This window comes from Qipengyuania sphaerica, assembly GCF_019711595.1.
Lineage (GTDB): Bacteria > Pseudomonadota > Alphaproteobacteria > Sphingomonadales > Sphingomonadaceae > Qipengyuania > Qipengyuania sphaerica.
This window is the reverse complement of the sequence record NZ_JAIGNR010000004.1, coordinates 55610-112978: the sequence shown is the minus strand read 5'-3', so window position 1 is coordinate 112978 and position 57369 is coordinate 55610. Positions and strand designations below refer to the sequence as shown.

Sequence of the window (57369 nt, the reverse complement as noted above, 5' to 3'; positions counted from 1 at the left end):
GGCCGTCTTCGAAAAGAGGCTAACGACGAGTGGCGGTTTCGAATGCCAATCGCTGGACGTGTCGGCGCTTGCGGTGACAGAGGAAGAGCGGACTGCGCATTTCGAGGAACTATGGCAGCAAGGGGGATTGCGCTTCTGGTATCATAATTTCGCCGACTTGCTGACCAACGAGATCGCCAATCGCCATGCCTATGATTTCTGGCGTGACAAGGTCCGCGCTCGGATCTGCGACCCCGACCTTGCCGAGAGACTTGCCCCCTCTGAGCCGCCGCATCCATTTGGGACGAAGCGACCTTCGCTCGAACAGAATTATTACGAGATCTTCGCACAAGACAATGTGACGCTGGTCGATTTGAATGAAAGCCCCATCACGCGCATTTCGGCTGTAGGTATCGAAACCGGACAAGGAGAGGTTGAATGCGATCTGATCGTCTTTGCGACCGGTTTCGATGCCGGTCGCGGCGGGCTCATCGACATGAATATCGCTGGCCGCGGTGGGCTGACACTGGGGGAAGCATGGAAAAGCGAGATCAAAGCCTATCTGGGCATGGCCGTGGCCCGGTTTCCGAATATGCTGTTCGCGTACGGTCCGCTTAGCCCTTCAGGCTTTTCCAACGGTCCGACAAGCGCCGAAATTCAGGGTGACTGGATCTGCGATTTCCTGATCTGGTTGCGCGATAACGGGATCGACCATTTCGAAGCCGATCCGCAGGCCGAGCGGAGCTGGACCGATATGGTGGCTCAGGCAGGGTCGATGACGCTCTTCCCCAAAGCCGAGTCCTGGTACATGGGCGCCAATATTCCCGGCAAGCCCCGACAACTCGTCAATTTTCCTAGCGTATGCGGTTACGCGGCATTGTGTCACGAGGTCGCAGGGCACGACTATCGTGGTTTCATAAAGACCACACTATCCGGTACGGAGAATGCGCCGAGATGAATAAAATTACTGCAATCCACGAACTGGCAAAAGATATCGATCCCGTCTGGGCGGGCGATGGAGCGCATATCCCCGAATGGTTCGCCTGGGCGCTCAGCGTACCTCGTGAGGAAGGCTTCGTAGAGGTTGATGGCGCGCGCGTGCATTATTTCCGATGGGGAAAGCGTGACAGGCCAAAATTGCTCATGACTCACGGGTTTCTCGCCCATGCCCGCTGCTTTGCATTCATCGCTCCGTACCTCGCCGAGGATTACGACGTGGTGGCGTTCGACCTGGCTGGCATGGGCGATAGCGAGATGCGCGGCTTGGCTGATATAGCGGCGCGCGGAAGTGAATTCGCCGAAATCAGCGAGGCGCTCAATTTGTTCGCGGATGGTGCCAAGCCGACGATCATCGCCCACAGTTTCGGCTCGGGCGCGGCGCTGACCGCCGTGACCCAATCGCCGGATGCCTTCGCAGGCGTTATCGTCTGCGATCTCATGGTTATGCGGCCCGAAAAGCTGGAGAAATACTGGACCATGGGCAGATCGAGCCCCGGATCGGGAAATCCCGACAAACCAGTCCGGCGCTATCCGAGCTACGAAGCGGCGCGAGAAAGGTACATCCTGTCGCCGCCGCAGCCAGTCGGTGAACCTTTCCTGCTGGACTACATGGCCTATCACTCTCTCCGCCGCGATGGCGAGGAATGGACATGGAAGTTTTCTCCCGAAGTGTTCCGGCGCAGCAACAAGCCCGACGAATGGTTGACCGTAGGCCAGAGGTTGGTCCATGCGCCAGGGCGCAAGGCAATTGTGCACGGCGCCAAAAGTCAGCTCTTCGATCGCGATTCTGCTCACTATATCCGGGAGTTGGGCGGGGAGGACATACCAATTATCGCAATACCCGATGCGCGCCATCATCTCATGCTGGATCAGCCGCTTGCGTTCGTTGCTGCGCTTCAGGCGGTACTGGCATTCTGGAGCATCTGAAGCCTCGCCTTAAGGAAGCGATCTGAACTTGTGATTATCCCTTTTCGGCCCGTCCCGACAAAATGGTGCCTAGTCGCCTCGCCTGAACGATGTCATTTTGACATGCACAAACTCTATGCCGCACCGTTGGATTGGCCGGTACGGTGTCGATATGTTGTCATGGGAGGAGATTTGGCCAACCGGTATCGTGAGGCAGGGATGGACGCAACTAGTGCCATGCGCAAAGCAGCGCCGGAACGATTGCGACCGGTTTTGATGGCAGCGCTCGCGGCTTTTTTTCGGGATGATGCCGGTCGCGCTCGCGCAATCCGACGCGGCCGAATGGCGTAACGCAATGCGCTGTATCATCATCGGCGGCCTGACGACATTCACGCTCCTCACCTTGTTGGTGATCCCGGCGGCGAACCAGACCTGACGCGCAAGGTTACGCGCGGGAGAGTCTGTTCGCAGCTTTCGGGGGCCTACGCCAAAGGCTCAGTTCAGGCGAAGCGTTACTCAATCGCGCATCAGTTTCGATATTGGGTCGTGAGACGACCAACGGCTCTTTACAATGGAACCGCTAAACCCGGATCTTTTGCGATGGGTCCAGTTTCGTTCGATTTGGCGGCGCCCGATCGATTGCTCCTCGCATCCGGAGGCGGTTAAACACACATCTGTCACGACCTAACGCAAATTTCAGGCGCTGGGGGTACCGATGGGGGTATTCCCACAGGTGAACGATCAATTACAATTATATTTCAGATATATATCTAATGACTGTATGTGCCTCCTCCGCTACCATTACCGACCGGCAATTTACCCATCGGGCATTTTCCTATATTCTTGCCTCGTCCTTGGGGGAGGAAGCTATGAAAATTCCCGTGACTGTCGTCGCCATCGCGCTCGCTTTGGCAGGCTGCTCAGACAAAGCCGGCGAGCCGGCCTCGACTGCCACCAATGTGCTCGAACTCGGTGTCGAAGGCATGACCTTTACCGGGCCGGACACGATCAAGTCCGGCTGGACGACCATTCGCATCACAAATGATGGCGGCATGCCGCACTTCGGGCTGGTCTACCGCCTGCCGGAAGGGGTCACGGCGAGAATGGTCGACGACCAGCTGGTCCGGCCTTTCCAGGCCAGCCTCACCGCGCGCCTTGCCGGGGATGACGAGGAGGCGGACCGCTTGCTGGGCACTTTCCCCGAATGGGTCGCCGACCTGGTCTGGCTGGGCGGTCCGGGCATGATGTCGGACGGCGTCACCGGAGAGGCCACCATGTATCTCGAGCCGGGCAACTACATCGTCGAATGCTACGTCAAGACCAACGGGGTGCAGCACAATTACAACCCCGAGCCGGGGCAGTTCGGCATGGTCCATGCGCTCACGGTCTTGCCGGAGGACGGCGGGATGGCCGAGCCGGAAGCCAACGTCACTCTCGAATTGACGAACACCGGTTACAGGATCGCCGACGGCGCCTTCCGACCCGGCGAAAACAGCGTGCGCGCGCGCTTCGTTGAGCAGCAGCTTTACAACAATTTCGTCGGGCATGATGCGCATGTCTTCCGGATCGACGAGGACACCGATGCCGAAGCGGCTGCGGGCTGGGTGGATTTCTTCCCCGTCGACGGCCAGCAGACCCCGGCTCCGGCCCATTTCCTTGGCGGCATCCACGACATGCCGCAGGGCGCGACGGGCTATTTCAAGCTCGATCTGGCGCCCGGAGAATATGGCATCACTGCGGAAATCCCTGATGCGGTGAAGAACGGCCACTTCAGCAAATTCACAGTCGACTGAGGCTCGGCAGCCTCAGGACGCACGCTGCCAATGCCCAAGCCCGTCCGGCTTGCGAACGATGACACCATGTGAACCAACCGGCTGCGCGGTGCCGTCGGTAAGGAATGCGATGGCCTTGCTATCGTCACCCGGTACGTAACTCAGCGTTCGGGTACCCGCAGGCGTGCGCGCGACTATGACGCCCGAACGGGGCGAACCGTCGCGCTCGAAGAAGACCGTGTAGGTTTCTACCGTCGCCGGCCCCGAATACTGCTCGTCGATATCCGGTATCTCGCCGCGCATTTCGTCGGCTTCCGCCTGGCGCGAATAGTCGTGCGGGAAGATCGCTCCTGTCGGGCGGCCCGAGAGCATGATCGTGTGATTGTGCGTGGCGTAGGCCCCGCCATTTCCGAACAATAGCGCTTTGTCACCGGTCCCGCGTAAGGCTTCGGTCGCCTGCGCTATCGCGTGGCTCATGTAATTGCCGACCGGGCCTCCGCCGAAGGTCAGGCCGCCAACCAGAGAGGCGGGCCTGTCTGCGGGCCAGCCCACGATGCGGCGGGCCATCTTCGGAATGCACGGAAAGCAGCTGTAGAGTTCGACATGGTCGAGGTCTTCCACCCCAATGCCATTCGCCTCCATCGCGCCCTCGATCGATGCGATCATGCTGGGCGAGGCATCGTAGCGTTCACGCACGAGAACGTCGTATGCCTCGGCCGCCGCAGCGCCGTATCCGACGTGTACAAGGCGGTCTTCCGGCACGCCTCGCTTCCTCGCTTCGGCGAGGCTGGTGACGATGAACCCGGCCCCTTGGTTGACCGCTGCATTGGCGACCTGGAACTTGGTATAGGGAAAGGCGACCGGACGGTTTCGTGGTGAGGGCTCGATAATCTCCGCAGCTTCCAGCGGGGAGCGCAGCCAGGCATTTTCGTTACCTGCGGCCACCTTCGACATGAGCGACCAGATGAGGCCGCTTTCGGCCTGCGATTCGTCCAGCGATTGCCCCAGTTTCGCGCGCAGGGCGTTTTCGAAAAGGGGATAGACGTCGGTCGGCGCGACAAGGCCGTAGGAGGGCGCAAAGCCGGTCTTGATGCGATGCGCAGCGTCGCGAAGCGGATCGTATTTTCGCGGAACGGAGGATGGATTGCCGGCCTGGCTGGATGCGGTATCGGCGATCTGGCGCTGGGCCTTGCGGGCGCCCGCGGTTCGCAGCGCCTCGGCGCCAACGACCGCACAGATCGTCGCCGCTCCGCTGCCGATGGCATTGGCCGCGTCGCTGAGAAGCCGCGTGGGTGTGTTTCCGTTGGCCGATGGCGAAGTTTGCGATGTGCGCGGAGCGATACCGAGGGCGGCCTCAAGCAATTGGTTCGCCTCGGCCTGCTCGGGAAAAGCGATCTGCCGCACCACCGCCAGCCAGTCGCAATCCTGCAGCATGCCACCGCCTGCATCCGCATCGGCGCGGCGGAGTGCCTCAGCCATCAAATCGACGGGTGTGTGGCCTTCAAGGGGGTCTTCCGGCCGGTCATTAACCTGGCCCACACCGATGATGACGGGGATTTTGCGCGGGTCGATCTCGCTCATGCGCAAAGGCTTAGCGGCCATGCGAGATTTGGCAAATTGGGAAGGCTGGCTGGGGTGGCAGGGATCGAACCTGCGAATGGCGATACCAAAAACCGCTGCCTTACCACTTGGCTACACCCCAGCAGCGGGCGCCCCTATAACGCATCCGGCGGCGAAGGGAAGGGGGCTTTCGCTGCCAGATCGCGCCGTGCCTCTAGGTCGGCCTCGAGCGTGGCGATGGTCTTGCGGTCGAGCTTGTAGAACCATGTCGCCAGCCCTGCCGGGACGATAATCGCCGCAGGCACAAGAGCGAAGGCGAGTTCGATGCCCCACTTGGCATTTTCGCTCTGCGCCTCGCCTGCCTCGAAGCCTGTGAGTGCGAAAAGCATGCCGGGAAGGGCGGCCCCGATAGCTACACCGGTCTTGATGGCGAAGACCGCGCCCGAGACGGCGAGCCCGGTCATCTGCCGACCACTCGACCATTCCAGATATTCCGCAATATCGGTGAACATGGTGTAGGCGAGCAACATCATCATGCCCAGGCCGATGCCCACGAAAAGCTGTGCGAAGGTCTGCGGCCAGACGGCATCCAGTGGCATGGCGTGGAATGCGAGGATGGCGGTCACTTCGATCGCCCCCGCCGCAATCAGCAAATGCGCCTTGTCGAAGCGCTTGCACATCCGGTTGGCGAAGACGACGCCGACAAGCTGCCCGAGCGCGAAAGCGGTGTAGAATAGCCCGATCCGGTCGAGGAAGCCGAACACCACGGCACCGTCGTCGTTTGCGACATAGCGGAACCAGAACAGCGCGCTGCTGGCCCTCGATGCGAGCGCGATGGGTGTGAGGATGGCAGCCACCGCTACCGCAATCCATGCAGGCGTGCGGACAAGCAGGGCGATGTCGTCACGCACGCGGCCATTCGATGGAGCAGGATCGATACGTTCGCGGCTGGCGGCGAAGGTGACGAGCAGGCTGATGGTTCCGGCTCCCGCGAGCAGGAACATGGTCAGCATGATGCCGCGTGCTTCGTTGCCGCTACCCAGTTCGCGCACCAGCGTCGTGGCCACAACCGCCACCCCGACCACGGCGAGGGCGTTGAAGACCATCCGATAGGCGGCAACGCTCGAGCGCACGTCGGCGCTGGGCGAAATCACGCCCATCAACGCCGAATAGGGCACGTTCACAGCAGTGAAGGCGACCATGGTCAGCGTATAGGTGACATAGGCCCAGACCAGCATCGCATCGCCGGTCAGTCCGGTGCTCGCGAAGATGGCCGCGCCTGTCAGGCCGAAGGGCACGGCGGCCCACAGGAGATAAGGGCGGTACCTCCCCCAGCGTGTGCGCGTGCGGTCGCCGATGGCTCCCATCACCGGATCGGTCACCGCATCGAAGAACTTGGTGAGCAGCAGCATCAGCCCCATTGCTGCCGGTGCCACGCCGCCCAGCTCCACGAAGTAGTAGAGCAGGTATATATTGAAGAAATTGATGTAAAAGGACGTCGCGAGTTCGCCCACGCCGTATCCCAGCTTTTCGGCGCGCGTTACCGGCGCATGCTGTTCAGCCAAAACCGCGGTTCCCCCTCATGGCGAGCGAATGGACGCGAAGGCCGTAGCCAAGTCAAGCGGCTTTGGGCTGGCGAAGGAGCCATGTATCGGCGATAGGTCGCGCCCATGACCGACAGTGCATCTGCCCGCTCAATCTTAGAAACGCTGGTCGGCTTCGACACTACCTCGGCGCGCAGCAACCTCGCGCTCATCGAATGGGTCGAGGCTTATCTGGGCGAGCATGGCGTAACTGCAACGCGCGTGCCCGATGCGACGGGCAAGAAGGCCAATCTTTTCGCAACTTGCGGCCCGGCGGTGGAGGGCGGGGTTATCCTTTCCGGACATAGTGACGTGGTGCCGGTCGAAGGACAGGACTGGACGAGCGACCCTTGGGTCTTGCGTGAGGACAGCGGCAAGCTGTTCGGTCGAGGAACCTGCGACATGAAGGGCTTTATCGCGCTGGCGCTGGCCTATGTGCCACGCTTTGTCGGCGGGTCGAAGCCCGTGCACCTCGCCATCAGCTATGACGAGGAGGTCGGTTGCAAGGGCGCGCCAGCCATGATCGAGCGAATGGCCGCGACTATCCCGCCGCCGCGCCTCGCTGTGATCGGCGAGCCGAGCAGCATGCGCATCATCACCGGTCACAAGGGCATCAGCGTGTTCGAAGTGAACGTGCGCGGGCATGAGGCGCATAGCTCGCTGGTCGACCACGGCATTTCGGCCAACATGGTTGCCGTTCAGCTCATGACCAAGCTCGACCGTATCGCGGGCGATTTGCGACAGAGTGCCCCCGTCGACAATGGTTTCGATCCGCCGCAGGCGACGTTGACCATCGGCGAGATGCAGGGCGGGACGGCGGCCAATATCCTTGCTGGCCATGCGCGCTTCGTTTTCGACCTGCGCTGCCCTCCCGATATCGATGGCTCGGCGGCGCTGAAGCCTTTTCGCGAGCTGTGCGCATCGCTCGATGCGCAGATGAAGGCGCGTTTTCCTGCTACCGGTATTACCGTGGAGCAACTCGCCTCCGCCCCGCCGATGACTGCGCAGGGAAGCGACGATGCGGTGGCCTTCGTGCGTACGCTGACAGGCGAGAACGCACCGCCCGCGCACGTCGCCTATGCAGCGGAGGGAGGGCAGTTCCAACAGGCCGGTTTCCCGACGGTGATATGCGGGCCCGGCTCCATCGAGCAGGCGCACCAGCCGGACGAGTGGATCGCGATAGACCAGTTCGAGCAAGGCGCCCGCTTCATGGAACGCCTTGCCGACGCGTTATCGTGACATCGGGGCTTAAAGTTTCTTGCCCTCGAAATCTGCGGCGGAATGACGCTCGCGTAGCTGTGTATCCTCGTCACCCCAGGTCCGGTTGACGATGCGTCCGCGCTTGGCTGCAGGGCGCTCGCCGATCTGGTTGGCCCAGCGTGCGACGTGCTCGTACTCGTCGATCGACAGGAACTTGCGCGCCTCTCCGTAGATCACGCCCTTCACGAAGGGGGCGAGCCATGGCCAGGTCGCGATGTCGGCAATGCTGTATTCCGCCCCGCCGAGATATTCGCTCTTCGCCAGTCGCTGGTCGGCGACGTCGAACAGGCGCTTCACTTCCATGGCATAGCGGTTGATCGGATATTCGTACTTCTCGGGCGCGTAATTGTAGAAATGGCCGAAGCCGCCGCCGATGTTCGGCCCGCTGCCCATCTGCCAGAACAGCCAGCTCAGCACCTCTGCGCGGGTGTGGTCGGTGGGCAGGAAAGCGCCGAATTTCTCGGCGAGGTGGAGCAGGATCGCGCCGCTTTCGAACACGCGCACCGGTTCCGGTCCGCTGCGGTCGAGCAGGGCGGGGATCTTGCTGTTGGGATTGAGGTCGACGAACCCGCTGCCGAATTGCTCACCATCGCCGATATTGATGGTGAAAGCGTCGTATTCGGCATCCGAGTAGCCGGCTTCGAGCAGTTCCTCGAACATCACCGTTACCTTCACGCCGTTGGGCGTCGCGAGCGAATAGAGCTGGAAATCATGCTCGCCGGTCGGGAGTGCCTTCTCCTCCCTCGCGCCCGCGGTCGGTCGGTTGATGTTGGCGAACTTGCCGCCGCTGACGGTTTCGGGATCCCAGACTTCGGGCGGGGTGTAAGCGGTGTCGGACACGTTTTTCTCCTTATGGGGCAGGTGGCTAATGCCCGCCTCAGTTCGCCGCAAGGTGGGGAACCGTTACGCAATAACCACGGTTCTTCCCTTCGCCATGACGAAGCTCATCTATGTCGACGACCAGTTGCCCGGAATCACCCGCAAGGGTGCCGGCAAGGGCTGGGCCTATTACGACCCCAAGGGCGTGCTCATCACCGACAGCGAAGAGAAGAAGCGGCTCAACGCGATTGCCTTGCCACCGGCATATATCGACGCATGGTTCTGTCCGGCGCCCAACGGCCATATCCTTGCGACCGGTATCGATGCCAAGGGCCGCAAGCAGTATCGCTACCACCCCGAATTTCGCAGCCAGCGTGAGAGCGAGAAGTTCGACAACTGCCTCGCCTTTGGCAATCTTCTGCCGCTGGTGCGCAAGAGGGTCGAGGAAGATCTGAATGGCCGCAAGTTGACCCGCGAGCGCGCGGTGGCAAGTGTGGTTCGCCTGCTCGACCTTGGTGCGGTGCGCGTCGGTAATGAAGGTTATGCCGAACGGAACAAGAGTTACGGTGCGACCACCCTGCGCCGCCGCCACGCCGAAGTGACCGGCAAGACGCTGCGCCTGCGCTACAAAGGCAAGTCGGGCAAGATGCGCGACGTAACCCTGACCGACGGGAGTCTCGCACGCGTGGTGCGCAAGATGCAGGACCTGCCAGGTCAAAATGTATTCAAATACGTCGACGAGGACGGTGAGGTACAAACCGTCGATTCCGGTGATGTGAACGAATATCTCGAAGCCTGCATGGGCGAGCGTTTCACGGCCAAGAACTTTCGCACTTGGCATGCGAGCGTGATGGGTTTCGAATGCCTTCGCACGGGTGAGGGGCAGATGCCGATGAAGGCCTTGCTCGAATGTGTGGCCGGACAGCTGGGCAATACGCCCGCAGTAACGCGCAAGAGCTACATCCACCCCGCCGTCATCGACCTGGTCGAACGGCAGGAAGAATGGCGCGACGACCTCACGCTGCCGCGCGCTACGCGCTGGCATACGCGTGAGGAGCGGGGCTTGCTGGAATTGCTGCAAGACTGCCCGAGCGCCGCTGAATTGCTCGCTGCCTGACCGCGGCCTTGCGCTAATTATCTTTTCGGGATAATTGCCGCGCCATGCATCTGGCCGGACAGAAACTCAAGGCTTGGCGCCTCGCGCAGGAGCCGCAGCTCTCCGCGGAAGAGTTTGCTGCGCAGTATGGCTTCAAGACGCAGACCGTGTTTGGCTGGGAAAGCAAGGGGCGGATTGCCCGCGCCGCGGCGCAGCGCAAACTCGCCGATCTCGGCATCTGCCAGCCCGCCGACTGGATCGAGCCGGCCCATACCGAAAAGCAGGAAAGCTCCCGAATGCCCAAGAGCGATACGCATTCCTTTTACGACATGCACACGCATGGTTTCGTCCGTGTGGCTACGGCGACACCGAAGGTGCGGACCGCCGACGTGGCGTACAATGCGGAAGGCATACTCGAGCAAGCGCGCTTCGCGCATGAGCGCTCGGTCGACCTGCTCCTTTATCCGGAGCTTTGCCTGTCTTCCTATGCGATCGACGACCTGCATCTCCAGTCCGCGCTGCTCGATGCGGTGGAGCGTCATTTGGCCGTAATCGTGGGCGCCTCCGCGGATCTGGCCCCCGTGCTCGTCATCGGTGCTCCGCTGCGCCGGAACGGGCGCATCTACAATTGCGCGATCGTCATAGCGCGAGGCAAACTGCTGGGCGTTGTCCCGAAAAGCTACCTGCCCAATTACCGCGAGTTCTACGAGAAGCGCTGGTTCAGCCACGGGCGCGAATGCGTGGGGCTGGAGATCGGTGTGAATGGCGAAACTGTTCCGTTCGGCACCGACCTTGTCTTCGATGCCGACGACCTGCCCGGCTTCACTTTCGGGATCGAGATTTGCGAGGACTTCTGGTCGCCCAATCCTCCCGGCACGCTTGCCGCGCTGGCAGGGGCCACCATCCTGCTCAACCTCTCGGCCTCCAACATCACCATCGGCAAGTCCGACGAGCGCCACATGCTGACCCGCGCCAGCTCAAGCCGCTCGGTCTGCGCCTATGCCTATTCGGCGAGCGGCTATGGAGAGAGCACCACCGACCTCGCGTGGGACGGGCAGGGGATGATTTACGAACTCGGCGATCTGCTCGTCGAAAGCGTCCGCTTCGATCATGAGCCCGAACTCTGCGTCAGCGATGTCGACACAAAGCGCATCCTCGCCGAGCGTATGCGAATGCAGACCTGGGGCGATGCCGCCGATGCTGCGGGCCGCCCCGAAGACTGGTACCGGCGCGTCTCGTTCGAACATGGCCACCCGGCCAAGGATATCGGCCTCGAACGTCCGATCCGCCGCTTCCCCTTCGTGCCGAACCGGCAGGAGAAGCTCGACGAGGATTGCTACGAGGCCTTCAACATCCAGGTCGATGCACTCATGCGCCGGATCGAGGCGACGCGGCCCAAATGCCTCACCATCGGCATCTCTGGCGGGCTCGACAGCACGCATGCGCTGCTGGTCGCGGCCAAGGCCATGGACCGGCTCAGCCGCCCGCGCACCGACATCCGCGGTTACACCATGCCCGGCTTCGCTACTTCCGACGGCACCAAGTCCAACGCCTGGAAGCTGATGAAAGCCTTCGGGATTACGGCGGAAGAGATCGACATCAAGCCGACCGCCAAGATGATGCTCGAAAATATCGGTCATGCTTTCGCGGACGGCGAACCCGTCTACGACACGACTTTCGAGAACGTGCAGGCGGGTCTGCGGACCGATTATCTCTTCCGCCTGGCCGGCCAGCATGGCGGCTGGGTAATTGGAACCGGCGATTTGTCCGAACTCGCGCTTGGCTGGTGTACATATGGCGTGGGCGACCAGATGAGCCATTACGGCGTCAACTCCGGTGTTCCGAAGACGCTCATCCAGTACCTCATCCGCTGGACGACCACGACGCACCAGTTCGATGACGGTGTCGATGCAGTCCTGCTCGACATCCTCGATACCGAGATCAGTCCAGAGCTGATTCCCGCGGGCGAGGATGGCGAAATCCAGTCAACTCAGTCGATCATCGGCCCTTACGAGCTGAACGACTTCTTCCTCCATCACGTCATCCGCTGGGGCCAGAGCCCGAGTCACGTCGCCTTCCTCGCCTGGCACGCATGGCGCGATATCGGGGCGGGCCAATGGCCGATCGGCTTCCCCGAGGATGCGAAGAACGAATACGACCTCGCCACTATCGCAAACTGGCTGGAGAATTTTGTGAAGCGCTTCTTCGGGTTCAGCCAGTTCAAGCGCAGCGCCATGCCCAATGGCCCGAAGGTCAGCGCGGGCGGCGCCTTGTCGCCGCGCGGAGACTGGCGCGCGCCGAGCGATGCGGTGGCCGATGTCTGGCTCGACGAATTGAAGCGCAGCCTTCCGCCCGAAGCAGGCTAAGACGGTGCCGTTTCGCGCCATCCTCATTCTGCTCGCTTGCAACCTGGTGTGGGCGTTGAACGTCGTTGTAAGCAAGCTTGCAGTCGATGATCTCGAGGCGCCGCCGTTATTCTACGCGGCGCTTCGTTCGCTGCTGGTCGTGGTCGCGCTTGCCCCGATGCTGCGCAAAGTTCCGCGGGAGCTTGGCAAGGTGATGCTCGTCGGTCTTGCGATCAGCGGCGGGTCTTTCGCCCTGCTGTTCGTCGGGCTCAAGACGGCAAGCCCTTCGGCGGCTGGCATTGTCAGTCTTGCAGGCGCTCCGCTGACCGTCCTGTTTGCCATCCTGTTCCTGCGCGAGGAAATCCGCTGGCGGCGCGCGCTGGGGATCGCCCTAACGCTGGTCGGCGTGGCGATCGCGATAGGATCGCCATCGGGAATGGAGGCCGGAGCAGGTCTCGCCTTCGTCTTCGCATCTGCCGTCATCGGCGCGCTGGGTTCGGTATTCTTCAAGCGGATCGAGATCGGCGCGGTGGAAATGCAGGCCTGGGCTGCGCTCGCATCGGTAATCGTCCTCCTGCCGCTGTCCTTCCTCCTCGAAAGCGGGCAGGTACCCGCCTTTACGGCCGCCCCGCTCGAACTCGCTGCCTGCCTGTTCTTCGCCGCCATTATCGTCTCGGTCGGCGCGCACTCGGCCTATTACCGAATGCTCCAGCAATATGACACCAATGTCGTCGTGCCCTTCACCCTGCTTACCCCGCTGCTGACCATCGCTTTCGGTGCCTGGCTGACGGGAGACGCGGTTGGCTGGACCCTGCTGCTCGGCGGCGGGATTGCACTGGTCGGCGTGGCGATCATCGTGCTGCGGCCCACGCGCAATGTGTTCAAGCCGCTGCTGGTCCGTCCGCGCTTGTAACAGCGCGCTTGGAGCCTTGTCGCGAGCGGCAGACTGGTGCACATTTGGCATATCGGATCGTGATCGGGGCGCGTCCGGCCAAGGCATAAAGCCAGCCGTCAACCATTTGGGGATTGGTAATGGCGACAGCCGCGCCCGCAAGCGGATGGATTCTCGAGGCAAACCAGCGCCTGAGGCTATTCACGCTATTTATCTTATACGTCGGTCAGGGCCTGCCCATCGGACTATTCATGTTCGCAATACCCGCGTGGATGGCGGTGAACGGCGCGTCTCCTGCCGAAGTAGGATCGGTAACGGGGCTGACAGCGCTCCCGTGGTCGCTGAAGTTCTTCAACGGGTTTCTCATGGACCGCTACACCTACCTGCCGATGGGTCGCAGGCGGGCGTGGATACTCGCCGCGCAATCGCTGATGGTGCTCTCGCTCCTTGCGGCAGCAGTGCTGGCGCCAGCCGCCACCGATGTCGCTCTTCTCGGAGCGATCGGGTTCACCTTGCACACGGCCACCGCCTTCCAGGATGTCGCGGTCGACGGTCTTGCGGTCGATATCATGACCGAGGACGAACGCGCGCGCGGTAGCGGGTTGATGTTCGGCGGGCAGGCCCTGGGGGTCGCGGCGGCAACCGCCGGATGCGGCGTGGTCATCGACGCTTTCGGAGCGCAGGCCGCGTTCCTGCTGGCGGCAGCCATCATTACGGCCCTGTGCGTCTATACGCTGGTGTTTCGCGAGCGAACGGGGGAGCGCCGACACCCGTGGAGCGAGGGAGAGGCCAACAAGCGCAATCTCGATATCCAGATCGGCGCATGGTGGCCGCTGCTGCGCGAAAGCTTCAAGTCGATCGTTGGCGGGAAAAGCCTTTTCTGGATCCTGACGATGCTTTGCGGCGGCGTGCTGTACGGCGGCATGACCGGGGCCGTGCCCCTGATCGGCGCGAATTATGTCGGCTGGGACCTTTCGACCATATCGACCCACATTGCGGCGTCCGGTCTGGTGGCCGGATTGCTGGCGATGACGCTCGGCGGATGGCTGGGGGATCGCTATGGCGCGAAGAGGATCGGCATTGGCTGGATACTCGCCACAATCGCATTGATGGCGATCATGTATTTTTCGGTATCCTCGTGGGGCCGCCCGCCGCTCTTTTTGCTGCTGGTCTACGGATGGCTGGCGCTGCACGTGCTGCGGGCCGTGGCTCTCCTGCCGATCTCGATGCGCCTGTGCTCTCCCGGCGTCGCTGCGACGCAGTTCACCATCTACATGGCGGTGGGCAATTTCGGCATCCCGATCGGCGCCTTCGCCCTGAGCCTCGCCGATGATCTTGGCGGATTGAAATCGATTTTCGCAGTTGTTGCGGTTTCGTTGTCCATCATGCTGCTGCTGCTGGTGACGGTGAAATTCCCGCGTCGTCCCGAATATTACGAAATCCAGAAACGCCGCGAAATCATGGCTGCGCACAAGCCCGCCTGATCGAGGCAGTCGGGACAAAGGAAAACCGCCGGAAAGCAGGGCTATCCGGCGGTTTGTCAGCTACTTTTGCTATATTCAGCCGCGATCGATCGAAAGGGCTCCCGGACCGAAGGCCGCGATCTGCAGCAAGCCTCCGGCAATCGCGATGTTCTTGAAGAACATGACGAACTGCGTCGGGTCGCCGATCTGGTTGTGAAACACCACGGCTGTGACAAGGCTGAACGCCGCAAGTGCGAAGGCGGTGATGCGCGTTTTGAAGCCGGCGATGAGTGCGAGAGCTCCGAGGACCTCCACGATAATCGCACCCCAAAGCGCCAGCGTCGGTGCAGGCAATCCGACCGACTCTATATAGCCGATAGTACTTGCCGGATCGGCAATCTTGTTGATCCCCGCGAGGAGGAAAATCGCGGCGATCATTACTCGTGCTGCGAGCGGGAGCCAGCGACTGGCGGCAACAGTTTCGGTAGTCATGCTAATCCCTTTCCTTGGCCGCTGTTTCAAGCGGCGAGCTTCTCTACTTCCTGGTGAGCTTCGGCGATCTTCTCCTCGCCGCCTTCCCCCATGATGCCGTCTGCTGCGACCAGTTCGACGTCCTTCATGCCGAGGAAGCCGAGGAAGAACTTCAGCCAGGGCGACATGAAATCGATCTCGCTACCGAGTGCCGTGCCTCCCGAAGCCGCGGTGATGTAGACCTTCTTGTCCGTAAGCAGGCCTTCGGGGCCGTTTTGGGTGTAGCGGAAGGTCGTCCCGGCGCGGGCGACGAGATCGGCCCAGGCCTTGACCGTGGCCGGCACGGAGAAGTTGTAGACCGGTACGCTGAAGACGATCGTGTCAGCAGCCTTCAGCTCGTCGATCAGTTCATCGGCCACCTTGGCGAGTTCGTGTTGCTCGGGGGACCGCTCGGCAAAGGGCGCGAGATTGGCGGCGAAGCGCTCGGCATCGATGAAGGGGATGTCGTTCTTCGACAGGTCGCGGGTGACGACCTTTGCGTCCTGCTTTCCGGCGAGGCCCTCGACGAGCTTGGTGCCGAGGCCGCGCGAAACGCTCTCGCCGTCGCGGATGCTGGCGGTGATGTGAAGGATGGTGCTCATGGGTATTCTCCTGTTCAGGCCGCGTCGACGAGGACGAGTTCGCTGTCCTCGATTGCGGTGATGGTGATGGCGTCTTCCTTGGTGATGGCGAGCCCGTCGCGGGCCTTCGCCTCGATCTCGCCTACGCGGATGCTGCCGGTAGCGGGCACGAGGTAGAGGTGGCGGCTGGCGTCGCGCGGCGTGTAGGTGACGCTTTCGCCTGCCTTCACCGTCGCGCCGAGCACGCGGGCATCGGTGCGGATGGGCAGCGCGTCTTCGTCATTGGCCGCGCCGCTTGCGAGCGGGACGAACTGGCCCGCGCGGTCACCCTTTGGGAACTTGCGCGCGCCCCAGCCGGGATCGCCGCCGCGCTCGGAAGGAATGATCCAGATCTGGAAGAGCGTGGTCTCCTCGTCTTCGAGGTTGAATTCCGAATGCGCCACGCCGCGCCCGGCGCTCATTACCTGGACGTCGCCTGCTTCGGTGCGACCCTCATTGCCCATGCTGTCGCGGTGCGTGATCGCGCCGGTGCGGACATAGGTGATGATCTCCATGTCGCTGTGCGGATGGGTCGGAAAGCCGCTCTTGGGCGCGATCTTGTCATCGTTCCAGACGCGCAGTGCGCCCCAGTTGACGCGCGAGGGATCGTGATAGCCGGCGAAGGAAAAATGGTGGTTCGCATCGAGCCAGCCATGGTTGGCCTTGCCGAGGCTGTCGAAAGGACGGTGTTCGATCATGCTTGGTCTCCTTGGAGAATGCTTCGTTGACCCAAGAGATAGACGTTGCAGTGTGTTCCGATAACTGCGATAAAACGCGCCAAGATGTTCAGGAAATCAGAACAATGAAGCGTTCTCGATGAAATTGGGCGAGCCGAGCCTCGACCAGCTCCGCATCTTCCTCGCGGTGGCAGAGGAGGGCAGCTTCGGTGCGGCCGCGCGAAAGATGGGCAGGGCGGTCTCTGCGGTCAGCTACGGCATTTCGCAGATGGAGGCGCAGCTGGGCGTATCGCTGTTCGAGCGCGAGGGATCGCGCAAGCCCGTCCTGACCGAGGAAGGGCGCGGACTGCTCACCGAGGCCAAGGCTGTGGCCGACGGGATCGACCATCTGCTCGCCAAGACGCAAAGCCTCCATGCCGGGCTCGAAAGTGAGGTCTCGTTGGTTGTCGACGTCATGCTGCCGGGCGAAGTCACTGCCAGCGCGCTGCGCGACTTCCGCGAGATGTTCCCAACCGTCGCTCTGCGCCTGCAGGTCGAGGCGCTGGGCGCGGTAGCGGCCTGTCTGCTCGATGGCGGCGCGGACCTGGGCATTGGCGGGCCGGTGCTGGCCGACCATCCCGAACTCGAACGCCAGGCGATCGGGGCGGTTGAACTGGTGCCGGTGGCAGCGCCCGACCATCCGCTTGCGCGTTCGGGGATCGAGCCGGGCGAAAGCCGCAAACACCTCCAGCTGGTCCTCACCGACCGTTCGCCCTTGACCGAGGGACGGGAATTCTCCGTCCTGTCACCCGAAAGCTGGCGGCTTGCCGATCTCGGGGCGAAGCATGCGCTGCTCAAGGAAGGCATCGGCTGGGGCAACATGCCGCGCCACATGGTCTCTGGCGATCTTGAAGAGGGGCGGCTGTGCCTGCTCGACCTGCCCGAAAAGCCCGGTGCGAATTACACGCTCAGCGCCCTGTGGCGACGCGACGCGCGGCCGGGACCCGCGACCAGCTGGCTGATCGACGCCATGCGCGAGCGGATCGGGAAATGTAGCGGCGTGGAGCCTTCGGTGAGCGGCGAAGCTTAAAGCTTCATCGTCCAGCCGTGGGTGTCGTCGACTGCGCCCTTCTGGATCCCGACCAGCTTTTCGCGGACCTTGTTGGTCATCTGGCCGGTGCCGCCACTGCCGATGGTAAATTCGCCATCGGGGCCGAGCACGGTGCCAACCGGCGTGACAACCGCCGCCGTGCCGCAAGCCATCGTCTCGAGCAGGCGGCCCTCGGTCGCATCGGCGCGCCACTGGTCGATACTGTAGGGTTCCTCACGCACCTCCAGCCCTTCTTCGCGCAGGAGCTGGATGAGGCTGTCGCGGGTGATGCCGGGAAGGATGGTGCCGGTCAGCGGCGGAGTGATCACCGTGCCGTCGTCGAAAACGAAGAACAGGTTCATTCCGCCCAGCTCCTCGATCCACTTCTTCTCGACCGCATCGAGGAAGACGACCTGGTCGCAGCCGTGCTCGATCCCCTCGGCCTGCGGGACGAGGCTGGCGGCGTAATTGCCGCCGGTCTTGGCCGCACCGGTGCCGCCAGGGGCGGCGCGGGTATAATTGCGGCTGACCCATATTTTCACCGGCTTCGCGCCGCCCTTGAAATAGGGGCCGACGGGCGAAGCGATGAGGATATATTTATACTGCCGCGCCGGACGCACGCCGAGAAAGGCTTCGGAGGCGAACATGAAAGGGCGCAGGTAGAGCGAGCCGTCGGGGCCGGAGGGCACCCAGTCACGGTCGGCTGCGACCAACTGGCGGATGGATTCGAGGAACAGCTCCTCGGGCAGTTCGGGCATCGCCATGCGCTTCGCGCTTTCATTGAAGCGGCGCGCGTTCTGTTCGGGGCGGAAGAGGGCGAGCCTGTCGTCGCCCTGCTTATAGGCCTTCATCCCCTCGAAGATTTCCTGGGCGTAATGCAGCACGGCCGCTGCCGGATCGAGACTGATCGCCTCGCGCGGGCCGAGCGTCGCCTTGTGCCAGCCGCCCTTGTCGGCGTCGTATTCGATGACGACCATGTGGTCGGTGAAAAGCTTGCCGAAGCCGGGGTCCTTCAACGCTTCGTCGCGCTTGTCGGCGGGCGTAGGGGCGGGATGGGGAGAATGCTCGAATTCCATGCCCGCGCGGTTAGAGAAGCGCGCGTTTTAGGGCAAGGGCGGACACGACAAAATGAGAAGGGCAGCTTCGCCCGGAGGAGAAGCTGCCCTTCGCATGGTCAGCGGCGGGAAGTGCCGCTCACGAAGTCTCTAACGATAGGGAATTACCGATAGTACCTCGCGCGGAAACTTGCCGACCTCTCTGCTGAACCATGAGACATCGGATCACCTCCTTTCGCGCTTGTGAGCTAGAGGGACTTTTCAAGGACCCCCAAGACCGCGTTCGCCGCTGATCTTGAGTTCAATTTGAGTCTTTTCGAGACGCAAAACAAGGCTTGCAAAAAAGTTTTCCCACGTCAGAATTGTCATTTGTGGCTCGGAAGATTTTCCGGGCCATTTTTCGTTGCGCGGGAGCAGGCCGATCTAAGGCGGCTGGCGGACCGGTGAATCGGCCTAGCGGCAATCCTCGATCACCCGCGTCACTTCGGCCCAGGCGGGCAGGTAAAGCGTCGGCAGATCCGGAGTATCCACAGCGAATCGTCCCTTGGTGAGCGCCATCGCGTCGAGCAGCGGGTCGCGCGCCTGCAGCGATGCCATCAATTCGCCCGAGCCGCCTCCGCCGGAGCCGGTGGCCGAAAGAGTGCGAGACGTGGTTTCTGTGCGGATGGTCATCGGTCCGTCTGCCCGGATGCCCGGGTAAAAGCGCAGCATTTGAATGCTCCGCGCCCGCGGGTTGCAGGCGATCGTGAAGCGGTATTCGCTATTCGCTGCTCCGAAACGAGCCGTGGTTCCCTCGACATCGGCCTTGTAGGTCCAGGTTCCGGGAGTGGCGGGCGCATCCATCCAGCTTTCGAAATGAGGGGTCGGAGCGGGCGTGGGTGTGGGCGTCGGCACGGGGGCAGGGGCGGTCTGAACCGGCGCAGGCGAGGGCGCGGGCGTACTCTCAGGTGCGGGAACGCACCCGGCGACGGTGGCGACGCCGGAGAGCAGCAGGACACGGGCAATGACGATGCGGGAGGCTTTCATGCTACCCCAATGCTCGCTAACGGCTTTGTTTCCTATGGGTAAGAAACGTCTCGATCAGATGCTGGTGGACCGCGGGCTGGTGGAAAGCCGCACGCGGGCGCAGGCGCTGGTGATGGCGGGGCTGGTGTTCAGCGGCGAGCAGAAGCTGGCTAAGCCCGGCCAGCAGATGCCCGAGGATGCGCCGCTGGAGGTGCGGGGTCGCGATCATCCCTGGGTTTCGCGTGGCGGTATCAAGCTTGCGCATGCCATCGAGCATTTCGGGCTCGACCCATCGGGCGTCACTGCGATGGATATCGGCAGTTCCACCGGCGGCTTTACCGATGTCTTGCTGCAGGGCGGAGCTGCCCACGTCTTCGCAGTCGACAGCGGGACCAACCAGCTTGCCTGGAAGCTGCGACAAGACGAGCGGGTCACCGTGCTCGAACAGACCAGCGCGCGTATCCTGACGAGGGAGATGATCGACCGGCCGGTCACATGGGTGGTGTGCGATGCGAGCTTCATCGGGTTGTCGAAGGTGCTGGAACGCCCGCTCGAGCTGGCGGAACCCGCGTGCCGTCTTGTCGCGCTGATTAAGCCGCAATTCGAGGTCGGGCGCGAGGAGGTGGGCAAGAAAGGCGTGGTCAGCGACCCCGCGCTCCACACCCGCGTATGCGACGAGGTGCGCGCATGGGCCGAAGGACTGGGCTTCGAAGTACAGGGCATTGTCGAAAGCCCGATCAAGGGGCCTGAGGGCAATGTCGAATTCCTGATTTCCGCTTACCGGAATTGACGCTGCGGCACCTTGCGCTCTAGGCGCTCGTGCAAACGTATTTCACGGAGAGAGCATGTCCGCCAATATCGCCGAAATGGAACGCCGCCGCGAAGCCGCCCGCATGGGTGGCGGCCAGAAGCGGATCGCCGCGCAGCACGCCAAGGGCAAGCTGACCGCGCGCGAACGGCTCGACGTGCTGCTCGACGAGGGCAGCTTCGAGGAACTGGACACCTATGTCGAGCATGACTGCGTAGATTTCGGCATGCAGGACCAGAAGATTCCCGGCGATGGCGTGGTCACCGGATCGGGGACGATCAACGGCCGCCTCGTCTATGTTTTCTCCCAGGATTTCACCGTCTTCGGCGGCTCTCTTTCGAAACGCCATGCAGAGAAAATCTGCAAGGTGATGGACACCGCGATGAAGGTCGGCGCGCCGGTCATCGGCCTCAACGATTCCGGCGGCGCGCGCATCCAGGAAGGCGTCGCATCGCTCGGCGGATATGCCGAGGTGTTCCAGCGCAATGTGCTCGCAAGCGGCGTGGTGCCGCAGATCAGCCTCATCATGGGGCCGTGTGCGGGCGGCGCGGTTTACAGCCCCGCCATGACCGACTTCATCTTCATGGTCGAAGACAGCAGCTACATGTTCGTCACCGGCCCCGAGGTGGTGAAGACGGTGACCAACGAGGTCGTCACGCAGGAGGAACTGGGCGGGGCGAAGACGCACACCACCAAGACCAGCGTTGCCGACAACAGCTTCGAAAACGACATCGAAACGCTGCTCGCGACGCGTGATTTCTTCGATTACCTGCCGCTCTCCAATCGCGAGGAAGTGCCCGAGCGCCCGACCAGCGATCCGTGGGACCGCATGGAGGACAGCCTCGACACGCTGATCCCCGACAACGCCAACCAGCCCTATGACATGCACGAGGTCATCAGGAAGACGCTGGACGAGGGCGATTTCTTCGAGATCCAGCCGAACCATGCCGCGAACATCATCTGCGGCTTCGGTCGGGTCGAAGGGCGCACGGTGGGCGTGGTGGCGAACCAGCCGATGGTGCTCGCCGGCGTGCTCGACATCAATTCGTCCAAGAAAGCCGCGCGCTTCGTGCGCTTCTGCGATGCCTTCGAAATCCCCATCCTGACCTTCGTCGACGTGCCCGGCTTCCTGCCCGGCACCGCGCAGGAGCACAACGGCATCATCAAGCACGGCGCGAAGCTGCTGTTCGCCTATGCCGAGGCGACCGTGCCCAAGATCACCGTCATCACCCGCAAGGCTTATGGCGGCGCCTATGACGTGATGGCGTCCAAGCACCTGCGCGGCGATCTCAACTACGCCTGGCCCACCGCCGAAATCGCCGTGATGGGCGCGAAGGGAGCGGTGGAGATCATCTTCCGCCAGGACCGCGACGATCCCGGCAAGATTGCCGAGAAAACCAAGGAATACGAAGACCGCTTCGCCAACCCCTTCGTCGCCGCCCAGCGCGGCTATATCGACGAGGTGATCTACCCGCATTCGACACGGCGTCGCATTGCGTTGGGGCTAAGGAAGCTGCGGACGAAGCAGCTCGAGAATCCGTGGAAGAAGCACGACAATATTCCGCTGTGAGTAGGGCTTTGGAGAATCCAAGCCCCTCCCTCGGCCTACGCACGCTCAGCCTTGCTCTCATAGGTCTGGCGGTCGCCGTGACTTGCTTTGAGGCTTGGTCTTCTCTTCAAAGCGGAGAGCCTATCGAGGGGAGAGGCGGAAGAGTTTGGTATCCGATGACGATTTGGCCTGTCGGAGTTCTATTTCTTTTGATCGGTTCGTGGCTCGCTCGTTTGGCCTTTTGGCCTCGATTACCGCGAGCATGGGGTGTTGATCGATACGTTTCGGTTCTTTCCGCTTTGCTTTTTCTGCTCTGGGGCCTTGCAGTTCTGGTCGCAGCATACGCCCAGTATTTGGCACTCAACTAGGAGGCATCACGATGAAACTCGGCCGTCTCAACCACATCGGCGTCGCCACGCCCTCGATCGAGGAATCGATCCGCTATTACCGCGATGTCATGGGCGCGACCTCGTTTCACAAGCCTTTCGATCTGGAGGCCCAGGGGGTGAAGGTCTGCTTCGTCGACACGCCCGGGCAGGATGGCACCCACGGCACGCAGATCGAGCTGATCGAGCCGCTCGGCCCCGACAGCCCCATCGCCAAGTTCCTCGAAAAGAACCCCGCCGGCGCGCAGCACCATGTCTGCTACGAGGTCGAGGATATCGAAGACGCCCGCAAATGGTTCGAGGAACTGGGCAAGCGCATCCTCGGCCCCACCCGGCTGGGCGCGCACGGCACGCCGATCTTCTTCCTCCACCCCAAGGACATGATGGGCCAGCTGACCGAAATCATGGAAACGCCCAAGTCGGGCGCACACTGGTCCAACTGATCGATGCGCGATCGGGACCGGTTCCCTTTCGAGTGGAACGAGGCAAAGCCCTTCAGCTGGAAATCCTTTCGCGAAGGCTGGAAGCAAAGCATCCGGCGGCGCGAGGAACAGAACGAGGGTTGGGGCGGAATAGTCGCGCTGATCGCCCTCAGCGCATTCGTCCTTGGCGCCGGATATATCGAGTTCTTCGGCCACGGCCTCGAGCCTGCGAACTATATCCCCCGCAACTGGCCGCCAGATCCCGAGCTGGGCAAATATTATCGCTGGATCGGCTGGGGCTTTCTGGGGCTGGGCGCGTGGACCGCGCTCGGAACTCTCTGGACGGCGGGGCGTGACGGAATGCCGGTCGCACGCTTCGCGAAAAGCCTCTGGGTGGTTGCCGTGATTGCCTTGGGCGGCTTGTACTGGATCGCAACGGCCCACCAGTACGACCGCTGGTACGCGATCCACGGGGAGATGACGTTGGAAGAAATCAGGGCTGCGCCTCGCTGGACCGAACCCGGGCTGCCGACTTTGGACGAGCTTTTCTAACCCGCGGCTTTTCTGCGCATAGCAATGCAATTAGGGTATCGGCCGTTGGCCCGACAATATCGGACATTCATCGATAGAGGCTATCGCCTTACCTTGAGACGGTGTTCCTCCCGTCGTTAACTGGGAGGTCCACCTTGTATTCGCGCCAGTTTTCCGCAGCAGTCCTGCTTATCCTCGCTTCGACACCGCTCGCCGCACAGACCGACGACGTGCCAGTTTCCCATTCGGATTACCAGTTCGGGGACGAGGCTCATCTTGATCGACGGATCGCACAGTCGGCCATTGAATATGGTATAGTCGGCGGGGCCGTTGCTGCGGCACGCGGCGACCGCACGCTCTACCTGCGCGGGTTCGGCATGGCCGACCGCGAAGCCGGAATCGATGCTACTGTCGACACTGTCTTCCCAATAGCCTCTGTCACGAAGTTCATCACGGCGGCAGCGATCATGTTGCTGGTCGATGAGGGAAAGCTTGATCTGGAAACTCCGGTCAATCGCTATCTCGGGAACGATGGTGTCCGGCCCACCTATGGGCGGGAAAAAGAGATTACGCTTGGCAGGGTGATGAGCCACACGGCCGGCCTGCCGTTTTTCTACGAACCGATATATGCCGATGAAAGCCGGGTGCGCCCGAGCTTTGCAGAGCTGATGCAAGAGCACGGCTACACGATCCTGCCGCCCGGAGTGAGCAGCGAATATTCCAACCTCGGATATGAAATCCTGGCGGAGATCATTCGTAGGCAATCGGGTATGGCCTACGAAGATTTTATCCGCACACGCCTGTTCGAACCGCTCGGCATGGCCAGCGCCTACATTCATACCGGGAGGGAGCGTCCATCGGGAAGCGCGCAGCGATACATGGCCGATGGATCGATCGTCCCTGGTGTCAATACATCCCATCCCGGTGCAGCCAACGCGTTCATGTCCGTGCGAGACATGATCCGGTTCGGACAATTCTGGCTCAGGGCCTATCGCGGCGAAAGCACCCTCATGAGCCAGCATGCGGCCCGGTTGATGATTACCAATGACCAGGGTGAGGAGGGCAAGGGCGCGGCACACGGCCTCTGGCCCGAGGAATATCCCGCCGAGACGCTGTACGTTAGCCATGGCGGCGGGATGGCGGGCGCCAAGACGCGCCTTGCGATAATGCCCGAGCTTGGCCTCGTGATCGCCGTCGCAATCAACGAAGGCAATGCGACTGCAGAGGCTGTGCTGGGCGAGGAGATGATCAGGTCATTCGAGACGCAGAGCAATCTCTATTGGCGCTCTCCCAAGGTGCCCGAGGCGCTGGAGGGCTATTGGAGCGGCACGATAGGTGGAAACGGCCCGGTGGCTCGTTTGACGCTGGATTTTCGGAACCCGTTGCAGCCACGGGCATCGCTTGACGGACGTGACGTGCTGGTTCGCTCTGTCGGCGGCGACGGGCCCTTCAAGATCAGGTTGGACGCGCAGCTCGAGGGGGTTGGATTTGGGGTCACTCACGATTTGCGTCTGCGGCTGTGGAACATCGACGGGCAGCTTGTCGGCGAGGTGAAGCAACAGGCCCTCGGACAGCGTGATCGCGACAATCCGGGAAAGGGCTTCTGGGTGAGGCTGAGCGAGGCCGGTTGAGCCGGTCGTGGAAATCCCAGCGGCGGCTTTTCTGCGCATAGGAATGCGGTTAGGGGAAAGCCCATGACCGACAAACGCACCTACGAAGACTGGAAGCCCCTCGCCGACAAGGAGGTGAAGGGCCGCGACCTCACCTGGCACACGCCGGAAGGGATTGCAGTAAAGCCGCTATATACCAGCGAGGACACTGCCGATCTCGACCCCGGCGTCCCCGGCATCGCGCCGTTTACGCGCGGGCCCTATGCCTCGATGTACACCGGCCGCCCGTGGACGATCCGCCAATACGCAGGTTTCTCCACTGCCGAGGAATCGAACGCCTTCTATCGCCGCAACCTCGCGGCGGGCCAGAAGGGCCTGTCGGTCGCTTTCGACCTTGCCACGCACCGCGGTTATGACAGCGACCACCCGCGCGTGGTCGGCGATGTCGGCAAGGCTGGCGTCGCCATCGACACCGTGCGCGACATGGAAATCCTGTTCGACCAGATTCCGCTCGACACGATGAGCGTGTCGATGACGATGAATGGCGCGGTGATTCCGGTGCTCGCTTTCTACATCGTAGCGGCGGAGCGGCAGGGGGTGAGCCAGGAGAAGCTCGCCGGGACCATCCAGAACGACATCCTCAAGGAGTTCATGGTCCGCAACACCTATATCTACCCGCCCGAACCGAGCATGCGGATCGTCTCCGACATCATCGCATATACTTCGGCCAACATGCCGAAATTCAACAGCATTTCGATCTCGGGCTATCACATGCACGAGGCAGGCGCCACGGCGGTTCAGGAACTCGCCTTTACCATCGCCGACGGCAAGGAATACGCCAAGCGCGCGATGGAAGCGGGTCTCGATATCGATGCCTTCGCGCCGCGCCTGTCCTTCTTCTGGGGCATCGGCATGAACTTCTTCATGGAGATCGCCAAGATGCGCGCCGCGCGTGCGCTGTGGCACGATGTGATGGAAGGGCTGGGGGCGCAGAACCCCAAGTCGAAGATGCTGCGCACGCATTGCCAGACGAGCGGTGTCTCGCTGCAGGAGCAGGACCCCTACAACAACGTCATCCGCACCACGATCGAAGCGATGGCAGCGGTGCTGGGCGGTACGCAGTCGCTCCACACCAATGCGCTGGACGAAGCGATCGCGCTGCCGACGGACTTCTCCGCCCGCATCGCGCGCAACACGCAGCTGGTGATCCAGGAAGAGACCGGCATCACCAATGTCGCCGATCCGCTGGGCGGCAGCTACTACATCGAAAGCCTCACCGCCGCGCTGGTGGAGCAGGCGCGCGCGCTGCTGGAGGAAGTCGACGCGGCGGGAGGGATGACCGCCTATGTCGCGACCGGCAAGCCCAAGGCGCAGATCGAGGAAGCCGCCGCCGCCAAGCAGGCGAGCGTCGACAAGGGTGACACGGTCATCGTGGGCGTCAACAAGTACCGCCTGCCGACAGAGGCCGATATCGACACGCTCGATATCGATAACCATGCGGTTCGCCAGAGCCAGATCGAGCGCATCCAGCGCGTACGCGAAGGCCGTGACGAGGACGCCTGCCAGGCTGCGCTCAAAGCGCTGACCGAAGCCGCCTATGCCAATCCGAGCGCCGCGCGCGAGAAGCTGGCCGACGGGCGCGACGAGCGCGGCGTGCCATTGCGTCCGTCGCAGATGGCCGAATTGCAGGCAGGCGGCGACCAGAACCTCCTTGCCCGCGCGGTCGAATGCGCGCGCGCCAACGCGACGCTGGGTGAGATTTCGGCGGCGATGGAAACGGCTTTCGGGCGCTACGACACCATGCCGAAACCCGTCAGCGGTGTGTATTCGCAGGCCTATTCAGGCGATCCGTTCTACGAGCGGGTTGTCGAGGGTGTGCAGGCGGTCCAGCGCCGCCTGGGCCGCGCACCGCGCCTGATGGTCGCCAAGATGGGCCAGGACGGACACGACCGCGGCGCGAACGTGATCGCCAGCGCCTTTGCTGACATGGGCTTCGAGGTCGTTTCCGGCCCGCTGTTCCAGACGCCGGAAGAAACCCGCGACATGGCGCTCGAACACGATGTCGACGCCATCGGTGCGAGCAGCCTTGCGGCCGGCCACAAGACGCTCATCCCCGAACTGATCGGCCATCTGCGCGATGCAGGCCGCAGCGACATCAAGGTGATCGCGGGCGGCGTGATCCCGCAGAAGGATTACGACTTCCTGCGCGATGCCGGGGTGCAGGGCATCTACGGCCCGGGCAGCAATGTGGTCGAATGCGCGGCGGACGTGCTGCGCCTGCTGGGCCACAACATGCCGCCTGCGGGCGAGGATCTGGACGAGGTTGCGGAGTGATCCTCTTCTCACTGTTGCTGCAAACAGCCGTCGCCCAGCAAGGTGCAACAGACTGGCGCGATCCGCCCGAATGCTGGGATGGGCCGCAAAGCGAACTCACTCACTGCGCCGTCACTGAATTCCGTCAGGCTGATGCCGAAATGAATGCTCAATGGAAAAGGACAGCTGCAATCATGAAGCGGCTCGATGCCGATTGGCCGCCGAATAAGGACATAGGCCGAAAGTCGCATTTCGAAGCGCTATTGGCTGGCCAGCGCGCATGGCTGAAATACCGTGACGTACATTGTCGCATATTTGCGGCTGACGGCGGCTCGATGGCGCCGATGCTGGAGTATATCTGCCTCAAGAATGTTACTCTCAAACGAACTGATGAACTGGCCTCGCTGATGCTGAGTAACGTCTCCGGTGAGCCTCTTTATAAGGATATGTGAACTGATCAGGGGAAGCGCGTGACCCTCGGTTTCTCCGTCGACGACCTCCTCCCGCGCGCGCGGGGTGGCGGTGTGCTCAAGATGGGGCTGGCCAAGCTGGACGAGGGCGCGTGGCTCCAGCCTGATCCCGATCTTGCCGCGCGGGCCGAGGGGTTTGCGGCCTATCCCGAAGGCATCCAACTTTCGCCCAAGGGCGAGGAACCGGGCGCGGAACTTGCCGCCATGCTTGGCCTGTCGGGCGGTCTGCCCGAAGCCGCTCACGCCCATCACGAGGACATGTGCCTCCTCACCCTGCGGCCCGGCGACGAGCAGTACCGCCTTGTCGGCGCGGCGGTGGCATGGCCATCCGATTGGACGCCCGCCGACAAGATGGGCCTTCCCTTGCGCGCGCTTCACGCGCCGATCCAGGGCTATGAGGAGCAGCTCGCGAGCGGCGTCGATCACTTCATGGCCAAGCTCAAGCCAGGCGCGATTTACGGACGTTGCAACTGGTTTGTCGCGGCAACCGGAGAGCGCCGCTGGGTGGCGGAGCCGCCTGAGCAAGCTTTCGCCCATGTCACCGCCGAAAACGCTGGCGAGACGCTGTTCGTGCGCTCAGAACGCCAGACCCTGCGCCGTTTGCCGGAAACCGGCGCGATCCTCTTCGGCATCGGCATCTATGTCTCACCGCTCGGTCAGTTGTCGGGCGAAAACATCCAGCGACTCGCAACAGCAATGGAGGGGCTTCTCGAAGGCGAGGGTGACCGCCGGGGTGCGGGAGCCTATGCCCGCGCGCTCGTTTCATACGCCGAGTGCGCGTAAAACCGACTGATAATCCAAAAAACTTGACTCTTCTCATCGACAGGCGTCCTTTCGCCCGCGCTGGGGGACAACAGCATTACAATTCGGATCGCTTCTTAGGGCCGCATTCCTGAAATCAGGGGAGAGGACTGTATGAAGAAGCTTATCTTAATGGCCGCCGCGATTGGACTCGCCATTCCGGCTGCACCTGCACTTGCCGACGATCATGAAACGCCCGAGCTTTCGAAAGTCGACTGGTACCGAGTCAGCATGATCAAATGGAAGCCGGGTAAGGGCGGTCGTGCGCACGAAATCATCGAAATGTACGAAAAGGTCGATAAGGCACTCGGCTGGGAAGGCGTACTCGATTTCCATATGCAGACCGGTGAATACGACAGCATCGTTGCCTTGCCGATGCGTAGCGGGATTGCCGAAATGGGTTGGGCAACTAACCCCGCAGTCAAGCAATGGGAGGCCGAGTTTGCACGCCAGGTCGGCGGCGAAGAAAAGGCCAAAGCCATTTGGGACGAGTTCAATTCGTTGATCCTGCGCGAAGACAGGCATATCGGTCATATCGACCGCGATTGAGGCATCTGCCTTGATACCGGGCCTCCGCTACGGCATGGGCGTGCAATCCAATGCACACCCGCCTTGTCGGAGGCCCGATTGTTTTCCAAGATCCTGATTGCCAACCGCGGTGAAATCGCCTGCCGCGTCATCAAGACCGCCCGCCGGATGGGCATCAAGACCGTGGCTGTCTATTCCGATGCCGATGCCCGCGCGCCTTTTGTGCGGATGGCGGACGAGGCGGTGCACATCGGTCCCGCGCCCGCTGCCGAAAGCTATCTGATCGCGGACAAGATTATCGAGGCAGCCAAGCAGACCGGTGCCGAAGCGGTGCATCCGGGCTATGGTTTCCTTTCCGAACGCGCGAGTTTCGTCGAGGCGCTGGAGGCGGAGAACATCGCCTTCATCGGCCCGCCGGTGAACGCCATCGCGGCGATGGGCGACAAGATCGAATCGAAGAAGCTGGCGAAGGAAGCGGGCGTCAATGTCGTCCCCGGCTTCGTCGGCGAAATCCGCGATACCGACCATGCGGTCGAGATTTCCAACGACATCGGCTACCCGGTGATGATGAAGGCCAGCGCAGGCGGCGGCGGCAAGGGGATGCGCCTCGCCTATAGCGAGAAGGACGTGCGCGAAGGCTTCGAGGCGACCAAGCGCGAAGGGCTCAATTCCTTCGGCGACGACCGCGTCTTCATCGAGAAGTTCATCGAGAACCCGCGCCACATCGAGATCCAGATCCTCGGCGACAAGCACGGGAACGTGATCTACCTCAACGAGCGCGAATGCAGCATCCAGCGCCGCCACCAGAAGGTGGTCGAGGAAGCGCCTTCGCCTTTCGTCACACCCAAGATGCGACAGGCCATGGGCGAGCAGTGCGTGGCCTTGTCCAAGGCGGTGAACTATCACAGCGCAGGTACGGTCGAACTGATCGTTTCCGGTGCGGACCCGACGGGCGAGAGCTTCTACTTCCTCGAAATGAACACCCGCCTGCAGGTGGAGCATCCCGTCACCGAGGCGATCACCGGTGTCGACCTGGTTGAGCAGATGATCCGCGTGGCGGCTGGCGAGAAGCTTTCGATCACGCAGGATGACGTGAAGATCGACGGCTGGGCGATCGAGAACCGTGTCTACGCCGAAGACCCCTATCGCGGCTTCCTTCCCTCGACGGGCCGCCTCGTGCGTTACGAACCGCCGGTCGAGCCATGGGCCGATGACGGCGAGGAGAATGGCCGCCGCGGCGTCGCGGGAATCCGCGTAGACGATGGCGTCTTCGAGGGCGGCGAGGTGTCGATGTTCTACGACCCGATGATCGCCAAGCTGGTCACCTGGGGCGAAACGCGCGACGAGGCGGCCGACCTGCAGATCGCAGCACTCGACGCCTTCCGAATCGAGGGACTCGGACACAATGTCGATTTTCTCAGCGCCATCATGCAGCACCCGCGCTTCCGCTCGGGCGAGCTGACCACCGGCTTCATCGCCGAAGAATATCCCGAAGGTTTCGAGGGCGCACCAGCCGACGACAGGCTCAAGGGCGTGCTGGCAGCTGTCGGCGGGGTGATCGCCACCGCCGATGCCGACCGGGCTCGCCGGATCGACCAGCAGCTTGCGGACGAGAACTATGCTCCGGGCGATTGGACCATTCGCATCGGTCCGCGCGAGGAAGGCTCGACCACGCACGAAGTCGTTCTCGGCGAGGACGCGCTGACGGTTGATGGCGAGCAAGTCACGATCGAGATGCAATACACGCCGGGCGAAAGCATGGTCGACGTGGCGCTTTACGATAACGACGCCGACGAGGATGCCGAGCCGCTGGAACTCTATACGATCCAGCTCAAACCCACGCGCACCGGCTATGCCATGACCACGCGCGGCGCGACGCACCAACTTCGTATCCTCCAGACACGCATCGCCCATCTCGCATCGCACATGATTGAGAAGGAGCCGCCCGATCTTTCGAAGATGCTGATCTGCCCGATGCCGGGACTGCTGGTGAAATTGCACGTGGCAGAGGGCGAGGAGGTCCAGCCGGGCCAGCCGCTCGCCACGGTCGAGGCGATGAAGATGGAGAACATCCTGCGCGCCGAAAAACAGGCCACGGTCGGCAAGATCAACGCGGCCGAAGGCGATTCGCTGGCAGTCGACGAGGTGATTCTCGAGCTCGAGTAGCGCCCGACACCCGCCCATTAACCAAAATCACGCGCAAGATAGCTCGCATCAACGCGCAACTATCTTGCGTAATTGCCTGAATTAACCGCGATTCGTGGTAAACGCGCTGGTAAGAACTCCCTGTTGCCCAAAAGGTAACGCCCTGAGCCGAATCACATTCATGCAAGGGAGCGACTGGCATGGCACGTAAAGGCACCGGCTTCTTCGACGCGAGGGGGCACTATTACAAGACACCGGAAGAGGCGACCGTGAGCGACCTTGCCGGAGTACTCGGAAAGATCGGCGACGGCGAAAGCCTCGCTCCGGGCATCGCACACATGATGCTCGATCGCCGCAGCGAAATCGAGCGGCTGTTTGCCGAACACGATACGATGATGGCCGAATACCAGCCCGTCGGCGTAGGCAAGGTTACCCGCCTGCGTGCATGACTAGGGGGAAGCTGGCCGGGCCGTCTCCTGGCTGGCCGGCTTCCCGAAGAACCATTCCCGCCGCAGCGCAACCAGCGCAATCGCGAGCAGGACCATCCCGCCAGCCATGATGTTGAACGTGGTAAGGGCGGTTTCGAATTCCACCGCATTCTCCAGAGCCATGACCGCGGCGTTGAAGCTGCCGTGAAGCATGATGCATCCGATGAGGCCCGCCTTGCGCGTGGCAACCAGGAAGGTCATCGTAAAGCTGAGCGCGATGGCGACCACGCCCAGCATCGGCAGCGAAAACAGCTTGGGTCCATGCCACAGCGCCCAGACGAGCCCGACCACCAGCGAGACCACGAAGGGCGACATTCGCCTTAGCAGGCACGGCGTGAGATAACCGCGCCAACCAATCTCCTCGAGCAGCGCGACGACAAAGATATTGAGGGCGAGAAGACCATAAGCAGACGGCGTGCCCCATGTGCCGAGGAAATCGGCAGCATGGCCTCCTGCCAGCATCAGCGCAGGGAAAGACAGCGCTACCACGAGAGGTACGATCGCCAGCAGCCGCCAATTCGGCATGTGCGCAAATAGCTGTTCGGCAAGAAATTCCCGGGCGTTTCCGCGTTCGATGCGCAAGGCGATCAATGCGGCAATGGTCGGGCCACTGACGGCCCCGGCCTGCACCCACCACGGATTGGCCCCCGCCGCCATCAGGGCGAAGGCCAGCGCGTGGCTCGCCAGCAATGCGATCCCCACAAAGGCGATTATCGCACGTGTGGAATGTCTCACGCGAGCGCCGTGTCCTCGGGCTCGTCGCTGCCCATCAGCCGCTTGGCGAGCAGCAGCTTGAACAGCACGAAAACGACGCCGGCTGCGGCGGCAAAGCCCATGTGGATGAGCCAGAACTGCGTCACCGGCATGGTCTCGAACCAGCCGCCGACCCAGCCGACCAGCGAATTGCCCGCGAAGAAGGCGAGGTAGTAGAGCCCGATCACCGTTGCGTTGATCTGGCTCGGCGCAAGGCGGGCGAACAGCGCGAGGCTGACCGGCAGCATGTGCGCAAAGCCGATCGAGTTCACGATGTGGAACATGACCGGCCAGAACAGGCCGATCTTCTCGCCTTCCGGCGTGGTCGCCGCAGCGAGGTAGAGGCAGGCCATGCCGCCGATCGAAAAGAGCGAGCCGATGATGATCTTGGTCAACTCGTCGGGTTCGGTCCACCTGGTCTTCCACCAGCGATAGAAGCCGGCGACGATGGCGAGGAAGCTCACCGAAACCACCGCGTCGAGCGTAATCAGCCAGGTCGTGGGCAGTTTCTCATCGCCCCAGTAGAGCGCGAAATCGGCATCGCCCCACACGAGGTAGGCGTTGAAAATCTGGTTGTTCGGCACGATCGCGATGGCGAGCACCGGGATCAGCAGGATCAGCGCGGCGGTCGCCATCCAGTCCTTGCGCGTCATCGGCTCCTTGGGTTCCTTCGCCGTCTTTTCCGCAACGTCGAAATGCTCGCGCGGAAGGTATTTCTGGCCTGCGAGGTAGATGACGAGACCGATCAGCATGCCGACCCCGGCGGCGCCGAAGCCCCAGTGCCAGCCCATCGTCTCGCCCAGCGTGCCCACGATCAGCGGGCTGGCGATGACGCCTGCATTGATGGCGAGGTAGAAGATCTGGAAAGCGTCTGCACGGCGCAGGTCTTCGGCATTGTAAAGGCTGCCAACCTGGCTCGCGATGTTGCCCTTGAACATGCCCGAACCGAGGATCAAGCACAAAAGCGCGAGCAGGAAGGTGGCGTTGAATGCCATCAGGAAGTGGCCGACCGCCATGGTGATTGCGCCGAGGAGGACGGTCCGGCGCTTGCCGAGAAACCGGTCGGCAAGCCAGCCGCCGAGGATCGGCGTGAGATAGACGCTCGCTGCATAGGTCCCGAAGATGGCGCTGGCGAAAGGCTGGCCATCGATCCCGCCGTAAAGGGCGCGGAGCTGCTCGATGCCGGCAACCTGCTCGACTTCGCCGGGAAGCAGCAGCGACTTGGTCATGTAGAGGACCAGCAGCGCCTGCATGCCGTAGAAGGAGAAGCGCTCCCATGCCTCGGTGAAGGCGAGGTAGCCCAAGCCTTTCGGATGGCCGAGGAAGCTTGTGTCGTTCTCGTCGAAACGCGGGGTCGCTTCGGCGACGGTCATAGGTTCTCTCCCTGAAATTTTGCGGGAGAGTTAGCGGCGCCCGCCCGGCTTGTCGCGGGGCGGAGGCGTTATGCGGTGGAAAAGCGCAGCCTCAGTGGGCCTGCAATTCCTCGTCGAGGAAGGCTGCGATGTCCGATAGATCCACGTCCTTGGCAAGGTAGGCTTCCCCGATACCGCGAAGGAGGATGAAGGGCAGCGTGCCGGCGTCCATCTTCTTGTCGTGGAGCATATGGTCGGCAAGCGCCTTGCCGTCCGCCTGCATGTCCAGCGCAGCGATCTCGCTGGGAAGGCCGGCCTTCTCGACAATGCGGACTACGCGTTCCGCATCGCGCAGCGGCATCAGACCACGACGGGCGGAATAGCGCGCCGCAAGGACCATGCCGAGCGCCACAGCCTCGCCGTGGAGGAGCTTGTCGGAAAAGTCTGTCTCCGCCTCGAGGGCATGCCCGAATGTGTGCCCGAGGTTGAGCAGCGCGCGTGTTCCGCTGGTTTCGCGCTCGTCCTCGGCGACAATGCGCGCCTTGGCGGCGACGCTGGTGGCTACCGCCTGTTCGAGCGGCGCGTGTTCGAGTGCCAGTACCTGCTCGCCATTCGCATCCAGCCAGTCGAAGAAGGCCGCGTTGCCCAGCACTCCGTATTTGAGCACTTCGGCGTAGCCTGCCCGCAGTTCTCGCGGGGGGAGGGTGGCCAGCGAATCGAGATCCGCCAGCACAAGCGAGGGCTGGTGGAAGGCGCCGACTAGGTTCTTGCCCGCCGCGGTGTTGATCGCGGTTTTCCCGCCAACCGAGCTGTCGACCTGCGCGAGCAGGGTGGTCGGCAATTGCACGAAGCCGCAGCCGCGCTTGAGGATGGAGCAGGCGAAACCGGTAAGGTCCCCGACCACGCCGCCGCCAAGCGCCAGGACATGGTCGCCGCGCTCGACACCTTCGGCAAGCAGCCAGTCGGTAAGGCGAGCGAGGCTTTCCCAGCTTTTCGAGCCTTCACCCGGTGCAACTTCGTACCAGCGCGGCTCCTTACCTGCCGCTTCAAGCGATTGCTCGACCACTGCGCCCCAGTGCGCACGCGCATTTGCATCGGCGACGATCGGCACGCGGGCCTTGCGCAGGAAGGGGGCTGCCTGCCCCGCAATATCGGCGAGAAGGCCGCGTTCGACGCGCACCTCGTAGCTGCGCCCTGCAAGTTCGACGGGGATTACTGCCATGCCAGCAATTCCTGCACGATCCGTTCGACCGCCGCTTCGTGCGGGCCATCGTCGGTAACGACGTGGATTTGAGCCTGCGAATAGGCGTGGCTGCGCTTTTCCTTGAGATCCCGCAATATCGCACGGGGATCGCCGGTCTTCAGCAGCGGGCGGGTCTTCTTGCGCGACGTGCGCTCCACCAGCGTATCAAGATCGCAATCGAGCCAGATGGCAATGCCGTTTTCGAGCACCAGCGCGCGGGTTTCGTCATCCACGAATGCGCCGCCTCCTGTGGCAATGACCCCGTGGCCTTCCTCCAGCAGCCGGGCGATCACACGCCGTTCGCCGTCGCGGAAGTAGGCCTCGCCGTGGCTTTCGAAGATCTCGCTCACGGTGCGATCGGCGGCGCGCTCGATTTCCTCGTCCGCGTCGACGAAGTCCTTGCCCAGCGCGGCTGCCAGCCTGCGCCCGATGGTCGACTTGCCCACGCCCATCAACCCGACCAGCACCAGCGGACGGTCGATGGAAACAGCTTGCGTCGAGGTGTGCGCGTTGCTCATTGCCGCTCGGCCTATAGATGCGCTAGGGCGCGGGCAAGGCATCGCTTTGTTGCACGAGGATACGAAAAACTTGGCCGTCAAACGTTCAGCCATCCTGTGGGTCGTACTGCTGGGTATTATCGGAGTTCTCGTCGCCGCGTGGATCGACGGGGGCGAAGAGCCTCTGCGCCAGATCAGCCAGCCGGTCGAATTGCCCGAGGGCACGCTGTGAAGCGCGGCGTTTATCTTGCGGGCGTTGCCCTTGTCGCCAGCTCGGCAGCTGTATGGGCCCAGAATTCGCCCGAGAGCATCTTGCCGCGCGGATTCGAGGACCCGGCACCCGCGCCATCGCCGACTCCTGCGCCTGCGCCGACCTCGGCCCCGGCACCGGGCGCTCCTGCGCCCGGTGGAGGCGCGGTGGTGCAACCGCTACCCAGCGCGCCCGCGCCGGTGGATGTTTCGGGAGTGGACCTGTCGGACATTCCCTCCGCTGCCGAACTCGAAGCGATGACGAGCGAGGAACTGGACGACCTTTTCGGTCTCAAGCCGCGCTACGACATTCCCCCTGCCGCGCGCCGCTCGACCGAGCGTGTCGGGATTATCGGACAGGGTGAGGGCGGCCTGCCGGTCGGTTCGCTTGCCCGCCAGCCCGCTTCGATCGTCCGCGCGGCACTCGAAGGTACCAAGGGGCCGCTGGTCTCTCGCTGGGGCCACATCCTGTTGCGCCGAGCGCTCGCCAGCAGGCTCAATGCGCCCGAGGGCATGGACGATGTCGAATTCGCCGCGCTGCGCGCCAGCACGCTCAACACCATGGGCGAACATGCGGCTGCACGCGCATTGGTGCAGGATGTCGACACGGCGGACTATAACGGTGCGCTGACCAATGCCGCACTCGGAGCCTATCTCGGCACTGCAGACATCGTCGGTGCTTGCCCGGTGGTCCGCCTCGATGGAGTCGATGGCGACGGCCTGCAGTGGTCGATGTTCGAAGGTATCTGCGCTGCCTATGCCGGCGAGACGACCAGCGCGCAGAACGATCTGCGCCGTTTGCTCAACCAGACGCCCGACGACCAGATCGACGTGCTCCTGGCACAGCGTTACGCGGGTGCAGCCGGGCAGGGCCGCCGCGCGGTGACGATCGAGTGGGACGGGGTTGAGGAAATGAACCCCTGGCGCTTCGCGCTCGCCAATGCGCTGGGCGAACCGATCCCGGAAAACCTCTCCGAAACTCTGGGCAATTACTACCTCAAGTCCTCGGCGCTGATTCCTGCCTTGCCGGTCACGCAAAGGCTGCGCGGAGCCGACGTTGCTGCATCCTCGGGCATCCTGTCCTCCAAGGCGATGGTCGATCTCTATTCGCAGCTTTACGCCAATCGCGAGAACGAGAGCGACAGCGTCGGCCTGACGCTCGCGAGCCGTCTGCGCGATGCCTATACCGATCCGTCGCCCGCCGCGCGCCTTGCGGCAATCAAGGATGTCTGGGGCGGGAATTCCGATGAGTACGGCCGACTTGTCCTCACCGCCTACGCCGCCGCGCGCCTGACGCCGAGCGAGGACTTTGCCGAGGATGCGGGCGCGCTGATCGCCTCGATGCTTACCGCCGGGCTGGAGCGCGATGCGCTGCGCTGGGCGGGCGTGGTCGAGGAAGGCAGCGTCGGCTGGGCACTACTCGCGCTCGCCGACCCTGATGGCGGGCAGGTTTCCGACGGCCAGCTCGACAGTTTCCAGGACGATGACGATTCGTCGGGCCAGCGCAAGTCGCGCATGCTCCTGGCAGGGCTTGCAGGGCTGGGCCGGACCAATACGGCCAATATCAACGAGTATAGCGGCCGGCTGGGAGTGAACCTCTCGGCGCCAACCGCCTGGACCCGCATGATCGACAAGGCGGCCGAAGCCGACAATGCCGCGCTTGTCGTCATGCTCGCAGGGCTAGGGATGCAGGGGGCCGGCTGGGAGCAGATGACCGCGCGCCACCTCTATCACATCGTTTCGGCGCTCAACCGCGTTGGCCTGGAAGCCGAAGCCCGGATGATTGCCGCAGAGGCAGTCGCGCGCGCCTGACGTGTCGGACATCGACGATTTCCTCGCCATGCTCGCCGCCGAGCGTGGTGCGGCGCATAATACGCTGCTCGCCTATGGGCGCGACCTCGCTCAGGCCGAGGAATTGATCGGGGGAAATCTTGCCCGGGCAACACCGGCGCAATTGTCGAAACTGGGACAGGGCTGGTCCTCGCTCGCGCCATCGACGCTGGCGCGCAAGGTTTCGGCGCTGCGCCAGTTCTTCGGCTTCCTCGTCGACGAGGGCGAGCGCGAGGACGACCCGACCCACGCGCTCCCGCGCCCCGCGACGCGCAGGCCGCTGCCAAAAATACTCACCCATGCGCAGGTCGAGGCGCTGTTCACCCGTGCCGAGAACGAGGCGGCGAGCGACAGGCCCGAAGCCGTTCGCGTGCTGGCGATGCTCGAATTGCTTTACGGATCGGGGCTGCGCGCGACAGAGCTGGTTTCGCTGCCCGTTTCCGCCGTTCCGCGCGATGAGCCCTTCCTCACGGTGACGGGCAAGGGCGGGCAGGCGAGGCTGGTTCCCGTCAGCACTCGCGCGAAAAAAGCATTGTCGCGTTGGCTGGCCTTGCGCGAGACCGGCTCGAAATTCCTCTTCCCCTCGCGCAGCAGTCATCTCAGCCGCATCCGGCTTTACCAGATGCTCAAGGAACTGGCGGTGCGCGCCGACCTGCCGCCCGAAAAGCTCAGCCCGCACGTCCTGCGCCATGCCTTTGCGACGCACCTTCTGGAGGGCGGGGCGGACCTTCGTGCGCTCCAGACGCTGCTCGGTCACGCCGATATCGCGACCACGCAAATCTACACGCATGTCGATGCAGCAAGGCTGGTGAAACTGGTCAATGAGCGTCACCCGCTTGCGCAGCCTCGCCGCAGCGACTAGCGGGACAGCAATGGTTTCCTATCTCGAATTCGAAAAGCCGGTCGCCGAGCTCGAACAGCGCATTGCAGAACTGCGTGCAGCGTCGGAAGGCGACGACGTCGACATCTCCAACGAGCTGAAACGGCTCGAAGTGAAGAGCGCGACCCTGCTCGAAAGCACTTACGAAGGTCTTTCGCCGTGGCAGAAGACGCAGGTCGCCCGCCATCCTTCGCGCCCGCATTTCCGCGACTATGTGGAGCACGCCTTCGAGGAATTCGTGCCGCTGGGCGGCGATCGCAATTTCGGGGAAGACGAGGCGATCATGGGCGGCTTCGCCAAGCTCGACGGACGCAAGGTCGTCCTGATCGGGCACGAGAAGGGCAACGATACTGCCAGCCGCATTCGCCACAATTTCGGCATGGGCAAGCCCGAAGGCTACCGCAAGGCGATCCGCCTGATGGAACTGGCGGGCCGTTTCGGTCTGCCGGTTGTGACGCTGGTCGATACCTCGGGGGCATTCCCGGGCGTCGAGGCCGAAGAGCGCGGACAGGCGGAAGCCATCGCCCGGTCAACCGAGGCCTGCCTTGCGCTGCCGGTCCCCATGGTGGCGAGCATCGTGGGCGAGGGCGGTTCGGGCGGCGCGGTGGCGCTCGCCAGTGCCGAGCGCGTGCTGATGCTCGAACATGCAGTCTATTCGGTGATTTCGCCCGAAGGCTGTGCCTCGATCCTCTGGCGCACCGCCGAAAAAGCACCCGATGCAGCCGAAGCCATGAAGGTGACCGCGCAGGACCTCGAAAAGCTGGGCGTGATCGACCGGATCGTCGGTGAACCCGTCGGCGGGGCTCACCGAGATCCTGCCGCGGCAGCCAGGGCGCTTGGGCAGGCAATCGGCGAGGAACTCGATATGCTCGAGCGATATTCGCCCGACGAACTCAAGCGTCTGCGCGAAGAGCGTTTCCTCAAGATCGCGGGCTGACCGCTATCGCGGACGAGGGCGGGAACAAACCGCCCCATCCTACTGTTCTCCCAAAGGTAAACAACCGGGCCGCATGCTGGTGGGAACCTTGCGTGCCTTACCAAGGGGAGATTCCCATGCCGCGTACCAAGTCTTTCGCCGCCGCTTCCACGGCCCTCATGTCGCTTACTCTCGCAGGCTGTGCGATGGGTGGCCCCATCCCGAGCGCCGACGCTCCGATCACGCAGAGCGAAGCGCAGATAGGCGCTGAAGCCAATCCGCAGATCCTCGCCGAGTTCGGCGGTGCGATGAGCGGGAGCCAGGCCCAATATGTCGAGAGCGTCGGCAAGAATATCGCCGTGCAGTCTGGCCTCGGCGGCGCGCGCGATTCCTTCAATGTCGCGCTGCTTAACAGCTCGGTGAACAACGCTTTCGCCATTCCCGGCGGTTATATCTACACCACCCGCCAGCTCGTAACGCTCATGAACAACGAGGCGGAACTGGCCGGCGTGCTCGGCCATGAGGTCGGCCACGTCGCAGCGCGTCACTCGCAGCGCCGCCAGCAGAAAGCGCAGCAGAACCAGCTTCTCGGCGTTCTCGGCGCAGTCGTCGGCGCAGTCGTCGGTGGCGGGATCGGCCAGCAGCTGGGTCAGGCAGCGATGCAGGGCTCGCAGCTCCTGACGCTGAAGTTCTCGCGTTCGCAGGAACTCGAAGCCGACAAGCTCGGTGTAGATTACCTCAACCGCGCCGGTTACGACCCGCGCGCCATGGCGACGGTGCTTGCCAGCCTCGCCGCACAAAACGCGCTCGATGCGCGGCTTCAGGGTCGCAATAACGCGACGATTCCCGAATGGGCTTCGACCCATCCCGATCCTGCGAGCCGTGTGCAGAACGCGCTCAGCCTTGCGGCCGGCGGGACCGGGGTGACCAATCGCGATACCTTCCTCAGCCGTATCGAAGGCCTGACCTATGGCGACGACCCTGCGCAGGGCGTGATCGAAGGTAGCCAGTTCATCCACCCGGATCTGCGCCTTGCCTTTACCGCGCCGCAGGGCTTCTACATGGTCAATGGGACCCGTGCCGTTTCGGTAAACGGCCAGAGCGGGCAGGCCCAGTTCACCATGGCCCAATACAATGGCAATCTGCAGACCTATGTGAACAGTGTGTTCTCGGGCCTCAGCCAGCAACAGCAGATCCGTCCGCAGAACATCCAGACCACCACGGTCAACGGACTGCCCGCTGCCTATGGTACGGCGCGCGTCAACAACGGAAACCAGCAGGTCGATGTGACGGTGTTCGCCTACCAGTTCTCGAATGACCGGGCCTATCACTTCCTGGCCATCACGCCGGCGGGCCAGGCCAGCACCTTCAACTCGATGTTCGCCTCGGTGAGGCGCATCTCGGACAGCGAAGCAGCCAATGTCGTACCGCGCAAGATCGACGTGGTGACTGTCGGCAGCGGCGATACCGTTTCCTCGCTGGCGCGCCGTATGGCGTACACGAATGCGCAGGAAGAACGTTTCCGTGTGCTCAACGGCCTGTCCTCGGGCGAGGGCGTCAGCGCCGGTCAGAAGGTCAAGATCGTCGTTCGCGGGCGTTGAAGCCTTACATGAAAATGCCCGCCGGTCTGCGGCGGGCATCAAAAAAGGCGGCGAGGTTTCCCTCGCCGCCTCTTTTTTCGTCTTAACGACGCAGCGCTTATTAGACGCTGGTGGTGTTTGCTTCCGACATGGTGCTGCTGACCTTGCCGAAGGTTGCCTTCAGCTGGTTGCCGAGAGCGCCCATGGCGGTCATGGCAGCAACAGCGATCAGAGCTGCGATCAGGCCGTATTCGATGGCGGTTGCACCTTCTTCGTTGCGGCGCAGCTTCTTGATGAACTTCATGTTACGTCTCCTGGTTCAGTCTTCGGTACCCGACTCTCACCGTGTCCAACGGCTTGAGCTATCCTCGTTCTGACGCCGACTGATTTACAAATTGCTAATGCAGCCGACGTTTTGTGTTCCGGTCAGACGGAGGTGTCTCCAGCGGCCTCAACCTTCGACGAGACGTTGGTCCACATCTTGATCGTCGATTGGCCGAAAGTTTCGATCGCCCCCATCATCGCCAGGAAAATCAAAGCGAGGATCAGCCCGTATTCGACAGCAGTCGCACCCAGGTCGTCCTGTTTCAGTCTTTTCAGAAATCGGACCACTTGGATTGCCCCCAATGTCAATTCGTAGCTGACACCTAAGGAATACTGGGGCAGGTCTTAAGAAAGTGTTTCGAGGAAATGGTGAATTGGAAAGTAATCCGACATGGACTCCGGTCGTCGCCCTTGCATTGACGGACGGGGAAGGGCGCTGGCTGATGCACAAACGTCCCGCAGGCAAGCATCATGGCGGGTTGTGGGAATTCCCCGGCGGCAAGGTCGAATCGGGCGAAACACCAGCAAATGCGCTGGTTCGCGAGATCGCGGAGGAGCTGGGAATCGCAATCGATTCGACCGATCTGGCGCCCGCCACTTTCGCGCAGGAGGAGGAAGGCGCCCGGGAGAAGCCGATTGTCATACTCCTTTACACATGCGCGCGCTGGAAGGGCGATCCGCAGGCTCTCGAAGGCGGGGAAGTGGACTGGTTCACGCCTGCCGAGGTGCGCGAACTCGACAAACCCCCGCTCGATGTGGCGCTGGCGGCCTCGCTCTTTGCAAAAATGCCCGATTAGGTGTTGCCAACCGCCAAGCACCTTTCTATGTGCCGCCCTCCAACGCGCCAGTAGCTCAGCTGGATAGAGTACCTGACTACGAATCAGGCGGTCGGAGGTTCGAATCCTTCCTGGCGCGCCAGAAAAGCCCATGACCCCAAATCGGGGTCGTGGGCTTTTCTGGTTTCAGGGCGCCGGGCTAGTCCGCCCCATCTTCCAGGGCATGCATGTCCTCGTCGCTAAAGCCGAAGTGGTGGCCCGCCTCGTGGATCACCACGTGGCGCACAAGGTCGTCCATCCGCACGCCAGTCTCGCGCCATTCTGCGATGAGCGGCTGGCGGAACAGCCAGATGCGCGCAGGCATGCGGTGGCTTTCCCAGATGGATCGGTCAGGCAAGGCCTGTCCTTCGTACAGGCCGCTCAGCTGCCACTTGTCATCGAGATCGACCGCGGCGAGTTGCTCGGGTGTTGCGAAATCCTCAACCCGCATCACGATCTCGCCCATCTGCGCGCGGAACTGTTCGGGCAGCGATGCGACTACGGCCTCGGCCATCTGCTGCATCTGCGCCTGGGTGGGTCCTGCTCTTTCATGCATTGCGTGAAAGGATATGCGGGCGGGCGCACCAATCTTCAAGCTCGACGGAACCGGCCTCGCTTCTGCCTGTTCTGAAAGGCAAAAGGAGAAAAGCGGACATGGCCGACAGCAAGGAAATTTTCGACCGCCTCAAGCAGGATCACGACAAGCATCGCGAATTGCTCGACAAGATCCTGCAGACGAGCGGCGAGACCGATGAGCGCAAGACGCTGTTCGAGGAACTGACCAAGGAACTGAAGGGCCATGCCGCGGCCGAAGAGCAGGCGCTTTATTCTACCATGCTGAGGAAGCCGCCGACGACGGACGAAACCCGCCACTCGGTCGCCGAGCATCACGAACTCGACGAGGCGCTCAACGATCTGGCTGCTACCGACATGTCCGAAGGCGGCTGGCTGACGAAGTTCAAGACCTTCGACCACGATTATCGCCATCATATCGAGGAAGAGGAAGACGAGCACTTCCCCGATTTCGCGAAGCACCTTACCGAAGAGGACATGGAGCACATGCGCACCGTCTTCGAGCGGCGGAAGAAGGAAGAGAAGGCCGAGGCCGAAATCACGCCCGAGAAGAAAGAGGACGCCAAGGAATAGGCGTGGGCGAGGGGGGCATGAGCGAAACGAAAAAAGACGATCCCAGCTGCACCTCGCAGCTGGGGCCGGGTGTCGAACCTGGCGTGTGGCGCTATGAAAAAGTGACGCGCGCCAGCGTCATCATCGATGCGGCCGATTATTTTGCCTTCATGCAGGAGGCGATGCTCAACACGCGGCGCCGCATGCTGCTGATCGGCTGGGATTTCGACACGCGCATTCATCTGGAGCGTGGCCGCCGGTGGTGGCAGCGGCCGTGGAAACGCGGTTATCCCAAGCGGCTTGGCAGTTTTATCGCCTGGCTTGCTCGCAATCGGAAACAGCTCGACATCCGAATCCTCAAGTGGAACTTCTCGGTCTTCACCATGCCTACGCGCTTCACCATGGTGTGGGACCTGGCGCGCTGGGTGCGGCACAGCCGGATCACCTTCAAGTTCGATACCGCCCACCCTGTCGGCTGCAGCCACCACCAGAAGATCGCCGTCCTCGACGGGAAGGTCGGGGTGTGCGGTGGCATCGACATGACCGACAAGCGGTGGGACACGCGCGACCACCCCGAACATTGCGACAAGCGCAAGACCCCCAATGGCCGCAGCTACGATCCCTGGCACGATGCCACGATGATGCTCGAAGGCGATGCGGCGAAAGCGCTCGAGGAGCTGGGAGAAGACAGGTGGACATGCGCCGGCGGCACGCCGCTGCCCGATTATGAGGACAGCCCCGGCACTCCGTGGCCCGACGCACTCGATGCGCAGTTCGAGAATGTCGAGGTCGGCATCGCCCGCACCCGTGCTGCGCACCGCGAATGGGAAAAGGTCGACGAGATCGAGCAGCTCTACGTCCAGCATATCAAGCGCGCGAAGCACTTCATCTATGCGGAAAGCCAGTATTTCGCCTCGCGCGCGATCGCCGAGGCGATTATCGCGCGGCTGGAAGAGGACGACCCGCCCGAGATCGTCATCGTCCATCCGTGCAACGCCGACGGCTGGCTGGAACAGCAGGCCATGGACCATGCCCGCGCCGAACTGGTCACCGCGATCGAACAGGCAGACCACAAGGGCCGCTTCAGTATCTGGAACCCCTTCACCGGGACGACGCCGATCTACGTCCATGCCAAGATCATGGTGGTGGACGACGAGATCATCCGGATCGGCTCTGCCAATATGAACAATCGATCAATGGGTCTCGACAGCGAATGCGATGTCTTCATCGACAAGACACGCAAGGGCAACGAACATGCAGGCGATGCGATCAGGGCGATCCGGCATTCGCTACTCGCCGAACATTGCGGGTTGGAAGAAGACGAGATCGGCAGCCTGATCTCGCGCCACGGTTCGATGGCGGCGATGATCGATCACTCGATCACCGAGGGCGGTCGCAACCTGCTGCGCTACCACCCGCCAGAGCTCAACGAAGCCGAGGAAAAGCTGGCGCAGAGCGCCTTGCTCGATCCCGAAGATCCCGAAGACATGTTCGAGCCATTTGCAAAGGGCGGACTTTTCCGCAAGGGAAGCCGCCTTGCGCGCATGCGCAACAAGTTCAGAAGGAAAAACGGCACGTGAGCAGCCTGGTCGGCCCCGATGAAGACGATCCCAAATACCCGGATGGTTCGGGGAAGCCTCCGGTTCCCGAGCACGTACAGGATGCGATCCGCACGCTGATCGAATGGACGGGCGACGATCCCACCCGCGAGGGCCTGCTCGACACGCCTGCGCGCGTCGCGCGTGCGTGGAAGGAATATTGCCTCGGTTACACCGAGGACCCCTCCGTCCACCTAAGCCGGGTGTTCGAGGAAGTTGGGGGATATAACGAGATCGTCCTTCTGAAGGACATCCCCTTCCAGTCGCACTGCGAGCACCACATGGCCCCGATCATCGGCAAGGCGGCGATCGCCTATCTGCCGAACGACCGCGTGGTCGGCATCTCCAAGCTCGCCCGCGTGCTACACGGCTTCGCGCGGCGCCTGCAGGTGCAGGAACGCCTGACCGCCGAAGTCGCCGACTGCATCTGGGACCATCTCCAGCCGCAGGGCGTGGCAGTGGTGATCGACGCCCAGCACAGCTGCATGACCGCCCGCGGCGTGCGCACACCCGGGGTCGGCATGGTCACCAGCCGCATGATGGGGACTTTCCTCGAAGACCATCGCAGCCGCGAGGAAGTCCTTAGGCTCATGGGGTATGGGTGAGGTCGGCTTTCGCATCCAAACTGTGACAGTCAGCTAACGACCCGATTGCGGTCGTTCAAATGCGCCAGCGATGGATATGGATTATCGCTGGTCGTTGACGGGTTCGAGCGAGATAATCTGGTCAACGATCATTAGGTGCTCATAGCTAGCGGTGTGGCCAAAATTCCCCGGCACCTTGGTTCGCCTACCAACAAACTCGATGCGATGGATTCCATCAGGCAGGTTGTCATCCAGTTCAACGTTGTCCGCGAACACAAGCCAAATGCCGCGCTTTGCCATCCAATCGCAAGTATCTGCTGGGTCAGGACAGAAGTTAGTCCATTCCCACCCGTGCTCCCAAAGACCACTCCATCGTTTTGCAGGTAGCATTTCATAGCAGTCAGGGTCATCAGGGCGCCACTCGATGAAACCACCAAAGCGAACCTCGTCCAAGCAGGTTTGGATCATGCCCGGATGGGAATCCCGGAACGCGGCAAACTCTTCATCCGAGATGGCAGGTTCAGGTTGCTCGCAACCGAGAAGTAGCGCCAGCACAGGTAGGACAAATATAGCTTTCACCAAACGACTATGAAACGCTTCGGCGCCGATGACAATTAAACCCTCTCGCGTTGTCCGGTTTCCACCCCATAATCGGAAAGTCGCAAATAGCTTGCCGTTCAACAGAAGCGGTCATTCTCGGCAGCTACAATTGCAATTCTCAAGAGATGCCCCGCCTTGCCGTTTGGCAGGGCGGGGCCCTTTATCCTAACCGGGAAATCCCGACTACATCTGGCCGAGCATGTGCTCCGCGCTAGAAACCTTGAAGTCGCCGGGTTCTTCGACGTTCAGCTGCTTCACCACGCCGTCTTCGACCAGCATCGAGTAGCGCTGGCTGCGATGACCCATGCCGAAACCGCTGAAATCGGCATCCAGCCCGGTCGCCTTGGCGAATTCGCCATTGCCGTCGGCCAGCATGGTGATGTCGTCGCTGCCGTCGCTCTGCTTCCATGCGCCGAGCACGAAGGCATCGTTGACCGAGGTGGCGACGATCTCGTCGACGCCCTTGGCCTTCAGTTCATCGGCCTTTTCGACATAGCCGGGCAGGTGCTTGGCCGAACAGGTGGGGGTGAATGCGCCGGGTACGGCAAACAGCGCCACGGTCTTGCCGGCGAAATAGTCCGATGATTGGACCTGCTCGGGGCCTTCGGCAGTTGCCTTGACCAGCTTCACGTCGGGGAGGCGGTCGCCAACAGCGATTGTCATAAGTTAAAACTCCTGTGTCTTTGGGTCCACACTCAGCACTTAGTGAGACAGGCCGTTCTTGCAAGGAGTCGGATGGTTAAGATGATTTTACCCCGCGGGTTTAAATCTCGGTAAACTTTGTCACGCATGTTTCTGGAGGTGAGCACGGGACGCTCGCCATTACGGGAGACCAGGGACATGGTTTTTAAGAAAACGATTGCAGCCGCCGCGACGGCCGCTGCGCTTATGATGACGCCGACGACTGCCAATGCGGCGAGCCAGGACGAACAGGTCCGCAAGCTCGACATCATGCTGATGGTCACCTCGCTTCGCTGCCGCATGGGCTCGGACGACTTCCAGCCGCAGTACCGCAAGTTTTCGGCCAGCCACATCACTGCTCTGAACGCGGCTGCACGCCGTCTCGAGAGCGGTCTTGTCGCTCGCCACGGCCAGAAGGGTGCCAAGCGCGCTCTCGACCGCATCAGCGTCGGCATGGCCAACCAGTATGGCCAGGGTCACCCGTGGCTCGGCTGTGCGGAACTGAAGGAAATCACTTCGGACCTCGCAGGCACGAAGGATCCGGCGGTTCTCGCACAGGCAGCAGACGAGCTGCTTGGTCCGGCGCCGCGCAGCGGGGGGCGCTGGGCACGGCGATAAGGCCTTTCGGGATCGTATCGGGAGGGCCGAGGGGCTAGCTTGCCCTCCCACTGACGAAAGGCTAGGGGCGGCGCCATCATGGTGCCGCCCTTTTCCTTTGCGCGGCGCCTTTTTCTTACGAGTTTTGAAAGAGGACCGCCAAGTGGCCCAATTCACCGATTACGTCATCAAGGACATCGATCTCGCCGGTTACGGCCGCGAGGAAATCCGCATCGCCGAAACCGAAATGCCGGGCCTCATGGCTACGCGCGAGGAATACGGTGCATCGCAGCCGCTGAAGGGCGCGCGCATCGTCGGCTCGCTCCACATGACGATCCAGACCGCCGTGCTTATCGAAACGCTGGTCGCGCTGGGTGCAGAAGTGCGCTGGGCGACCTGCAACATCTTCTCGACGCAGGACCATGCAGCCGCAGCGATCGCCGCGCAGGACATTCCGGTGTTCGCAGTGAAGGGCGAGAGCCTGGCCGATTACTGGGACTATGTCGGCCGCATCTTCGACTGGTCGACCGAGGCCGATGAAGACCTCACCGCGAACCTCATCCTCGACGATGGCGGCGATGCCACCATGTTCGCCCTGTGGGGTGCGCGCATCGAGGCGGGCGAGGAAATGCCCGCGCCGACCAATGCCGAGGAAATCGAGATGCAGCGTGCGCTCAAGGACTTCCTCAAGCGCAAGCCTGGCTACCTCACCAAGTCGGTCAAGAACATCAAGGGCGTTTCGGAAGAGACCACCACCGGCGTTCACCGTCTCTACCACCTCGCCAAGGCAGGCAAGCTGCCGTTCCCGGCGATCAACGTGAATGACAGCGTCACCAAGTCGAAGTTCGACAACCTCTACGGCTGCCGCGAATCGCTGGTCGACGCGATCCGCCGCGCAACCGACGTGATGCTTTCGGGCAAGGTCGCCTGCGTCGCCGGTTTCGGCGATGTCGGCAAGGGCTCGGCGCAGTCGCTCCGCAACGGCGGCGCGCGCGTGCTGGTGACCGAGATCGACCCGATCTGCGCGCTGCAGGCCGCGATGGACGGGTTCGAGGTCGTGACCATGGAAGAGGCGGTGAAGCGCGCCGACATCTTCGTCACCACCACCGGCAATGAAGATGTCATCACCGCGGAGCACATGAAGGCGATGAAGCCGATGGCGATCGTCTGCAACATCGGTCACTTCGATAGCGAGATCCAGATCTCCGCGCTCGACAATTACGAGTGGACCGAGCTGAAGCCGGGCACCGACCTGGTGAAGTTCCCGGACGGCAAGGAAATCATCGTGCTGGCCAAGGGCCGCCTCGTGAACCTCGCCTGCGCCACCGGCCATCCCAGCTTCGTGATGAGCTGTTCCTTCACCAACCAGGTGCTGGCGCAGATGGAGCTGTGGAACAACGCCGGCGACTACAAGAACGACGTCTACGTCCTGCCCAAGAAGCTCGACGAGAAGGTCGCCGCGCTCCACCTCGACAAGCTCGGCGTGCAGCTGACCAAGCTCAGCCAGACGCAGGCCGATTACATCGGCGTGCCGGTCGAAGGGCCGTTCAAGCCCGAGCATTACCGCTACTGACAATGATGGGCGCGGGCGGGACAATCCCCTCCCGCGCCCAATCTACAAGTTGCATCCTGCCCGCTAGCCTAATAGCTGGCAGGTAATGGAAATCTCGCCCGTATTCATACCCCTGATCGGCCTGCTGCTCGCGCTATGGACCGGCGGTGCGGTGGTCTTGATGCTGCGGGCGGCCCGCGAGACGCGCGCGGCTGAGGCGCATCGCAAGGCGGCCCGCCGCCTTTCGCGCATGGTCGAGGACGGCCCCGCGATTCCGCTGCTGGTGCGCGCCGACGGCCGGATCGAGGCGCCCGACCGGTTCGCCCGCTGGGTCGGGCTCGACAAGGTCCCCGAATATCTTTCCGAACTGGCAGGGCAGGACGATCGCGGCCTGTCGGAGGAACAGGTCGAACGCCTATCCGCCCATGTCCGCCGCACGCAGAAAAGCGCCAAGCCCTTCAAGATGGCACTCCGCCCGCCCGGATCGCGCAAGTCGCTCGCGCTGCGCGGTGCGCTGGCTGACCCCGCCGTTTCGCCCAGCGGCGCGGCGCTGATCTGGGTATTCGACTTCACCGAAACCGAAGACGAACTCGCCCGCCTCGGCGAGGAAGCGGCCCGCGCGCGGGACGATTTCGGCGCGCTGGTCGGGCTGATCGAAGCCGCGCCCATGCCCATGTGGTTTCGCGGCGCGGACATGCAGTTGCGGCTCGTCAACAAGGCCTATGTCGAGGCTGTGGGCGCTGATAGCGCGGACCAGGTCGTCGCCGACCAGGTCGAACTTGTCGAACAGGTAGGCGGGCGAAGCGCCGCGCAGGTGGCCCAGCAGGCAGCAGACCGTCGCCAGCCGATCGAGCGCATCCTGTCCGCTACGATCAACAACGCGCGCCGCACCGTGCGCGTCACCGACTTGCCGCTATCGGGCGAAGGCATCGCGGGTTACGCGATCGACATCGAGGAAATGGAAGAACAGGCGCGCGAATTCCGCGCTTTCCGCGAAGCGCAGCGCTCGATGCTCGACCAGCTGTCCATCGGCGTTGCGCAGTTCGATGCGCAGCAGCGCATGACATTCGCGAACCAGCCATTCCACCGTGTTTTCTCGCTACCGCCCGGCGTGGTGGCCGAGCGCATCCGCTTCGACCAGATGCTGATGATTGCGCGCGAAAACGGGCGCATTCCCGAAGTTCGCGACTTCCCCGCATGGCGCAAGGAACTGGCCGACTGGTTTTTGCGCGACGAGCCCGAAGACCACCAGTGGCCGCTGCCCGACAGCACGCATTTGCGCCTCGTTTCGCAGCCGCTGCCCGATGGCGGGCTGGTGCTTATCGCCGAGGACCGCACGGAACAGCTCGCCCTGTCCGCCACGCGCGACACGCTGCTGCGCACCCGTACCGCCACCTTCGACAGCCTGTTCGAAGCGCTCGCCGTGTTCGCGCCCGACGGGCATCTCGAACTGTGGAACCGCGGCTTCCCCATTGCATGGGGCCTCGAGGGCGAAGTGCTCGACGGACACCCGCAGGCCGAACAGCTGCTCGAGGAAATCGCCAAGCAACTGGCCGAACCGCGCGAGATTTCGCAGATCGGGCAGACCATCCGCGCCGCCACGCTAGACCGCAAACCGCGCGAAGGCCGGATCGAACTCGCCGACGGACGCACGCTGACCTATGCCGGCGTGCCGCTACCCGATGGGAACGGGCTTCTGACCGTGCTCGACGTGACCGCCTCGCAGCAGGCCGAGCAGGCGCTGCGCGAACGCAACCGTGCGCTGGAAGAGGCGGATGCGGTCATGACCCGCTTCCTTGCCAATATGTCGTACGAATTCCGCACCCCGCTGACATCGATCGGCGGTTTCGCGGAACTGCTCAGCCAGGGGATCGCGGGCGAATTGACCCCGCAGGCCAAGGAATATGTCCAGGCCATCACGATGTCGGTCGGCAAGCTGACCGAGCAGGTCGAAAACGTGCTCGACCTCTCGCAGTCCGAGGCGGGGTTGATGCCGCTGCGCAAGACCAAGGTCGAACTCCTGCCCTTCATCGAACAGATCGTGAGGAAGCGCGAGGAAGCCATCCTTGGCGCCGGGCTGACGCTCGATCTCAAGGGCAATGCCAACAAGACGGTTGAAGCCGACCGCCAGCAATTGCAGCGCGCCATCGGCCAGCTGCTCGACAATGCCGTTGCCCATACGCCGCGCGGCGGTCGCATCCTGATCGATATCGCCAAGCGGCGGGGGCTTAACCGCATCGCGATCTCGGACAATGGCGAGGGCATGAGCCAGCACGAGCTTGCCCGCGCACTTGAAGGTATCCGCATGAGCAAGGACGGCAAGGGGATCGAGCGCCGCCACGGCCTCGGCATCCCGCTCGCCCGCCAGCTGGTCGAGGCGCATGGCGGGACGCTCGAATTCCAGACGCGCAAGAATGCCGGTACGACGGCGACGATCACCCTGCCGTGAGAGAAGACCTGCCCGACCTCGATGCGATGGAAGCGTTCGGACGGCGCATTGCCGCGCAGCTCAGGCCGGGCGATGTCGTCGCGCTGACCGGCGGTTTGGGGGCCGGCAAGACCACGCTCGCCCGCGCAATCATCGCGGCGCTGGGGCATGATGGCGAAGTTCCCTCGCCGACCTTCACCATCGTCGAGACCTACGACCATCTGCGCGTCCCACTGGTCCACGCCGATTTCTACCGGCTCGAACATCCTTCCGAAGCGGAGGAGATCGGGCTCGACGATTATCGCGAAGGGGCGGCCCTGATCGCCGAATGGCCGGATCACGCGGGCGGCTTCGACCATGAGCCAGGCTGCCTCGCAATCACGCTGGAAACGGTGCGCGAGGGCAGACAAGCCATTGTGAAGGGAGGCGAGGCTTGGCAAAGCCGCATGCCATGAGCGAAGCCAGACTCGAAGACATCCAGGATTTCCTCGGCGCAACCCGCTGGGAAGGTGCCGAAATCGCCCCTCTGGTCGGCGATGCCAGCTTCCGCCGCTATTTCCGCATCCGCCGCGGCGACAAGAGCGCGATGCTGATGCACGCGCCGCCGCCGCACGAGGACCCGAAGCCTTTCCTCCACGTGGCGCAGTGGCTCAACGAAAACGGGATGCGCGGCCCCGAAATCTACCGCGAGGACGCAGCCAAGGGCTGGGTGCTGACCGAGGATTTCGGCGATACGCGCATGAAGGAGTGGATCGACGACCACCCGCATGACGAGCGCGATATCTACGCCAAGGCGATCGATACGCTGGTGCAGCTCCACCGCCTGCCTGCCGGACCCTTCGATCCTTACGACATGGCGGTCTACCAGCGCGAGGCGGCGCTGTTCATCGAATGGTATTGCCCGGCAGTCGGACTGAATGTCGACGAGGCGGGCTGGACCGAGGCGTGGGAAGCGGCCCTGTCGCCCATGCTGCCGCGCCAGGACCCCGGCGTCACCGTGCTGCGCGATTACCATGCCGAGAACATCATGCTTCTCGAAGAAGGCAAGCTTGCGGGCGAACAGGGGCTGATCGATTTCCAGGACGCGCTGGTGGGCCACGCGGCCTACGATCTCGTCAGCCTGTTGCAGGATGCGCGCCGCGATGTCTCCGAAGATCTCGAATGCGAGATGATGGGACGCTATCGCGCTGCTGCCGATCCGGGCGTGCATTTCGAGGCTGACTATGCGCGGCTCGGCGCTCAGCGGAACGCGAAGATCGTCGGCATCTTCACCCGTCTCTACAAGCGCGACGGCAAGCCGCGCTATCTCGACATGATCCCGCGCGTGTGGAAGGCGATGGAGCGCGACCTCGCGCATGAAGCGATGGCGCCGGTGGCCGCGTGGTTCGACGCCAATATCCCGCAGGAATTGCGCGATGCGCACGGAGGCAAGATCGCGTGACCAAACTCGTCAGCGATACCGCCATGCTGATGGCCGCAGGGCTGGGAAAGCGCATGCGCCCGCTCACCGCCACTACGCCCAAGCCGATGGTACGCGTGGCGGGCAAGCCGCTGATCGACCGCGCGCTCGACCGGATCGAGGATGCGGGGATCGAGAAGGCGGTGGTGAACGTCCATTACCTCGCCGAGAATATCGAAGCGCATATCGGCGGCAGGAAATGCCCCGCCATAACCTTCTCCGACGAGCGCGAACTGCTGCTGGAGACCGGCGGCGGCATGGTGAAGGCGCGCGATGCGGGCGTGCTGCCCGACCCCTTCTTCGCCTGCAATGCAGACAGCATCTGGCTCGACGGGCCGCGTAATGCCTTTGCCGACCTCTCCGCAGCCTGGGACCCCGAGCGGATGGACGCGCTGCTGCTTGTCGTCACCCACGCCCGCGCGCGCAATTTCGACGGGACGGGCGATTTCTACATGGACGCCGCCGGGAGGCTGAGCCGCAAGAAACCCGACCGCATCGCCCCCTTCATATACACCGGCATCCAGCTGGTCTCGCACCGCCTGCTGCGCGAGGCGCCCGAGGGCAAGTTCTCGACCAACATATTGTGGGACCGCGCGATCGAGGAAGACCGGCTGTTCGGCGTTGCCTTCACCGGCATGTGGTACGAAGTCGGCACGCCTGCACATATCAAGCCCACCGAGGAGGCGTTGACGGGTGGCTGAAAAGCGACCGGGGCCGCAAGTCTATTCCATCGCCGCGCATAGGGGGTTCGCCGATGCGCTCGTTGCGGGGCTGGTCCCTCGCTATGCCGATCCCGAGCTGGGGCTGGCGAAGCTTACCCTTTTGCTGCCCAGTTCGCGCGCGCGCCGCACGGTGGCCGAAGCCTTCATCCGCCATGCGGGCGAGGAGGGCAGGGCAGGCCTGCTGATGCCGCGCATGGCGGTGGTCGGCGATCTCGATTTGGACGAGGCGCTCGGCCCGCTGCTCGATCCGCTGGGGGCGAGCGCAATCCCGCCCGCCATCGACCCGCAACGCCGCATGTTCGCGCTGGCCGCATTGATCGCGGCGGAGATGGGCGAGGAGGCGCCCAAGGGTGCGACCCTGCTGCGGCTGGCGCGCGAAACGGGTGCGACGATGGACCGGCTGCTGGTGGAGGACATCGGGCCGGAGCAATTGCTCAAGGACGAGGTGGTCGGGATATTCCCGGACCTCTCCGCGCATTGGCAGGACTCGATCCGCCTGTTCGCCAATGTGCAGGTGAAATGGCTCAAGTGGCTGGGCGAGAACGGCGTGCTCGATGCTGCCGCGCGCCGTAACCGCCTGTTCGACGAGGCGCGCAAGGCTTGGGCCGCCAACCCGCCCGAAACTCCTATCGTGGCTGCGGGTGTGACCAGTGCTGCACCGGCTCTCGCCAAGCTGCTACGCATTGTCAGCGAACTTCCGCAAGGCGCGGTAATCCTGCCCGACTTCGACCTCACCATGGACGCAAGCGTGTGGGACGAACTTGGCCGCGCCGGAGCCGCTCCGACACCCGGCGACACAGCCTTCGCCCGCGAGGACGCGGTGACGCATCCGCAATATCACCTCAAGCTGCTGCTCAATCGCATGGGCGTGGCGCGCGAGGAGGTGCAGCCCTGGCACCGCAAGGGCATGACCGCCGCTCCGCCCGAGCGCAGCCACGCGATATCCGCGCTGTTCCTGCCTCCCGAGGCGAGTAAGGTCTGGGTCGACCTCCCGCCCGAGAAGCGCCGCCTGTCGGGTGTGCGCATCATGGAGGCGGCCAACCCCGAGGAAGAGGCGCAAGCGATTGCTTTGCTGGTGCGCAAGGCGCTGGCCGAGCCCGAAAAGCGCGTGGCCGTGGTCACCCCCGATCGGCCGCTCGCCCGCCGCGTGGTCCATCACCTCGCGCGCTGGAATATCGTGGCCGATGATTCTGCCGGTCGCCCGCTCTCGCACACGCCTGCAGGGCGCGCTTTCCTGCTCGCCGCCGAGGTCATGGCCGAGGGGGCGCGGGCGGTGCCGCTGATGGCGCTGCTCGGCCACCCGCTTGTCGATGGCGGCATGGAGCGAGGGCTTTGGCTGAGGCGCTTGCGCCGGCTCGAGCGCGAAATGCGCGGGCCGAGGCTTGCTCCGGGGCTCGAACCGGCACGCGACGAGATCGGCAAGCTTGGCGAAAAGCGCCCGGGAATGGTCGAATGGTGGGCGATTGCGGAAGCTCCGCTGGTGCCTTTGGTCGATATCGACCGCGATAATGCCACCAGCCTTGCCGACCTGATCGATACGCTGGCCAGTTCCGCCGAGACGCTGTGCGGCGAAAAGCTCTGGGCGCAGGAGGACGGGCGCACGCTCGCGAGCTTCGTCGAGGAATTCCGCCTCAACGCCCGTCAGGCCGGCTTCACCGTCGCGCCGCGCGACATTGCGCAAGTGCTTGCCGATGCGATGGAGGAGCGCGCGGTGCGTCCGCCTTATGGCGGTCATGCACGGGTGCAGGTCCTGGGCCTGCTCGAAGCGCGGATGAACCGGGCTGATCTCGTCATCTGCGCGGGGCTTAATGAAGGCGTCTGGCCCGCGCGCGGGAGTATCGACGCGCTGCTCGCCCCGCCGGTGCTGCGCGCGCTCGGCGTTCCGGGAGGGGATTTCCGCATCGGCCTATCCGCCCACGACCTTGCTGGAGCGATGGGCGCGCCCGAAGTGGTGCTTAGCCGCAGCGCACGTGACGAGGGCGGCCCGGCCATCCCCAGCCGCTTCCTGCTGCGCGTGCAGGCGCTGCTCGGCGAATTGCTGCCGAAATACGAGGAACACGAGACCATCGCGCTCGCCCGCGCCATGACCCGCGCCGAGCCTGCGCCAGATTATCCGCGCCCCATGCCCAAACCCAACGCCGACCAGCGCGATGTCGACATTTCCGCCACCGCGCTCGACCGGCTGCTGGGCGATCCCTACCAGTTCTTCGCGCAGAAGATCATGGGCCTGACCGACCTCGACGCACTCGATGCCGACCCCAATCCCATGTGGCAGGGCAATATCGCGCACACGATCCTCGAGCGCTGGCACAAGGCGCGCGAGAGCGACCCCACCGCCCGCATCGCGCCCATCATGGAGCAGGTGCTCGACGAGGAGAATGCCGATCCGCTGGTCCGGGGACTGTGGCAGCCTCGTCGCCAGAAGGCGCTCGAATGGATCGAGGAGACCGTGTCCGGTTACTTGGATCGAGAGGTGCTGGCAGTCGAGGCCAAGGGCTCTATGCATGTGGGCGATGTCTTCGTCCACGGCCGCGCCGACCGGATTGACCGGCTTCCCGACGGCAGCCTTGCCATCGTCGACTACAAGACCGGCAAGCCGCCGAGCGCGGCCGAGGTTGAGGCCGGGTATTCACTTCAGTTGGGCATCCTTGGGCTGATCGCTGAGGACGGCGGCTTCGTGAATATGCAAGGTGAGCCGGGCGGCTACGAGTACTGGTCTCTCGGTCGCGCGAAAGACGATAACCCTCATGGCTTCGGCTATGTGGATGTGCCTCTCAAGATCGGCAAAAAGCAGAAGGGCGTGCTCCCCGAAGACTTTCTCCCGCACACCCGTAGCAAGCTTGAAGAGGCGATCGGCAAATACATCAAGGGCGATGCACCCTTCACCGCTCGGGAAAACCCCGATTACCCGGCCTACGACACCTACGACCAGCTGATGCGGCTCGAGGAATGGCTGCCCCGACAGGCGGACGAGGGGGACGCGGCATGAGCGGCAAGGTCTATCCCCTCAAGGACGCGCAGGCCGACAGCGTCAATCCAACCGAGAGCGTCTGGCTTTCCGCCAGCGCGGGGACGGGCAAGACGCAGGTGCTCTCCGCGCGCGTGTTGCGGCTGCTGCTCCAGCCGGGGGCCGATCCCTCGCAGATCCTCTGCCTCACCTTCACCAAGGCGGGCGCGGCGGAGATGGCGGTGCGCGTCAATTCGGTGCTGGCGCGCTGGGTCCGGATGGATGCCGGGCAGCTCGGTACGGAACTGGGCTACCTTGGTGCGCCTTCGGACCCCGAGACCCGCGAACGTGCTCGCTCGCTCTTTGCCCGCGTGCTCGACTGCCCGGGCGGGGGCCTGCGCATCGATACGATCCACGCCTTCGCGCAATACCTCCTCGGCGCTTTTCCGAGCGAGGCGGGCGTCCTCCCCGGCAGCCAACCGATGGAGGACCGAGACCGCGACCTGTTGAGCCGCGATGTCCTCTCCGACCTGCTCTCCGAAGGCGACCCGCACATCCGCGAAGCGGTGGCCGAAATGAGCCGCCGCAAGGGTCCGGATGCGGTGCTGGGCTGGCTGATGCGCTGCGCCCGCCACAAGGAATTGTGGGACCAGCCCGGCTGGCAACATGGCCTGCGCGACCCGGTACGCCGCCTGCTCGGTATCCCGGTGGATGCGGACGAGGGCTGGGTGGCGGAAGGCTGCTCGGATGAGAATTTCCCCGTCGGTACCCTGCGCGCCATGCTGCCTGCATTCGAAGGCTGGAACACCAAAGGGGCAGAGACCAGCCGTAGTTTCATCCAGCATTGGCTCGCGCTCGAACCGGCTCAGCGCCTTGCCGAACTCGATGGTTTCCGTCAGCGCAACTGCATCCTGAAGAAAGACGGCGACCCGACCGTCATGGGTGGAGCGGCCAAGAACGACCCCGATTTTCCAAG

General features: G+C 63.0%; 55 protein-coding genes, 2 tRNA genes and 1 pseudogene (2 of these 58 only partly in view). 40 read left to right on the top strand and 18 right to left on the bottom strand.

Features of this window, described 5'->3' with window-relative positions:
- The 4 genes from K3178_RS12525 to K3178_RS12510 all read left to right on the top strand — a co-directional run.
- Nucleotides 1-937, top strand: the 3' portion of a protein-coding gene (locus K3178_RS12525) for a flavin-containing monooxygenase (protein ID WP_221571771.1). It extends 701 nt beyond the left edge of the window; only the last 937 of its 1638 coding nucleotides appear in the window; its start codon lies off the left edge, out of view; the stop codon is at nt 935-937.
- Nucleotides 859-1905, top strand: coding sequence for an alpha/beta fold hydrolase (locus K3178_RS12520; protein WP_345719902.1), 1047 nt, complete (start codon nt 859-861; stop codon nt 1903-1905). Before K3178_RS12525 ends, K3178_RS12520 begins: the two co-directional genes overlap by 79 nt.
- 286 nt (nt 1906-2191) lie before the next feature.
- Entirely contained in the window at nt 2192-2320 is a 129-nt protein-coding gene (locus K3178_RS12515) for a hypothetical protein (protein WP_221571770.1), read from the top strand.
- Between the two features lie 433 nt (nt 2321-2753).
- On the top strand, nt 2754-3677 hold the full coding sequence (locus K3178_RS12510; protein WP_221571769.1) for a hypothetical protein: 924 nt from the start codon (nt 2754-2756) through the stop codon (nt 3675-3677).
- 12 nt (nt 3678-3689) lie between these two features.
- On the opposite strand, the gene K3178_RS12505 is transcribed toward K3178_RS12510, so the two are convergent.
- The 3 genes from K3178_RS12505 to K3178_RS12495 all read right to left on the bottom strand — a co-directional run bounded on the left by K3178_RS12505 (nt 3690) and on the right by K3178_RS12495 (nt 6781).
- Nucleotides 3690-5237, bottom strand: coding sequence for an acetyl-CoA acetyltransferase (locus K3178_RS12505; RefSeq protein WP_221571768.1), 1548 nt, complete (start codon nt 5235-5237; stop codon nt 3690-3692).
- Nucleotides 5238-5283: 46 nt separating this feature from the next.
- A tRNA-Gln gene (locus K3178_RS12500) sits at nt 5284-5358 on the bottom strand.
- 13 nt (nt 5359-5371) lie between these two features.
- Nucleotides 5372-6781 (bottom strand): MFS transporter, encoded by a 1410-nt coding sequence (locus K3178_RS12495; RefSeq protein ID WP_221571767.1) that lies wholly within the window; start codon nt 6779-6781, stop codon nt 5372-5374.
- A 105-nt stretch (nt 6782-6886) separates the two neighbouring features.
- On the opposite strand from K3178_RS12495, the gene argE reads away from it, so the two are divergent.
- On the top strand, nt 6887-8038 hold the full coding sequence (gene argE, locus K3178_RS12490) for an acetylornithine deacetylase (RefSeq protein ID WP_221571766.1): 1152 nt from the start codon (nt 6887-6889) through the stop codon (nt 8036-8038).
- A gap of 9 nt (nt 8039-8047) precedes the next feature.
- Here the strand turns inward: argE and yghU are convergent, their stop codons facing one another.
- The gene (gene yghU / locus K3178_RS12485; protein WP_221571765.1) at nt 8048-8899 is read right to left on the bottom strand and encodes a glutathione-dependent disulfide-bond oxidoreductase; all 852 of its coding nucleotides are present in this window, start codon (nt 8897-8899) and stop codon (nt 8048-8050) included.
- 94 nt (nt 8900-8993) lie between these two features.
- On the opposite strand from yghU, the gene K3178_RS12480 reads away from it, so the two are divergent.
- The 4 genes from K3178_RS12480 (at nt 8994) to K3178_RS12465 (ending at nt 14695) form a co-directional block, all read left to right on the top strand.
- The gene (locus K3178_RS12480; protein WP_221571905.1) at nt 8994-9995 is read left to right on the top strand and encodes a DNA topoisomerase IB; all 1002 of its coding nucleotides are present in this window, start codon (nt 8994-8996) and stop codon (nt 9993-9995) included.
- 275 nt (nt 9996-10270) lie between these two features.
- Nucleotides 10271-12340, top strand: a complete 2070-nt coding sequence (locus K3178_RS12475) for an NAD(+) synthase (RefSeq protein ID WP_221571904.1) — start codon at nt 10271-10273, stop codon at nt 12338-12340.
- 4 nt (nt 12341-12344) lie between these two features.
- A complete protein-coding gene (locus tag K3178_RS12470) occupies nt 12345-13232 on the top strand; it encodes a DMT family transporter (RefSeq protein ID WP_221571764.1) in 888 nt (295 codons plus the stop codon).
- A gap of 119 nt (nt 13233-13351) precedes the next feature.
- Nucleotides 13352-14695, top strand: coding sequence for an MFS transporter (locus tag K3178_RS12465; RefSeq protein ID WP_221571763.1), 1344 nt, complete (start codon nt 13352-13354; stop codon nt 14693-14695).
- A gap of 75 nt (nt 14696-14770) precedes the next feature.
- Here the strand turns inward: K3178_RS12465 and K3178_RS12460 are convergent, their stop codons facing one another.
- Genes K3178_RS12460 through K3178_RS12450 form a run of 3 tightly spaced genes read right to left on the bottom strand, consistent with a single transcriptional unit; the run spans nt 14771 to nt 16502 of the window.
- On the bottom strand, nt 14771-15166 hold the full coding sequence (locus tag K3178_RS12460) for a DoxX family protein (protein ID WP_221571762.1): 396 nt from the start codon (nt 15164-15166) through the stop codon (nt 14771-14773).
- Nucleotides 15167-15192: 26 nt separating this feature from the next.
- The gene (locus tag K3178_RS12455) at nt 15193-15786 is read right to left on the bottom strand and encodes an FMN-dependent NADH-azoreductase (RefSeq protein WP_221571761.1); all 594 of its coding nucleotides are present in this window, start codon (nt 15784-15786) and stop codon (nt 15193-15195) included.
- Nucleotides 15787-15800: 14 nt separating this feature from the next.
- On the bottom strand, nt 15801-16502 hold the full coding sequence (locus tag K3178_RS12450) for a pirin family protein (protein WP_221571760.1): 702 nt from the start codon (nt 16500-16502) through the stop codon (nt 15801-15803).
- A gap of 118 nt (nt 16503-16620) precedes the next feature.
- Here K3178_RS12450 and K3178_RS12445 point away from each other — a divergent pair, with 118 nt between their 5' ends.
- Nucleotides 16621-17550, top strand: a complete 930-nt coding sequence (locus K3178_RS12445; RefSeq protein ID WP_221571759.1) for a LysR family transcriptional regulator — start codon at nt 16621-16623, stop codon at nt 17548-17550.
- On the opposite strand, the gene K3178_RS12440 is transcribed toward K3178_RS12445, so the two are convergent.
- Together K3178_RS12440 and K3178_RS12435 are read right to left on the bottom strand one after the other, a co-directional pair.
- Nucleotides 17547-18626, bottom strand: coding sequence for a branched-chain amino acid aminotransferase (locus K3178_RS12440; RefSeq protein WP_221571758.1), 1080 nt, complete (start codon nt 18624-18626; stop codon nt 17547-17549). The genes K3178_RS12445 and K3178_RS12440 overlap by 4 nt on opposite strands.
- Before the next feature lie 432 nt (nt 18627-19058).
- Complete coding sequence (locus tag K3178_RS12435) at nt 19059-19631, bottom strand: hypothetical protein (RefSeq protein WP_221571757.1); 573 nt, start codon at nt 19629-19631, stop codon at nt 19059-19061.
- A 34-nt stretch (nt 19632-19665) separates the two neighbouring features.
- On the opposite strand from K3178_RS12435, the gene K3178_RS12430 reads away from it, so the two are divergent.
- The 11 genes from K3178_RS12430 (at nt 19666) to K3178_RS12380 (ending at nt 31622) form a co-directional block, all read left to right on the top strand.
- Nucleotides 19666-20400, top strand: coding sequence for a TlyA family RNA methyltransferase (locus K3178_RS12430; RefSeq protein ID WP_247713775.1), 735 nt, complete (start codon nt 19666-19668; stop codon nt 20398-20400).
- Nucleotides 20401-20455: 55 nt separating this feature from the next.
- On the top strand, nt 20456-21988 hold the full coding sequence (locus K3178_RS12425) for an acyl-CoA carboxylase subunit beta (protein ID WP_221571756.1): 1533 nt from the start codon (nt 20456-20458) through the stop codon (nt 21986-21988).
- A gap of 358 nt (nt 21989-22346) precedes the next feature.
- Complete coding sequence (gene mce / locus K3178_RS12420) at nt 22347-22796, top strand: methylmalonyl-CoA epimerase (protein WP_221571755.1); 450 nt, start codon at nt 22347-22349, stop codon at nt 22794-22796.
- Nucleotides 22797-22799: 3 nt separating this feature from the next.
- Nucleotides 22800-23327, top strand: coding sequence for a hypothetical protein (locus tag K3178_RS12415; protein WP_221571754.1), 528 nt, complete (start codon nt 22800-22802; stop codon nt 23325-23327).
- 134 nt (nt 23328-23461) lie between these two features.
- Nucleotides 23462-24937: a serine hydrolase domain-containing protein gene (locus K3178_RS12410; RefSeq protein WP_221571753.1), complete on the top strand. Its 1476-nt coding sequence runs from the start codon at nt 23462-23464 to the stop codon at nt 24935-24937.
- Nucleotides 24938-25000: 63 nt separating this feature from the next.
- Nucleotides 25001-27250, top strand: coding sequence for a methylmalonyl-CoA mutase (scpA, locus tag K3178_RS12405; RefSeq protein WP_221571752.1), 2250 nt, complete (start codon nt 25001-25003; stop codon nt 27248-27250).
- On the top strand, nt 27247-27681 hold the full coding sequence (locus K3178_RS12400; RefSeq protein WP_221571751.1) for a lysozyme inhibitor LprI family protein: 435 nt from the start codon (nt 27247-27249) through the stop codon (nt 27679-27681). Before scpA ends, K3178_RS12400 begins: the two co-directional genes overlap by 4 nt.
- A gap of 18 nt (nt 27682-27699) precedes the next feature.
- Entirely contained in the window at nt 27700-28482 is a 783-nt protein-coding gene (locus K3178_RS12395; RefSeq protein ID WP_221571750.1) for a heme-dependent oxidative N-demethylase family protein, read from the top strand.
- Nucleotides 28483-28614: 132 nt separating this feature from the next.
- Nucleotides 28615-29049 carry a hypothetical protein gene (locus tag K3178_RS12390; RefSeq protein ID WP_221571749.1) on the top strand — a complete coding sequence of 145 codons (435 nt, stop codon included), beginning with the start codon at nt 28615-28617 and terminating at the stop codon, nt 29047-29049.
- Nucleotides 29050-29127: 78 nt separating this feature from the next.
- Nucleotides 29128-31194: an acetyl-CoA carboxylase biotin carboxylase subunit gene (locus K3178_RS12385; protein WP_221571748.1), complete on the top strand. Its 2067-nt coding sequence runs from the start codon at nt 29128-29130 to the stop codon at nt 31192-31194.
- 179 nt (nt 31195-31373) lie between these two features.
- Nucleotides 31374-31622 carry a hypothetical protein gene (locus K3178_RS12380; protein ID WP_221571747.1) on the top strand — a complete coding sequence of 83 codons (249 nt, stop codon included), beginning with the start codon at nt 31374-31376 and terminating at the stop codon, nt 31620-31622.
- On the opposite strand, the gene K3178_RS14405 is transcribed toward K3178_RS12380, so the two are convergent.
- The 4 genes from K3178_RS14405 to K3178_RS12360 all read right to left on the bottom strand — a co-directional run bounded on the left by K3178_RS14405 (nt 31623) and on the right by K3178_RS12360 (nt 35527).
- Nucleotides 31623-32396, bottom strand: a complete 774-nt coding sequence (locus K3178_RS14405) for a CPBP family intramembrane glutamic endopeptidase (RefSeq protein ID WP_221571746.1) — start codon at nt 32394-32396, stop codon at nt 31623-31625.
- On the bottom strand, nt 32393-33787 hold the full coding sequence (locus K3178_RS12370; protein WP_221571745.1) for a peptide MFS transporter: 1395 nt from the start codon (nt 33785-33787) through the stop codon (nt 32393-32395). Before K3178_RS12370 ends, K3178_RS14405 begins: the two co-directional genes overlap by 4 nt.
- Nucleotides 33788-33878: 91 nt before the next feature.
- Entirely contained in the window at nt 33879-34988 is a 1110-nt protein-coding gene (gene aroB / locus K3178_RS12365; protein ID WP_221571744.1) for a 3-dehydroquinate synthase, read from the bottom strand.
- The gene (locus K3178_RS12360) at nt 34979-35527 is read right to left on the bottom strand and encodes a shikimate kinase (protein WP_221571743.1); all 549 of its coding nucleotides are present in this window, start codon (nt 35525-35527) and stop codon (nt 34979-34981) included. The genes aroB and K3178_RS12360 overlap by 10 nt, the downstream gene beginning before the upstream one ends.
- 70 nt (nt 35528-35597) lie before the next feature.
- Between K3178_RS12360 and K3178_RS12355 the strand changes: the two genes are divergently transcribed.
- The 6 genes and pseudogenes from K3178_RS12355 to K3178_RS12335 all read left to right on the top strand — a co-directional run bounded on the left by K3178_RS12355 (nt 35598) and on the right by K3178_RS12335 (nt 40982).
- The gene (locus K3178_RS12355) at nt 35598-35738 is read left to right on the top strand and encodes a hypothetical protein (protein WP_221571742.1); all 141 of its coding nucleotides are present in this window, start codon (nt 35598-35600) and stop codon (nt 35736-35738) included.
- A gap of 101 nt (nt 35739-35839) precedes the next feature.
- A pseudogene (locus K3178_RS14430) lies at nt 35840-35917 on the top strand (acetyl-CoA carboxylase biotin carboxyl carrier protein subunit); the annotation flags it as partial.
- A gap of 96 nt (nt 35918-36013) precedes the next feature.
- A complete protein-coding gene (locus K3178_RS12350; RefSeq protein ID WP_247713798.1) occupies nt 36014-37567 on the top strand; it encodes a hypothetical protein in 1554 nt (517 codons plus the stop codon).
- A 1-nt stretch (nt 37568) separates the two neighbouring features.
- Nucleotides 37569-38447 carry a tyrosine recombinase gene (locus K3178_RS12345; RefSeq protein WP_221571740.1) on the top strand — a complete coding sequence of 293 codons (879 nt, stop codon included), beginning with the start codon at nt 37569-37571 and terminating at the stop codon, nt 38445-38447.
- Between the two features lie 10 nt (nt 38448-38457).
- Nucleotides 38458-39402, top strand: coding sequence for an acetyl-CoA carboxylase carboxyltransferase subunit alpha (locus tag K3178_RS12340; RefSeq protein ID WP_221571902.1), 945 nt, complete (start codon nt 38458-38460; stop codon nt 39400-39402).
- Between the two features lie 116 nt (nt 39403-39518).
- Nucleotides 39519-40982, top strand: a complete 1464-nt coding sequence (locus K3178_RS12335) for a M48 family metalloprotease (RefSeq protein WP_221571739.1) — start codon at nt 39519-39521, stop codon at nt 40980-40982.
- 100 nt (nt 40983-41082) lie between these two features.
- Here the strand turns inward: K3178_RS12335 and K3178_RS12330 are convergent, their stop codons facing one another.
- Both K3178_RS12330 and K3178_RS12325 read right to left on the bottom strand, forming a co-directional pair.
- Entirely contained in the window at nt 41083-41265 is a 183-nt protein-coding gene (locus tag K3178_RS12330) for a Flp family type IVb pilin (RefSeq protein WP_221571738.1), read from the bottom strand.
- A 122-nt stretch (nt 41266-41387) separates the two neighbouring features.
- Nucleotides 41388-41573 (bottom strand): Flp family type IVb pilin, encoded by a 186-nt coding sequence (locus K3178_RS12325; RefSeq protein ID WP_221571737.1) that lies wholly within the window; start codon nt 41571-41573, stop codon nt 41388-41390.
- A gap of 65 nt (nt 41574-41638) precedes the next feature.
- Between K3178_RS12325 and K3178_RS12320 the strand changes: the two genes are divergently transcribed.
- Nucleotides 41639-42082 carry a (deoxy)nucleoside triphosphate pyrophosphohydrolase gene (locus tag K3178_RS12320; protein ID WP_345719900.1) on the top strand — a complete coding sequence of 148 codons (444 nt, stop codon included), beginning with the start codon at nt 41639-41641 and terminating at the stop codon, nt 42080-42082.
- Between the two features lie 44 nt (nt 42083-42126).
- Nucleotides 42127-42203, top strand: a tRNA-Arg gene (locus K3178_RS12315).
- Nucleotides 42204-42260: 57 nt separating this feature from the next.
- On the opposite strand, the gene K3178_RS12310 is transcribed toward K3178_RS12315, so the two are convergent.
- Nucleotides 42261-42614: a metallopeptidase family protein gene (locus K3178_RS12310; protein WP_247713771.1), complete on the bottom strand. Its 354-nt coding sequence runs from the start codon at nt 42612-42614 to the stop codon at nt 42261-42263.
- A 140-nt stretch (nt 42615-42754) separates the two neighbouring features.
- Here K3178_RS12310 and K3178_RS12305 point away from each other — a divergent pair, with 140 nt between their 5' ends.
- Genes K3178_RS12305 through folE form a run of 3 tightly spaced genes read left to right on the top strand, consistent with a single transcriptional unit; the run spans nt 42755 to nt 45428 of the window.
- Entirely contained in the window at nt 42755-43246 is a 492-nt protein-coding gene (locus K3178_RS12305; RefSeq protein ID WP_221571734.1) for a hemerythrin domain-containing protein, read from the top strand.
- Nucleotides 43247-43263: 17 nt separating this feature from the next.
- Complete coding sequence (locus K3178_RS12300; protein WP_247713770.1) at nt 43264-44805, top strand: phospholipase D-like domain-containing protein; 1542 nt, start codon at nt 43264-43266, stop codon at nt 44803-44805.
- A complete protein-coding gene (gene folE / locus K3178_RS12295; RefSeq protein ID WP_221571732.1) occupies nt 44802-45428 on the top strand; it encodes a GTP cyclohydrolase I FolE in 627 nt (208 codons plus the stop codon). The genes K3178_RS12300 and folE overlap by 4 nt, the downstream gene beginning before the upstream one ends.
- An 81-nt stretch (nt 45429-45509) precedes the next feature.
- Here folE and K3178_RS12290 read toward each other — a convergent pair whose 3' ends face one another.
- A complete protein-coding gene (locus K3178_RS12290; RefSeq protein WP_221571731.1) occupies nt 45510-46088 on the bottom strand; it encodes a hypothetical protein in 579 nt (192 codons plus the stop codon).
- Nucleotides 46089-46190: 102 nt separating this feature from the next.
- Nucleotides 46191-46670 carry a peroxiredoxin gene (locus K3178_RS12285; protein ID WP_221571730.1) on the bottom strand — a complete coding sequence of 160 codons (480 nt, stop codon included), beginning with the start codon at nt 46668-46670 and terminating at the stop codon, nt 46191-46193.
- Between the two features lie 177 nt (nt 46671-46847).
- On the opposite strand from K3178_RS12285, the gene K3178_RS12280 reads away from it, so the two are divergent.
- The 8 genes from K3178_RS12280 to addA form a co-directional block, all read left to right on the top strand.
- Nucleotides 46848-47306, top strand: coding sequence for an S-adenosyl-L-homocysteine hydrolase (locus K3178_RS12280; protein ID WP_221571729.1), 459 nt, complete (start codon nt 46848-46850; stop codon nt 47304-47306).
- A gap of 142 nt (nt 47307-47448) precedes the next feature.
- A complete protein-coding gene (gene ahcY, locus K3178_RS12275; RefSeq protein ID WP_221571728.1) occupies nt 47449-48858 on the top strand; it encodes an adenosylhomocysteinase in 1410 nt (469 codons plus the stop codon).
- A gap of 85 nt (nt 48859-48943) precedes the next feature.
- The gene (locus K3178_RS12270; RefSeq protein WP_221571727.1) at nt 48944-51286 is read left to right on the top strand and encodes a sensor histidine kinase; all 2343 of its coding nucleotides are present in this window, start codon (nt 48944-48946) and stop codon (nt 51284-51286) included.
- Nucleotides 51283-51720, top strand: a complete 438-nt coding sequence (gene tsaE, locus K3178_RS12265; protein WP_221571726.1) for a tRNA (adenosine(37)-N6)-threonylcarbamoyltransferase complex ATPase subunit type 1 TsaE — start codon at nt 51283-51285, stop codon at nt 51718-51720. The genes K3178_RS12270 and tsaE overlap by 4 nt, the downstream gene beginning before the upstream one ends.
- The gene (locus K3178_RS12260) at nt 51717-52706 is read left to right on the top strand and encodes an aminoglycoside phosphotransferase family protein (RefSeq protein ID WP_221571725.1); all 990 of its coding nucleotides are present in this window, start codon (nt 51717-51719) and stop codon (nt 52704-52706) included. The genes tsaE and K3178_RS12260 overlap by 4 nt, the downstream gene beginning before the upstream one ends.
- The gene (locus K3178_RS12255; RefSeq protein WP_221571724.1) at nt 52703-53425 is read left to right on the top strand and encodes a nucleotidyltransferase family protein; all 723 of its coding nucleotides are present in this window, start codon (nt 52703-52705) and stop codon (nt 53423-53425) included. The genes K3178_RS12260 and K3178_RS12255 overlap by 4 nt, the downstream gene beginning before the upstream one ends.
- The gene (gene addB / locus K3178_RS12250) at nt 53418-56435 is read left to right on the top strand and encodes a double-strand break repair protein AddB (RefSeq protein ID WP_221571723.1); all 3018 of its coding nucleotides are present in this window, start codon (nt 53418-53420) and stop codon (nt 56433-56435) included. Before K3178_RS12255 ends, addB begins: the two co-directional genes overlap by 8 nt.
- On the top strand, nt 56432-57369 hold the 5' portion of the coding sequence (gene addA, locus K3178_RS12245; RefSeq protein WP_221571722.1) for a double-strand break repair helicase AddA. 2545 nt of this gene lie beyond the right edge of the window; the window shows 938 of its 3483 coding nt (coding positions 1-938); the start codon lies at nt 56432-56434; its stop codon lies beyond the right edge, outside the window. Before addB ends, addA begins: the two co-directional genes overlap by 4 nt.

What these genes read in the sequence shown, in the direction of transcription:
- K3178_RS12360 (WP_221571743.1), bottom strand. Translation starts at nt 35,527, where the DNA reads ATGAGCAACGCGCACACCTCGACGCAAGCTGTTTCCATCGACCGTCCG.
- K3178_RS12430 (WP_247713775.1), top strand. Translation starts at nt 19,666, where the DNA reads ATGGGTAAGAAACGTCTCGATCAGATGCTGGTGGACCGCGGGCTGGTG.
- K3178_RS12415 (WP_221571754.1), top strand. Translation starts at nt 22,800, where the DNA reads ATGCGCGATCGGGACCGGTTCCCTTTCGAGTGGAACGAGGCAAAGCCC.
- K3178_RS12480 (WP_221571905.1), top strand. Translation starts at nt 8,994, where the DNA reads ATGACGAAGCTCATCTATGTCGACGACCAGTTGCCCGGAATCACCCGC.
- argE (WP_221571766.1), top strand. Translation starts at nt 6,887, where the DNA reads ATGACCGACAGTGCATCTGCCCGCTCAATCTTAGAAACGCTGGTCGGC.
- mce (WP_221571755.1), top strand. Translation starts at nt 22,347, where the DNA reads ATGAAACTCGGCCGTCTCAACCACATCGGCGTCGCCACGCCCTCGATC.
- K3178_RS12425 (WP_221571756.1), top strand. Translation starts at nt 20,456, where the DNA reads ATGTCCGCCAATATCGCCGAAATGGAACGCCGCCGCGAAGCCGCCCGC.
- K3178_RS12465 (WP_221571763.1), top strand. Translation starts at nt 13,352, where the DNA reads ATGGCGACAGCCGCGCCCGCAAGCGGATGGATTCTCGAGGCAAACCAG.
- K3178_RS12380 (WP_221571747.1), top strand. Translation starts at nt 31,374, where the DNA reads ATGGCACGTAAAGGCACCGGCTTCTTCGACGCGAGGGGGCACTATTAC.
- K3178_RS12350 (WP_247713798.1), top strand. Translation starts at nt 36,014, where the DNA reads ATGACGAGCGAGGAACTGGACGACCTTTTCGGTCTCAAGCCGCGCTAC.
- K3178_RS12285 (WP_221571730.1), bottom strand. Translation starts at nt 46,670, where the DNA reads ATGACAATCGCTGTTGGCGACCGCCTCCCCGACGTGAAGCTGGTCAAG.
- K3178_RS12300 (WP_247713770.1), top strand. Translation starts at nt 43,264, where the DNA reads ATGAGCGAAACGAAAAAAGACGATCCCAGCTGCACCTCGCAGCTGGGG.
- aroB (WP_221571744.1), bottom strand. Translation starts at nt 34,988, where the DNA reads ATGGCAGTAATCCCCGTCGAACTTGCAGGGCGCAGCTACGAGGTGCGC.
- K3178_RS12330 (WP_221571738.1), bottom strand. Translation starts at nt 41,265, where the DNA reads ATGAAGTTCATCAAGAAGCTGCGCCGCAACGAAGAAGGTGCAACCGCC.
- K3178_RS12270 (WP_221571727.1), top strand. Translation starts at nt 48,944, where the DNA reads ATGGAAATCTCGCCCGTATTCATACCCCTGATCGGCCTGCTGCTCGCG.
- K3178_RS12305 (WP_221571734.1), top strand. Translation starts at nt 42,755, where the DNA reads ATGGCCGACAGCAAGGAAATTTTCGACCGCCTCAAGCAGGATCACGAC.
- K3178_RS12435 (WP_221571757.1), bottom strand. Translation starts at nt 19,631, where the DNA reads ATGAAAGCCTCCCGCATCGTCATTGCCCGTGTCCTGCTGCTCTCCGGC.
- K3178_RS12340 (WP_221571902.1), top strand. Translation starts at nt 38,458, where the DNA reads ATGGTTTCCTATCTCGAATTCGAAAAGCCGGTCGCCGAGCTCGAACAG.
- K3178_RS12460 (WP_221571762.1), bottom strand. Translation starts at nt 15,166, where the DNA reads ATGACTACCGAAACTGTTGCCGCCAGTCGCTGGCTCCCGCTCGCAGCA.
- K3178_RS12370 (WP_221571745.1), bottom strand. Translation starts at nt 33,787, where the DNA reads ATGACCGTCGCCGAAGCGACCCCGCGTTTCGACGAGAACGACACAAGC.
- K3178_RS12260 (WP_221571725.1), top strand. Translation starts at nt 51,717, where the DNA reads ATGAGCGAAGCCAGACTCGAAGACATCCAGGATTTCCTCGGCGCAACC.
- K3178_RS12450 (WP_221571760.1), bottom strand. Translation starts at nt 16,502, where the DNA reads ATGATCGAACACCGTCCTTTCGACAGCCTCGGCAAGGCCAACCATGGC.
- scpA (WP_221571752.1), top strand. Translation starts at nt 25,001, where the DNA reads ATGACCGACAAACGCACCTACGAAGACTGGAAGCCCCTCGCCGACAAG.
- K3178_RS12455 (WP_221571761.1), bottom strand. Translation starts at nt 15,786, where the DNA reads ATGAGCACCATCCTTCACATCACCGCCAGCATCCGCGACGGCGAGAGC.
- K3178_RS12515 (WP_221571770.1), top strand. Translation starts at nt 2,192, where the DNA reads ATGCCGGTCGCGCTCGCGCAATCCGACGCGGCCGAATGGCGTAACGCA.
- K3178_RS12440 (WP_221571758.1), bottom strand. Translation starts at nt 18,626, where the DNA reads ATGGAATTCGAGCATTCTCCCCATCCCGCCCCTACGCCCGCCGACAAG.
- K3178_RS12310 (WP_247713771.1), bottom strand. Translation starts at nt 42,614, where the DNA reads ATGGCCGAGGCCGTAGTCGCATCGCTGCCCGAACAGTTCCGCGCGCAG.
- K3178_RS12510 (WP_221571769.1), top strand. Translation starts at nt 2,754, where the DNA reads ATGAAAATTCCCGTGACTGTCGTCGCCATCGCGCTCGCTTTGGCAGGC.
- K3178_RS12335 (WP_221571739.1), top strand. Translation starts at nt 39,519, where the DNA reads ATGCCGCGTACCAAGTCTTTCGCCGCCGCTTCCACGGCCCTCATGTCG.
- K3178_RS12390 (WP_221571749.1), top strand. Translation starts at nt 28,615, where the DNA reads ATGAAGAAGCTTATCTTAATGGCCGCCGCGATTGGACTCGCCATTCCG.
- K3178_RS12280 (WP_221571729.1), top strand. Translation starts at nt 46,848, where the DNA reads ATGGTTTTTAAGAAAACGATTGCAGCCGCCGCGACGGCCGCTGCGCTT.
- K3178_RS12505 (WP_221571768.1), bottom strand. Translation starts at nt 5,237, where the DNA reads ATGAGCGAGATCGACCCGCGCAAAATCCCCGTCATCATCGGTGTGGGC.
- K3178_RS12475 (WP_221571904.1), top strand. Translation starts at nt 10,271, where the DNA reads ATGCCCAAGAGCGATACGCATTCCTTTTACGACATGCACACGCATGGT.
- K3178_RS12445 (WP_221571759.1), top strand. Translation starts at nt 16,621, where the DNA reads ATGAAATTGGGCGAGCCGAGCCTCGACCAGCTCCGCATCTTCCTCGCG.